57 protein-coding genes, 2 pseudogenes and 1 other annotated feature (1 of these 60 only partly in view) are annotated in these 57,671 nt (G+C 37.3%); of the genes and pseudogenes, 28 read left to right on the top strand and 31 right to left on the bottom strand.

The window, feature by feature from the left end:
• Nucleotides 1-2,484, top strand: the 3' portion of a protein-coding gene (addB, locus tag LRP84_RS10490; RefSeq protein ID WP_230575027.1) for a helicase-exonuclease AddAB subunit AddB. It extends 1,026 nt beyond the left edge of the window; the window shows 2,484 of its 3,510 coding nt (coding positions 1,027-3,510); the start codon falls outside the window, past its left edge; the stop codon is at nt 2,482-2,484.
• Nucleotides 2,481-6,206, top strand: coding sequence for a helicase-exonuclease AddAB subunit AddA (addA, locus tag LRP84_RS10485; RefSeq protein ID WP_230575026.1), 3,726 nt, complete (start codon nt 2,481-2,483; stop codon nt 6,204-6,206). The genes addB and addA overlap by 4 nt, the downstream gene beginning before the upstream one ends.
• Nucleotides 6,207-6,447: 241 nt before the next feature.
• On the opposite strand, the gene LRP84_RS10480 is transcribed toward addA, so the two are convergent.
• From LRP84_RS10480 to LRP84_RS10425, 12 genes are all read right to left on the bottom strand, one after another.
• Nucleotides 6,448-6,804 carry a hypothetical protein gene (locus LRP84_RS10480; protein ID WP_230575025.1) on the bottom strand — a complete coding sequence of 119 codons (357 nt, stop codon included), beginning with the start codon at nt 6,802-6,804 and terminating at the stop codon, nt 6,448-6,450.
• 148 nt (nt 6,805-6,952) lie between these two features.
• Nucleotides 6,953-7,738 (bottom strand): ABC transporter permease, encoded by a 786-nt coding sequence (locus tag LRP84_RS10475; RefSeq protein ID WP_230575024.1) that lies wholly within the window; start codon nt 7,736-7,738, stop codon nt 6,953-6,955.
• 2 nt (nt 7,739-7,740) lie between these two features.
• A complete protein-coding gene (locus LRP84_RS10470) occupies nt 7,741-8,640 on the bottom strand; it encodes an ABC transporter ATP-binding protein (RefSeq protein WP_230575023.1) in 900 nt (299 codons plus the stop codon).
• A 1-nt stretch (nt 8,641) separates the two neighbouring features.
• Complete coding sequence (locus LRP84_RS10465; protein ID WP_230575022.1) at nt 8,642-8,863, bottom strand: PLD nuclease N-terminal domain-containing protein; 222 nt, start codon at nt 8,861-8,863, stop codon at nt 8,642-8,644.
• Between the two features lie 13 nt (nt 8,864-8,876).
• Nucleotides 8,877-9,419 (bottom strand): helix-turn-helix domain-containing protein, encoded by a 543-nt coding sequence (locus LRP84_RS10460; protein WP_230575021.1) that lies wholly within the window; start codon nt 9,417-9,419, stop codon nt 8,877-8,879.
• A 375-nt stretch (nt 9,420-9,794) separates the two neighbouring features.
• Nucleotides 9,795-10,010, bottom strand: a complete 216-nt coding sequence (gene gerPF / locus LRP84_RS10455) for a spore germination protein GerPF (RefSeq protein ID WP_090915729.1) — start codon at nt 10,008-10,010, stop codon at nt 9,795-9,797.
• A gap of 41 nt (nt 10,011-10,051) precedes the next feature.
• Nucleotides 10,052-10,435, bottom strand: a complete 384-nt coding sequence (locus LRP84_RS10450) for a spore germination protein GerPE (protein ID WP_230575020.1) — start codon at nt 10,433-10,435, stop codon at nt 10,052-10,054.
• A 12-nt stretch (nt 10,436-10,447) separates the two neighbouring features.
• Nucleotides 10,448-10,642 carry a spore germination protein GerPD gene (locus LRP84_RS10445; protein WP_230575019.1) on the bottom strand — a complete coding sequence of 65 codons (195 nt, stop codon included), beginning with the start codon at nt 10,640-10,642 and terminating at the stop codon, nt 10,448-10,450.
• Between the two features lie 6 nt (nt 10,643-10,648).
• Nucleotides 10,649-11,263 (bottom strand): spore germination protein GerPC, encoded by a 615-nt coding sequence (locus LRP84_RS10440; protein ID WP_230575018.1) that lies wholly within the window; start codon nt 11,261-11,263, stop codon nt 10,649-10,651.
• Nucleotides 11,264-11,324: 61 nt separating this feature from the next.
• A complete protein-coding gene (locus LRP84_RS10435; RefSeq protein ID WP_230575017.1) occupies nt 11,325-11,528 on the bottom strand; it encodes a spore germination protein GerPB in 204 nt (67 codons plus the stop codon).
• 16 nt (nt 11,529-11,544) lie between these two features.
• Nucleotides 11,545-11,766, bottom strand: a complete 222-nt coding sequence (locus LRP84_RS10430) for a spore germination protein (RefSeq protein WP_230575016.1) — start codon at nt 11,764-11,766, stop codon at nt 11,545-11,547.
• A gap of 138 nt (nt 11,767-11,904) precedes the next feature.
• Entirely contained in the window at nt 11,905-12,084 is a 180-nt protein-coding gene (locus LRP84_RS10425) for an aspartyl-phosphate phosphatase Spo0E family protein (RefSeq protein WP_230575015.1), read from the bottom strand.
• A 241-nt stretch (nt 12,085-12,325) separates the two neighbouring features.
• On the opposite strand from LRP84_RS10425, the gene LRP84_RS10420 reads away from it, so the two are divergent.
• Together LRP84_RS10420 and LRP84_RS10415 are read left to right on the top strand one after the other, a co-directional pair.
• Entirely contained in the window at nt 12,326-13,225 is a 900-nt protein-coding gene (locus LRP84_RS10420) for a fumarylacetoacetate hydrolase family protein (RefSeq protein ID WP_230575014.1), read from the top strand.
• Nucleotides 13,215-13,706: an HXXEE domain-containing protein gene (locus LRP84_RS10415; RefSeq protein WP_230575013.1), complete on the top strand. Its 492-nt coding sequence runs from the start codon at nt 13,215-13,217 to the stop codon at nt 13,704-13,706. Before LRP84_RS10420 ends, LRP84_RS10415 begins: the two co-directional genes overlap by 11 nt.
• 171 nt (nt 13,707-13,877) lie before the next feature.
• Here the strand turns inward: LRP84_RS10415 and LRP84_RS10410 are convergent, their stop codons facing one another.
• The gene (locus LRP84_RS10410) at nt 13,878-15,068 is read right to left on the bottom strand and encodes an ornithine--oxo-acid transaminase (protein ID WP_230575012.1); all 1,191 of its coding nucleotides are present in this window, start codon (nt 15,066-15,068) and stop codon (nt 13,878-13,880) included.
• 151 nt (nt 15,069-15,219) lie between these two features.
• Between LRP84_RS10410 and LRP84_RS10405 the strand changes: the two genes are divergently transcribed.
• Nucleotides 15,220-15,573: a YisL family protein gene (locus LRP84_RS10405; RefSeq protein WP_098306122.1), complete on the top strand. Its 354-nt coding sequence runs from the start codon at nt 15,220-15,222 to the stop codon at nt 15,571-15,573.
• 258 nt (nt 15,574-15,831) lie between these two features.
• On the opposite strand, the gene LRP84_RS10400 is transcribed toward LRP84_RS10405, so the two are convergent.
• Nucleotides 15,832-16,383, bottom strand: a complete 552-nt coding sequence (locus LRP84_RS10400; protein WP_230575011.1) for a DUF2777 domain-containing protein — start codon at nt 16,381-16,383, stop codon at nt 15,832-15,834.
• A gap of 141 nt (nt 16,384-16,524) precedes the next feature.
• Between LRP84_RS10400 and asnB the strand changes: the two genes are divergently transcribed.
• Nucleotides 16,525-18,372, top strand: a complete 1,848-nt coding sequence (gene asnB / locus LRP84_RS10395) for an asparagine synthase (glutamine-hydrolyzing) (RefSeq protein ID WP_230575010.1) — start codon at nt 16,525-16,527, stop codon at nt 18,370-18,372.
• A gap of 99 nt (nt 18,373-18,471) precedes the next feature.
• Here the strand turns inward: asnB and LRP84_RS10390 are convergent, their stop codons facing one another.
• The 5 genes from LRP84_RS10390 to LRP84_RS10370 form a co-directional block, all read right to left on the bottom strand.
• Entirely contained in the window at nt 18,472-19,296 is an 825-nt protein-coding gene (locus LRP84_RS10390) for a metal ABC transporter permease (RefSeq protein ID WP_230575009.1), read from the bottom strand.
• Entirely contained in the window at nt 19,242-19,949 is a 708-nt protein-coding gene (locus tag LRP84_RS10385; RefSeq protein WP_230575008.1) for a metal ABC transporter ATP-binding protein, read from the bottom strand. Before LRP84_RS10385 ends, LRP84_RS10390 begins: the two co-directional genes overlap by 55 nt.
• 79 nt (nt 19,950-20,028) lie before the next feature.
• Nucleotides 20,029-20,979, bottom strand: a complete 951-nt coding sequence (locus LRP84_RS10380) for a metal ABC transporter substrate-binding protein (protein WP_230575007.1) — start codon at nt 20,977-20,979, stop codon at nt 20,029-20,031.
• 768 nt (nt 20,980-21,747) lie between these two features.
• Nucleotides 21,748-21,999 carry a DUF3947 family protein gene (locus tag LRP84_RS10375; RefSeq protein WP_230575006.1) on the bottom strand — a complete coding sequence of 84 codons (252 nt, stop codon included), beginning with the start codon at nt 21,997-21,999 and terminating at the stop codon, nt 21,748-21,750.
• A 555-nt stretch (nt 22,000-22,554) separates the two neighbouring features.
• Nucleotides 22,555-23,829 (bottom strand): ammonium transporter, encoded by a 1,275-nt coding sequence (locus LRP84_RS10370; RefSeq protein WP_230575005.1) that lies wholly within the window; start codon nt 23,827-23,829, stop codon nt 22,555-22,557.
• Nucleotides 23,830-24,261: 432 nt separating this feature from the next.
• Here LRP84_RS10370 and LRP84_RS10365 point away from each other — a divergent pair, with 432 nt between their 5' ends.
• Nucleotides 24,262-25,554 carry an alpha-amylase family glycosyl hydrolase gene (locus tag LRP84_RS10365; protein WP_230575077.1) on the top strand — a complete coding sequence of 431 codons (1,293 nt, stop codon included), beginning with the start codon at nt 24,262-24,264 and terminating at the stop codon, nt 25,552-25,554.
• 25 nt (nt 25,555-25,579) lie between these two features.
• Here LRP84_RS10365 and LRP84_RS10360 read toward each other — a convergent pair whose 3' ends face one another.
• On the bottom strand, nt 25,580-26,071 hold the full coding sequence (locus LRP84_RS10360) for a YajQ family cyclic di-GMP-binding protein (protein WP_098306142.1): 492 nt from the start codon (nt 26,069-26,071) through the stop codon (nt 25,580-25,582).
• Between the two features lie 261 nt (nt 26,072-26,332).
• Here LRP84_RS10360 and LRP84_RS10355 point away from each other — a divergent pair, with 261 nt between their 5' ends.
• Nucleotides 26,333-27,187, top strand: coding sequence for a CvfB family protein (locus LRP84_RS10355; RefSeq protein ID WP_230575004.1), 855 nt, complete (start codon nt 26,333-26,335; stop codon nt 27,185-27,187).
• 190 nt (nt 27,188-27,377) lie between these two features.
• Here the strand turns inward: LRP84_RS10355 and prsA are convergent, their stop codons facing one another.
• Together prsA and LRP84_RS10345 are read right to left on the bottom strand one after the other, a co-directional pair.
• Nucleotides 27,378-28,229, bottom strand: coding sequence for a peptidylprolyl isomerase PrsA (prsA, locus tag LRP84_RS10350; protein WP_230575003.1), 852 nt, complete (start codon nt 28,227-28,229; stop codon nt 27,378-27,380).
• Between the two features lie 228 nt (nt 28,230-28,457).
• A complete protein-coding gene (locus LRP84_RS10345) occupies nt 28,458-28,589 on the bottom strand; it encodes a DUF3941 domain-containing protein (protein ID WP_230575002.1) in 132 nt (43 codons plus the stop codon).
• A 98-nt stretch (nt 28,590-28,687) separates the two neighbouring features.
• Here LRP84_RS10345 and LRP84_RS10340 point away from each other — a divergent pair, with 98 nt between their 5' ends.
• A complete protein-coding gene (locus LRP84_RS10340; RefSeq protein WP_230575001.1) occupies nt 28,688-29,548 on the top strand; it encodes a YitT family protein in 861 nt (286 codons plus the stop codon).
• Between the two features lie 111 nt (nt 29,549-29,659).
• On the opposite strand, the gene LRP84_RS10335 is transcribed toward LRP84_RS10340, so the two are convergent.
• The 3 genes from LRP84_RS10335 to LRP84_RS10325 all read right to left on the bottom strand — a co-directional run bounded on the left by LRP84_RS10335 (nt 29,660) and on the right by LRP84_RS10325 (nt 30,905).
• The gene (locus LRP84_RS10335) at nt 29,660-29,857 is read right to left on the bottom strand and encodes a DUF3813 domain-containing protein (protein WP_230575000.1); all 198 of its coding nucleotides are present in this window, start codon (nt 29,855-29,857) and stop codon (nt 29,660-29,662) included.
• Nucleotides 29,857-29,997 carry a hypothetical protein gene (locus tag LRP84_RS10330; RefSeq protein WP_020059838.1) on the bottom strand — a complete coding sequence of 47 codons (141 nt, stop codon included), beginning with the start codon at nt 29,995-29,997 and terminating at the stop codon, nt 29,857-29,859. The genes LRP84_RS10335 and LRP84_RS10330 overlap by 1 nt, the downstream gene beginning before the upstream one ends.
• Nucleotides 29,998-30,095: 98 nt before the next feature.
• On the bottom strand, nt 30,096-30,905 hold the full coding sequence (locus LRP84_RS10325; RefSeq protein WP_230574999.1) for a Cof-type HAD-IIB family hydrolase: 810 nt from the start codon (nt 30,903-30,905) through the stop codon (nt 30,096-30,098).
• Nucleotides 30,906-31,304: 399 nt separating this feature from the next.
• On the opposite strand from LRP84_RS10325, the gene LRP84_RS10320 reads away from it, so the two are divergent.
• Both LRP84_RS10320 and clpB read left to right on the top strand, forming a co-directional pair.
• Nucleotides 31,305-31,484, top strand: a complete 180-nt coding sequence (locus tag LRP84_RS10320) for a YjzC family protein (protein ID WP_035437288.1) — start codon at nt 31,305-31,307, stop codon at nt 31,482-31,484.
• Between the two features lie 157 nt (nt 31,485-31,641).
• Nucleotides 31,642-34,248: an ATP-dependent chaperone ClpB gene (gene clpB / locus LRP84_RS10315; RefSeq protein WP_230574998.1), complete on the top strand. Its 2,607-nt coding sequence runs from the start codon at nt 31,642-31,644 to the stop codon at nt 34,246-34,248.
• A gap of 35 nt (nt 34,249-34,283) precedes the next feature.
• Here the strand turns inward: clpB and LRP84_RS10310 are convergent, their stop codons facing one another.
• Nucleotides 34,284-34,469: a YjzD family protein gene (locus tag LRP84_RS10310; RefSeq protein WP_098306157.1), complete on the bottom strand. Its 186-nt coding sequence runs from the start codon at nt 34,467-34,469 to the stop codon at nt 34,284-34,286.
• A 155-nt stretch (nt 34,470-34,624) separates the two neighbouring features.
• Between LRP84_RS10310 and LRP84_RS10305 the strand changes: the two genes are divergently transcribed.
• Genes LRP84_RS10305 through LRP84_RS10295 form a run of 3 tightly spaced genes read left to right on the top strand, consistent with a single transcriptional unit; the run spans nt 34,625 to nt 36,485 of the window.
• A complete protein-coding gene (locus tag LRP84_RS10305) occupies nt 34,625-35,356 on the top strand; it encodes an alpha/beta fold hydrolase (RefSeq protein ID WP_230574997.1) in 732 nt (243 codons plus the stop codon).
• Between the two features lie 48 nt (nt 35,357-35,404).
• Nucleotides 35,405-36,265, top strand: a complete 861-nt coding sequence (locus tag LRP84_RS10300) for an NAD-dependent epimerase/dehydratase family protein (protein ID WP_230574996.1) — start codon at nt 35,405-35,407, stop codon at nt 36,263-36,265.
• A gap of 40 nt (nt 36,266-36,305) precedes the next feature.
• Nucleotides 36,306-36,485, top strand: coding sequence for a ComZ family protein (locus LRP84_RS10295; RefSeq protein WP_230574995.1), 180 nt, complete (start codon nt 36,306-36,308; stop codon nt 36,483-36,485).
• A 405-nt stretch (nt 36,486-36,890) separates the two neighbouring features.
• Here LRP84_RS10295 and LRP84_RS10290 read toward each other — a convergent pair whose 3' ends face one another.
• Nucleotides 36,891-37,331, bottom strand: a complete 441-nt coding sequence (locus LRP84_RS10290) for a YaiI/YqxD family protein (protein ID WP_090911524.1) — start codon at nt 37,329-37,331, stop codon at nt 36,891-36,893.
• Nucleotides 37,332-37,687: 356 nt separating this feature from the next.
• On the opposite strand from LRP84_RS10290, the gene LRP84_RS10285 reads away from it, so the two are divergent.
• The gene (locus LRP84_RS10285; RefSeq protein ID WP_230574994.1) at nt 37,688-38,581 is read left to right on the top strand and encodes a mechanosensitive ion channel family protein; all 894 of its coding nucleotides are present in this window, start codon (nt 37,688-37,690) and stop codon (nt 38,579-38,581) included.
• Nucleotides 38,582-38,979: 398 nt separating this feature from the next.
• Here the strand turns inward: LRP84_RS10285 and LRP84_RS10280 are convergent.
• Nucleotides 38,980-39,326, bottom strand: a pseudogene (locus LRP84_RS10280) (IMP dehydrogenase); the annotation flags it as partial.
• On the opposite strand from LRP84_RS10280, the gene LRP84_RS10275 reads away from it, so the two are divergent.
• On the top strand, nt 39,322-39,861 hold the full coding sequence (locus LRP84_RS10275) for an ABC transporter permease (protein WP_367890488.1): 540 nt from the start codon (nt 39,322-39,324) through the stop codon (nt 39,859-39,861). The pseudogene LRP84_RS10280 and the gene LRP84_RS10275 sit on opposite strands and share 5 nt — an antisense overlap.
• A gap of 476 nt (nt 39,862-40,337) precedes the next feature.
• On the opposite strand, the gene LRP84_RS10270 is transcribed toward LRP84_RS10275, so the two are convergent.
• Complete coding sequence (locus LRP84_RS10270) at nt 40,338-43,466, bottom strand: efflux RND transporter permease subunit (RefSeq protein ID WP_230574992.1); 3,129 nt, start codon at nt 43,464-43,466, stop codon at nt 40,338-40,340.
• A 234-nt stretch (nt 43,467-43,700) separates the two neighbouring features.
• Between LRP84_RS10270 and LRP84_RS10265 the strand changes: the two genes are divergently transcribed.
• The 5 genes from LRP84_RS10265 (at nt 43,701) to LRP84_RS10245 (ending at nt 48,769) form a co-directional block, all read left to right on the top strand.
• Nucleotides 43,701-44,573, top strand: a complete 873-nt coding sequence (locus LRP84_RS10265; RefSeq protein ID WP_230574991.1) for a TetR/AcrR family transcriptional regulator — start codon at nt 43,701-43,703, stop codon at nt 44,571-44,573.
• A gap of 80 nt (nt 44,574-44,653) precedes the next feature.
• Nucleotides 44,654-45,586: a beta-ketoacyl-ACP synthase III gene (locus tag LRP84_RS10260; RefSeq protein ID WP_230574990.1), complete on the top strand. Its 933-nt coding sequence runs from the start codon at nt 44,654-44,656 to the stop codon at nt 45,584-45,586.
• Nucleotides 45,587-45,614: 28 nt separating this feature from the next.
• The gene (gene fabF / locus LRP84_RS10255) at nt 45,615-46,853 is read left to right on the top strand and encodes a beta-ketoacyl-ACP synthase II (RefSeq protein WP_230574989.1); all 1,239 of its coding nucleotides are present in this window, start codon (nt 45,615-45,617) and stop codon (nt 46,851-46,853) included.
• A gap of 91 nt (nt 46,854-46,944) precedes the next feature.
• On the top strand, nt 46,945-47,733 hold the full coding sequence (locus LRP84_RS10250) for a DUF2268 domain-containing putative Zn-dependent protease (protein ID WP_230574988.1): 789 nt from the start codon (nt 46,945-46,947) through the stop codon (nt 47,731-47,733).
• A gap of 289 nt (nt 47,734-48,022) precedes the next feature.
• On the top strand, nt 48,023-48,769 hold the full coding sequence (locus LRP84_RS10245) for a YjbA family protein (RefSeq protein ID WP_098306176.1): 747 nt from the start codon (nt 48,023-48,025) through the stop codon (nt 48,767-48,769).
• A gap of 299 nt (nt 48,770-49,068) precedes the next feature.
• On the opposite strand, the gene trpS is transcribed toward LRP84_RS10245, so the two are convergent.
• Both trpS and LRP84_RS10235 read right to left on the bottom strand, forming a co-directional pair.
• Nucleotides 49,069-50,058, bottom strand: a complete 990-nt coding sequence (gene trpS / locus LRP84_RS10240) for a tryptophan--tRNA ligase (protein ID WP_230574987.1) — start codon at nt 50,056-50,058, stop codon at nt 49,069-49,071.
• A gap of 184 nt (nt 50,059-50,242) precedes the next feature.
• Nucleotides 50,243-50,459, bottom strand: a binding site (T-box leader).
• Nucleotides 50,460-50,517: 58 nt separating this feature from the next.
• Nucleotides 50,518-50,784, bottom strand: coding sequence for a DUF3899 domain-containing protein (locus tag LRP84_RS10235; protein ID WP_230575076.1), 267 nt, complete (start codon nt 50,782-50,784; stop codon nt 50,518-50,520).
• 233 nt (nt 50,785-51,017) lie between these two features.
• Between LRP84_RS10235 and LRP84_RS22665 the strand changes: the two are divergent.
• The 7 genes and pseudogenes from LRP84_RS22665 to LRP84_RS10210 all read left to right on the top strand — a co-directional run bounded on the left by LRP84_RS22665 (nt 51,018) and on the right by LRP84_RS10210 (nt 57,621).
• Nucleotides 51,018-51,234: pseudogene (locus LRP84_RS22665) on the top strand (hypothetical protein).
• Nucleotides 51,231-51,359: a hypothetical protein gene (locus LRP84_RS22445; protein WP_302850585.1), complete on the top strand. Its 129-nt coding sequence runs from the start codon at nt 51,231-51,233 to the stop codon at nt 51,357-51,359. The pseudogene LRP84_RS22665 and the gene LRP84_RS22445 overlap by 4 nt, the downstream one beginning before the upstream one ends.
• Before the next feature lie 390 nt (nt 51,360-51,749).
• Complete coding sequence (opp3b, locus tag LRP84_RS10230) at nt 51,750-52,679, top strand: oligopeptide ABC transporter permease (RefSeq protein WP_230574986.1); 930 nt, start codon at nt 51,750-51,752, stop codon at nt 52,677-52,679.
• Nucleotides 52,676-53,692: an oligopeptide ABC transporter permease gene (opp3C, locus tag LRP84_RS10225; protein WP_230575075.1), complete on the top strand. Its 1,017-nt coding sequence runs from the start codon at nt 52,676-52,678 to the stop codon at nt 53,690-53,692. Before opp3b ends, opp3C begins: the two co-directional genes overlap by 4 nt.
• 20 nt (nt 53,693-53,712) lie before the next feature.
• The gene (locus tag LRP84_RS10220) at nt 53,713-54,756 is read left to right on the top strand and encodes an ABC transporter ATP-binding protein (RefSeq protein ID WP_230574985.1); all 1,044 of its coding nucleotides are present in this window, start codon (nt 53,713-53,715) and stop codon (nt 54,754-54,756) included.
• A complete protein-coding gene (locus LRP84_RS10215) occupies nt 54,749-55,684 on the top strand; it encodes an ABC transporter ATP-binding protein (protein ID WP_230574984.1) in 936 nt (311 codons plus the stop codon). The genes LRP84_RS10220 and LRP84_RS10215 overlap by 8 nt, the downstream gene beginning before the upstream one ends.
• A gap of 296 nt (nt 55,685-55,980) precedes the next feature.
• Nucleotides 55,981-57,621, top strand: coding sequence for a peptide ABC transporter substrate-binding protein (locus tag LRP84_RS10210; RefSeq protein WP_230574983.1), 1,641 nt, complete (start codon nt 55,981-55,983; stop codon nt 57,619-57,621).
• Nucleotides 57,622-57,671: the final 50 nt, after the last annotated feature.

Here is a 57,671-nt window from a genome sequence, read left to right as displayed (position 1 = left end):
GATATAGCTGTTCTTCTTCGCAATGGTGAAAGCTATTACGATATGATCAAGACGTTGTTCGTTGATTATAATATACCATTATTTATTGATGAAAAACGTCCGATGCTTCATCATCCATTAATTGAGTTAATTCGCTCAGCCTTAGAAGTCATTAGTGGGAATTGGCGTTACGATGCGGTATTTCGCTGCGCGAAAACCGAACTGTTGTACCCGTTAGATGTGAATAAAGCGAGAATACGTGATGAAATGGATGAATTTGAAAATTACTGTTTAGCGTATGGGGTACAAGGGAAACGGTGGACTTCAGAAGAACCATGGACATATCGTCGTTACCGCTCATTAGATGGTGTACATGGCGGCCAAACAGATAACGAACGAGAAATGGAAGAAAAGATTAACCGCCTTCGTGAGATTGTTCGCACACCTATTATTCGCTTGCAAAAGCGATTAAAACGAGCAGCAACAACGATGAGCATGTGTGAAGCGGTCTATTTATTTTTAGAAGAGCTAGACGTTCCGAAAAAATTAGAAGAGTTACGCTTGCGAGCAGAAGAAGAAGGGAACTTCTTATTTGCGAATGATCATGACCAAGTGTGGGAACAAGTGATTACGCTTCTGGATACGTGCGTTGAAATGCTTGGAGAAGAGAAAATGTCTCTTTCTATGTTTGTAAATGTTATGACGACAGGATTAGAATCACTCCAGTTTGCTAATATTCCGCCGTCTTTAGATCAAGTTTTAATTGCAAATATTGACCGTTCTCGTCTTTCTAACATTCGGGCAGCATTTGTGATTGGAGCAAACGAAGGGATTATTCCAGCTGCGCCATCAGATGATGGTGTATTATCTGATGAAGAACGAGAAGTACTTGTTTCAGCGGGAATAGAACTTGCACCAACAGCGCGGCAAAAGTTATTAGATGAACAATTTGTCATTTATCAAGCGGTTACTAGGGCAGCTGAGAAGTTATATATTTCTTGCCCGCTCGCAGACGAAGAAGGGAAAACATTACTAGCATCTAGTTTCATAAAGAAGATGAAAAGAATGTTTCCTTCTGCAGCCGAAATATTTTTAACGAATGATGTAAATGATTTGTCATCTCGTGAGCAAATTTCATATGTTGCAACGCCAGAAGTGACACTTTCGTATTTAACGCAGCAACTGCAAAACTGGAAACGATACGGTTTTGAAGGGAATCTTTCTTTTTGGTGGGACGTATACAACTTTTATGTTACGTCGCCAGAATGGAAGCAGAAGAGTAGCCGTGTGTTATCAAGTTTATTTTATCGAAACCGGGCTCGTAAGTTGAGTAACACTGTAAGTCAGGAGTTATACGGTGACAAAATTAAAGGCAGCGTATCACGTATGGAACTCTTTAATCGCTGTGCGTATGCACATTTTGCGCAGCATGGATTATCTTTGAAAGAACGTGATATTTTTAAATTAGATGCACCAGATATCGGGGAACTGTTCCATGCAGCTTTGAAAAAGATTGCTGATAAGCTGTTGAAAGAAAAGCGTACTTGGGCTGATTTAACAGTAAAAGAGTGTGAATATCTTTCTGTCACAGTCATTGAGGAATTAGCACCGCTTTTACAGCGTCAAATTTTATTAAGTTCGAATCGTCATCATTATTTAAAACATAAATTGCAGCAAATTATTTTCCGTACTTCACTTGTTTTAAGAGAGCATGCAAAGTCGAGCGGATTTGTACCTGTTGATTTAGAAGTAGGATTCGGTATGGGTGGAACAAATTCATTGCCAGCTATGCAATTTGAACTACCAAGTGGTGTGAAAATGGAAGTAGTCGGCCGAATTGACCGTGTTGATAAAGCAGAAGATGAAACGGGAACGTTTTTACGTATTATTGATTATAAATCGAGCGCTAAAAAACTAGATTTAACGGAAGTATATTACGGCTTAGCGCTGCAGATGCTGACGTATTTAGACGTTGTTACGACAAACGCAAGCAAATGGATGAAACAAGGCGGAACTGCAAATCCTGCAGGAGTCCTTTATTTCCATATTCATAATCCAATTGTTGAAATGAAAGGTGACGTATCAGAGATTGAAATTGAACAAGAGATTTTAAAGAAATTTAAAATGAAAGGGCTTGTCCTTGGAGATGCTGATGTTGTTCGGTTAATGGATAACACATTAACGACAGGAAGCTCTAATATTATTTCAGCGGGCCTCAAAAAAGATGGCAGCTTTAGCGCACGTTCTGATATTGCAAGTGAACAAGAATTTGATGTACTGCAAAAATACGTACATCGTACATTTGAAAACATTGGGACAGATATTACAGAAGGTGTAATTGATATTGCACCGTATAAAATGGGGAACAAAACGGCATGTACGTTTTGTAATTTCCGCTCTGTTTGTCAATTTGATGAGTCTCTAGAAGATAACAAATATAGAGCGTTACAAGATATGAAAGATAGTGAAGCGTTAGAGAAAATGAGAGAGGGGACCCAGTCATGACGATACAAACTTGGCCAGCAAAACCAGAAGGAAGTCAGTGGACCGATGATCAGTGGAAAGCGATCGTTGCTGATGGCCGTGATATTTTAGTTGCAGCTGCAGCTGGGTCCGGGAAAACAGCGGTACTTGTTGAACGCATTATCCGTAAAATGATTCGGGAGGACAATCCAGTTGATGTCGATCGTTTACTTGTTGTGACATTTACAAATGCAGCGGCGCAAGAGATGAAAAACCGAATTGGTGAGGCTTTAGAAAAAGTATTAATTGATGATCCAGCCTCACCGCACATTCGAAAACAGTTAAGTCTGCTTAACCGGGCATCTATTTCGACAATCCATTCTTTCTGTTTACAAGTGATTCGTACGTATTATTATATGCTCGATATTGATCCGCGTTTTCGCATTGCGAATGAGACGGAAAATGAACTATTAAAAGAAGAAGTACTGGATGACATATTAGAAGCAGAGTACGGCATGCAGCAGAATGAATTGTTTTTTGAACTTGTCGATCGTTATACGAGCGACCGTAGTGATGATGACCTGCAGCGCATGATTTTAGCACTCCATACAGAATCTAGAGCACATCCAGATCCAAACGGTTGGCTTGATAAATTGGTTGAAGCATATGACGTAGAGGGAAAAACAATTGAAAATCTTATATGTGCCTCGTATTTATTGGAAGATGTAAAGGTTCAGCTTCAAACGGCAAAACAATATGTAGAAAAAGCAATCGAACTTGCGATGTTACCAGATGGACCAGCACCGCGCGTTGAAACGTTGCAAGCTGATCTCCTGTTACTTCAGAACTTGTCCGGGGCAGCGAATGAATCTTGGACAAGCACATACGAAGCGATGCAAACGGCTTCTTGGCAAACGTTAAAGCGCATTAAAAAGAGTGATTATAATGAAGTGATTGTGGAACAGGTTGATTCTTTACGTAATAAAGCGAAGGATGTAGTAAAGAAATTGCACGAAGAATTATTTAGCCGCAGTCCAGAAAGCTTTTTACGTGATTTTCAAGATATGCATCCCGTACTGCAAAAGCTTGTTGATCTCGTGAAAATATTTACCGAACAGTTTCAAGTAATTAAGCGTGATAAAGGGATAGTTGATTTTACAGATTTAGAGCATTTTTGCTTGCAAATTTTAAGTGAACGTTCGAGCGAGGGAGACATTCGCCCATCACCAGTTGCGTGGCAATATCGTAATAAATTTACAGAAGTGCTTGTCGATGAATATCAAGATACAAACTTTGTACAAGAATCCATTATTAAACTAGTAACAAAAGACTCTGAGCAAGACGGCAATTTATTTATGGTGGGCGATGTAAAACAGTCCATATATCGTTTTCGTTTAGCAGAACCAGGATTGTTTTTAGGGAAGTATAGACGCTTTACATCTGAAGGTATAGATGGCGGCATGAAAATTGATTTAGCAAAAAACTTCCGCAGCCGTCATGAAGTACTAGCAGGGACAAATTTTATTTTTAAACAAATTATGGGCGAGGCTGTCGGGGAGATTGATTATGATGAAGACGCTGAGTTGAAACTTGGAGCAAGTTATCCAGACGGAGCGGATACATCAGCAGAGCTGTTATTTATTCATCAATCAGACAGCACAGCAGTGGATGAAGAGGAAGGCGTGGGATTAGAAAAAGCACAATTAGAAGCACGCCTCATTGCGCAAAGAATAAAGGAAATGGTCGATTCTGGTTATGAAGTGTATGACCGAAAAACAAATGGTATGCGCCCCGTTACTTACCGTGATTTTGTTATTTTACTGCGCTCTATGCCATGGGCGCCGCAAATTATGGAAGAATTAAAACAACAAGGAATTCCGGTTTATGCAGAGCTTTCGACTGGCTATTTTGAAGCGACAGAAGTGAATATTATGATGAATTTGTTTCGCGTAATTGATAATCCAGCGCAAGATATTCCGTTAGCAGCTGTTCTGCGTTCACCTATAGTTGGATTAACAGACGAAGACCTTGCAATGTTACGTACTCACGGGAAAAAGGGCTCCTTTTATGAAGTGATGCGCTCTTTCTTGCAAGGATCACCGTTAGAAGAAGAGAAAGAATTGCATGAGAAGGTGTTATGGTTTTACGAACATTTGCAAGTTTGGCGTGAATTTGCTCGTCAGCAGTCGCTCTCTGATTTAATTTGGAAAGTGTACCGGGAAACAGGCTATTATGACTTTGTGGGTGGTCTTCCTGCTGGTAAGCAGCGTCAAGCAAACCTCCGCGTGTTATATGATCGCGCTCGCCAATATGAAGCGACTTCATTTCGCGGTTTATTCCGCTTCTTACGTTTTATTGAACGTATTTTAGAACGCGGTGATGATATGGGTACAGCGCGTGCTCTTGGAGAACAAGAGGATGTTGTTCGTATTATGACCATTCATAAAAGTAAGGGATTAGAGTTTCCGGTTGTGTTTGTGGCAGGACTTGGAAGACGTTTTAACACACAAGATTTAATGAAGCGTTTCTTGCTGCATAAAGATTTTGGATTTGGCTCGCAGTTTATTGATCCGAAAAAGCGTATTAAATATACGACATTATCACAGCTAGCGATTAAGCGGAAAATGAAAATGGAGCTCATTGCAGAGGAAATGCGTGTGCTATATGTAGCTTTAACACGTGCGAAAGAAAAGCTCATTTTAATTGGGACAGTAAAAGATAAAGAAAAAGAAATACAAAAATGGCTCGATGCACGTGAGCATACCGACTGGTTATTGCCGGATTATGTACGTGCCGGAGCAACTTGTTATTTAGATTGGATTGCACCGTCATTATGCAGACATAGAGATAGTGATATGCTTTTTGAGATGGGACAAGGAAATATTCCAACTGATATATATGAGTATGATGCGAACTGGAAAGTAGAAGCAATTGACGGAGCGGGATTGCAAGCACCGGAGCCACTAAAAGAAGAAAAGCAAGAGCTATTAGAAGCGCTTCGAGAACAAAAGTCGGTTTCTGTGTGCAGTGAACAAAAAGACGAAGTGTATGAAAGATTAACATGGCAGTATGGATTCCAAGATGCAGCAACGCACCGAGCAAAGCAATCTGTTACGGAAATTAAACGAAACTATCAAGTGGAAGAAGGCAGTGATACAACGTTTATAAAACGAGTTCGTGCACCGATTGAAACACGCCCGCGTTTCATGGAGAAAAAAGGGCTGACGTATGCAGAGCGCGGGACGGCTGTTCATACTGTTATGCAGCATGTAAACTTAGCAAAAGCAATAACAATTGAAATCATTCAGGAACAAATTGCTGAAATGGTAAATAAAGAGCTCTTAACATTTGAACAAGCAGAAGAAATAGCGCCGGAAAAAATTGTTGCGTTTTTTGAAACAGAATTAGGTAAACGCGTATTAGCTGCAGAAAATGTAGAGCGCGAAGTGCCATTTACGATGATGTTATCAGCAGAGGAAGCATATCAAGATTGGAAAGATGAGCAAGATGAATCGATCCTCGTTCAAGGTGTTATTGATTGTATGATTGAAGAAGAGGATGGCATCGTTTTAATTGATTTTAAAACAGATACAATTGAAGGTCGGTTCCCAGGTGGGTTTGAACAAGCGAAATCCACATTAGAAGAACGCTACAAAATACAGTTGGAACTTTATCGTAAAGCACTTGAGAAAAGTTTGCATCAACCAGTAAAAGAAACATATTTATACTTCTTTGATGGCAGCCACGTATTACAAGTAAAATAAGGTAAAATTCAATAAGTGTGTCGCAAGTAGATAAGCATGGACTTGATTAAAGTTTGATTGGACAAAGAACGAAAAAACGGAGGGGGATTTCCTCCGTTTTTTCGTTATCCCTGTAAAGTGACAATAAAGTTATTTAACAATGGATTATCAACGACTGTTACAACCTATGCAATCCTGCGAATAATCAGCGGGATTGCTCGTGATAGACCAAACATCTGGATCATGAAGCCCTCTAAGAGTATTATTTATGTGAAGAGCAACGCATCAAAATAGTGTTTGCTAGTCGTTCTGGAGCTTCGCTTTCAATTACTATTTTGTCAAACTCATATCCTTTCAAACTAAGAATGATTACTTTATTGGCGTCATGATAGGATAAGAAATATTTCTCTTCATCAATAATGAAAAGCCCAGCTTTATAACCAAATGTAGCAATGCCTGTTCTTCTAATAGCTGTCCAGGGAAACTTGAAATTTCCCACTTGTACTTCTTCGACTGAAGTGTAAGGAACTTTTATCATTTTTCTCAAAGTAGTAACCGCTGTCCATCCTGAAATATTCAATATTAAATCACTATCATCTAATACAATTTGAACACTCATCTTTTATCTACTCCTTTTTATAATGTCACGACTCATTTATCCCGCAGTAACGGACAGTAAGCCTCCCACTGATGGAAGTTTCACTTTACTATCTTTTAAGTTCTCTTCATACGTATGCTCCATCAAGGTTACTGTTATATATATTTAGTTACATAGAAGGCAACTCTTTTCGAGATAAATAGAATTTTGATAAAAACAGGAAAAATGCTATGAGTAATAACGTTACAGCTAATGTTGGTAATAAGTGAGGTAAAGCATTGCCGGTTATCATGATATTGACTGCATGATTCGTCAAATGCGCGGGATTTAAAACTTGAAATCCAGATCCAAATGCGGTTACGGCTTTCAAAAGAATCAGAACAAAGATTGATAACACAGCAACTGCCGAGGATCTAGATAGTAAAACGCCCATCATTAATGCTAGTGTTAACATAAACAGGCACCAAATGTAATAGACGCCAAGCCCTGCCGCGACTCTAGCTAATGGTACAGAGTTATACAAATAGAATGTGTAAAATATTGCCGTGATCATTCCGGTTGTAACTGCACCTGCGACAATAGCGGCCTGCCCAATCCACTTGCTCAGCAAATACGCGCCTAGTGTTGTGTTGCGTGTCAAAATAAACGTCAGCATTCCGCTGTTTTTATCCGATACAACGATGCCCATCATACCAATTACGAGAACAATTAAGCCCAATTGATCAAATTGACTGGTTAAGGTTGAAGCCAATACATCTTCTGCAGTAAACTTAGGTAATGTAATATTCATACCTTCAGGCAATCCACCAGCAACCTGCAAAATTTGAGGTAAATAATAGGATGAAAGAGGCTGAATGATTCCTAAAAGCATAAATACTATAGGAAACCACAATAACTTATAACTTCTTCGAGCTTCAAGCCATTCTTTGTTTAATAGAACAGATAAGTGGTTCATGTTTACTTCACCATCCTTAAAAAGATTTCTTCTAGACTTTCTTGTACTAGTTCGAACTTTTGAACTGGCAGTTGTAAACGATTAATATTGTCTAATAGCCAGATTCTTCCCTGTTCAATGTTTTTAACACGCACTTTTGCGGAACTACCTGTTTGTACAATGGATTCAACGATATCTTCGTTTTCAAGTTGTGGAGCCCACTCGCTAACTCGAGGCGCTTGAATAATAAAAACAGGTTGTTGATTTTGCTTGATTATTTGATTAATAGAGCTGTTAAAAAGCAATTTACCTTGGTTTAAGATAAGTATCTTATCGCAAAGCTCTTCCGCATCGTGCAGGATATGAGTGGAAAAAAGAATGGTCGATTTCTGTTTGATTACTTTAAGCAATTCCAACATATCTCTTCGTCCTAGTGGATCCAGCGCGGAAACTGGTTCATCCATAATCAGTAACTTAGGTTGATGGATGAGTGCCTGGGCGATGCCCAACCTTTGCTTCATTCCTCCAGAATAGGTTCCGATTTGCTTATCCTTCTCTTTACTCAGCCCCACTAAGTCTAGTAATTCGTGCATTCGTTGTTTTAAACTTTCCTTATCTATACCTGAAAGTCCACCCATGAATTCGAGCAATTCCTTTCCTGTCATCCACGGATAGAAAGTGGGATGTTGCGGCAAGTATCCAATAAACTGACGCATTTGGTCATGACGCTCCCCTTGGAATAGAATTTGACCACTTGTAGGTTTTGTTATATCTAAAAGCATTTTGATAATAGTTGTTTTACCAGCTCCGTTTGGACCAAGGAGAGCGACACATTCACCGTCACCGATTTGAAAATCAATGTCTTTAATGACTTCACGATTCCCGTAATTTTTTTGAAGATGGTTCACCTGGATTATGCCCATATTACCGTTCTCTCCTTCCTACGGTGAAATACAAAATCGGACCGAAAATACTAACAAAAACAATAATTGCGACCCAAAGCCATTTGTATTCATTGCTAGGATCCCTTTTTAACAAATCCCATAATGCTACAGAAATTAAAATTAATTGTAAAATTAGGAGGGGAAGAAGAAGTGGCAACCAATTCCAAAGTTCCTCTATCCCAATTTCATAACCATAATGCATTTGCGATTCCTCCTTATTCTTTTTGTGATTTTTGTGGAATAAACATGCCTGCAAAAATTCGAGTGGTTCGTTCAGGCGTCGACTTGTTATTTATCACTTTTTCAATAGACTTATTAATAGACTGGACGAGTTCCTGAAATTCTCCATCCGTCAGATGAATAGGTGTATACCAATAAGCGAATCCATCTTCTTTATACTGTTTTGGGGAAGTCTCTGTCAGATACGATGTCACTAACTGAAGCAAATTACCGTGGAATACTGAAAAATGGCGAATATGGTCTTCCTGTGAAGTCGTTTCAATTTCTTTTTCAGGAACCTGTAAGTTCTCTTTTTTGACCGCAAACACTCGTTCTTCCGTTCCTTTAACTTTTTTCGTATTAATGATCTCAATAAAATTTGCCGCAATTAAAAGATTAATATGACGATATAAAGTAGCTTGAGGAACATCGCCAAGTGCATCTAAAAGTTGTGCAATCGTTAGTGGTTTACCTAGCAGCAATTGTTGTATAATCCGCATTCGAATAGGGTGAAGAAGCAAATCAGCTTTTTTTGTCATTGTATTGTCCTCTCCAATTATTATCATTTTATAAAATGATAATAGCATTTATTTTTTAAAATTTCAAACAATTAAGAAGATATATTTCAAAGGTGTATTTGTGGATACCACTACACTCATTCTTTTTAGAACAATTATACTTATTGGGGAAATATGGACATTTTATAGAATAACAGAACGGGTATTTTTAAATAACTTTATTGTAAATGAAACGACTTTATTGCCAATCAACAATCCCGCTATTCGCGGGCAGTAAGACCCCCACCTCAAGATTCAGAGAGAAGCGAAGAAGGGAGGTGGGGGATAACTGCTGGCATGCGCCCGATTGGTACAACTAACCTTCAGTGGAAACCCCTCACTGAAGGAAATTTCACTTTATGCTGTTCCGATTTGATCTTGATCAGCTACATCTGAATCAAATGTATTTGTACCACTTACACCGTTAAATGTATTAAGGACAAAAGCAACATTTGATGAGCCAGATCCATTATAAGCTTTCGTATTTTCTTTTGGAGATACATTATAGAAGTCTCCTAAGTTGAAAGAGCCGTTACTATTTTGAACGACTAAGTTCCCGACAACAGACGGCATATTTTCACCTACTTCATTTTGCTTTTATGGTACTATATGATTTATTTGCTAAAAGGTTCTTCTGTAACAAAGTGGCGAATTTGTAAAATACGTGAGTTTGAAAATACGTAATCAATAGATCCGACATGAAGGCAAGCCGCGCTTAACATACTTTGAATGGTAATACAGCCTACTTCGATAAAGGGATTTTCATTAATGACATTCATGTTTACTTCGTTTATACGAGTTGGAATCGTGATTTCGTCATCAACAAATATTTCATATGCTTCCCAATTTCCTTCTTGAGACAAAAAGTAAGGAATTTCGCGTTGAACGACAATCGCTCTGCTTTTTAAGTCCACATGATTTGTATCGCCAATTTGAATAACGGCACCAAGCCCAAGCGAGACAACAGAAGGCTGGTGTACAACTGAAATATGTCGCATAACGATTTCTCCTTATCGAGGAGTAGTAGGTACAGCAGTTACGAGTGGTACAAACGGACCTCCTGTAACAGATTCAAATGGTGTGTCTAAAATAGAAGATGAAATAATAAGGTTTGCATCGCCAATTAAGAATAAAGCAGACGAAGATAACCCAAACATTCTAATGGTTCCTACTTTGATTTCATGATTAATAACAGTAAAATTCATATGCATTTACTCCTTTCGGAAGTTATGTGGTATATGCTGAATAAAGGAAAGGAACGCTTTATCAATATCTTGTTTCATTGCTTGGATAATGACTTCTTTCATATACTGTGGATTAGATGTAATTTCTGGATGTGGCTGTACTTGAGATAAATAGTATGGGAGACGGTGTTCCATTTGTTGCTTTATGTCATCGATCATCATTTGACGGTACATATCGTCAAGAGGTGTTCGTTCTTCCTGTTCAAAATGAAGAATACGACTATATGCTTCTTCTTCAAGATAGCGGTGCATTTCTTGAATGATGTCTTGATAAAAATCAGGATTCACTTGGGTTTCAGGGTTTACTTTTAATGTTTCAGTATCAACGTTAAAGTCTTCAATCATTTCCCCGTTGCTTGTAAAAGGATTTAAACCGATATTTAATGTACCATTTAAATTTTCGACTTTTAGCTGATCGAATTTATATTCTACTTTTCCAATCGAAGAGGATGGACGCTGTTTCAATTCTTCTACTTGTGTTGTTAGCTGCGCCAGTTGTGTTTCTAAAGCATGTATTCTTTCTTGTTGTTGTTGAATCACTTGTTGCATTTGTTGTAAATAAGTGTATAGATCTTGACTCACTGCTAGAAGCCTCCTTTTCAATCTGGAGGGTATATTGGTATATGTCTATGATATTAGCACTTTAAGAAGAACTAGGAGGATAAATAGAAATAATTTGCCCTTTTGCTGTTAGCGGCCGGGTTGGCTCTGTAAATCCACCTGTATTAGAAAATTTTGACAATGTTTTAATGCTGCCGGCACTTCCAATTTGAAAAACAGATGAAGTTGTAATACTACCTACTCTTAAATTGTTAATGATAATACTTTGATGTACACACAGTTGCAATTTCCATTCCCCTCCTTTAATAAGTAGCAGTTATTGGCTGATCGATAACATCATTATCATTTACATTTGTCGTACTTTCATAATTATATACTGATACATTTTCTCCAACATTAAAAGAACCCGCTCCTGCAAATGCACGGGAATAACTAATGGGACGAATGGCAAATACATCTCCAATATGCAATACACCACTTGATCCGATATTAACAATATTAATGTGTCCAACCATTGCAGGCATAGAAAACACCTTTCGTGTTAAAAATTTTTGTATTTGTCCCTTTTTAATTCGAATTTCTATGATGGGAGTTTTACTCTATTATTGTATGGGCGTTTGTGCAAATATGTGTCTGTTATTTTAAAAATAAAAGACGTACACTCAGTAGGAGTGCACGTCTGTATTTTGAGTTGACACATCATCTATTTGTATGAGTAATATAACATTTAAGAGCCTGTCCAGCTCTTGACTACAGCTAACGGTTTTTTGAGATGTCATTCCGTAACGTTTGGCTAAGTATTTCATTTTTTCTCGTTTTTTTTCAATTGCTTGCTCAAACATAGAATCGGCTCCGTCTCCTTATAGATTTTAAGAGTATCTTTAGTACATATTATACAAACTTTCCATAAAAAAGAAACACATTCGCTAAAAGAAGAAGGGATTCTACATATTTTGGCAAAAAAACATTTTAATTGCATAAAAAATAGAAAGAATATTGTAAATTTAAAAAATTTCCAGGAGGATTTTCATTAGTAGGTACGAATACAATTACAGTATGAGTTTGAAGATGGGGTGTGGAAATATGCGGTTTGTGACAGTAAAAGCAGATGAAAAAGTGTTTGTTGGTGTTGTAGATGAGACATCACAAACAGTGTTGCATGTAAGAGAAGCGCAGAGGAAAAAAGGAGAAAAAGTTACGATTCCCATTACAATGCTAGAGTGTATCGATCAGGGAGAATCCTTTATTACAAAAGTAATTGAGATTGTCGAATGGGCGAAAGAAAATTGCAAAGATGCTTATTATCCATTATCGGAAGTTAAGTTATTGGCTCCTATTCCAAGGCCAAGAAAAAATATTCTTTGTGTTGGGAAAAATTATCGTGAGCATGCAATCGAAATGGACGGAGCGGAAGCAGTTCCAGAAAATATCATTATTTTTACAAAGGCTCCAACAACCGTAATTGGTGATGGTGATAAAATTTATAGTCATCCGCATGCTACGAGTGAACTTGATTATGAAGGGGAGCTCGCCATTGTGATTGGAAAGCGTGGAAAGGAAATTTCGAAAGAAAAAGCTCTTAATCATGTGTTTGGTTATACGGTTATAAATGATGTTACAGCTCGGGATATCCAAAAGAAGCATAAGCAATTTTTTCTTGGGAAAAGCTTTGACACGTTTTGTCCAATGGGACCAGCTATTGTGCATCGCTCAATGATTGCTAATCCGAATGCGCTTCATATTGAAACGAAGGTGAACGGAGAAGTACGTCAATCTTCTACAACGGCAAACATGATGTTTTCAATTGAAGAAATTATATCAATTGTAAGTAAAGGAATGACGTTAGAGCCAGGGGATGTTATTGCGACTGGAACACCAGCAGGAGTTGGAAAGGGATTTAAACCACCTCGTTTTTTACATGCTGGTGATGAAGTTGTTATAACAGTTGAACATGTTGGAACGCTCCGTAATAATGTCAAATAATATACCGCGCTCTTCTTATTTCTGGATCATTCCTATTTTTTTCGCTTTGCATAATGCAGAAGAGTATTATTTTTTTCCAGAAATAAAGTATTTACAGCCCATTCAGATGGAAGGGAATGCATTACAACAGAAGCATTTTTTAATAGCATTACTTATATTAACTGTTTTTGTATGTTTGATTGTGTTTATACACAGTATGTTTTTGACGCAGATGACGTTATATGCTGTACTGTTCACACAGTCAATGATTTTTATGAATGGGATTATTCATCTTGTGGGGGCAATCTTGAAGAGAGGATATGTGCCTGGGCTTGGTACAGCTTTCTTTTTAATAATTCCTTTTTCATTGTTTTTGTTTTGGAGAGGAAAGATAATTGGTTGGTGGAAATGGAAGCATGTGTGGATATCATGTATCATCGGTATATTACTAATGTTTCCTGTTATAGCTGGTCTGTTGTATATAGTTAGGATCATTGCATAATAAAAGAAGGTTGTCTCCTAAGAGACAACCTTCTTCAGAGTGATGAAAAACCTAAATTTTTCAGAGAAAAAACAAAAAACATACAAAATATAGTTTTTGAACTCTTGTTTCGGATCTATATGCTGTAACAAAAAAGGGCTGTGGGGACTTTTCCCACAACCTTCTTTTTTATTAAGACAATACCGCTTTAATTTTTTCGAACGCCCATTGTAAATCGTCTTCAGAAATGACAAGAGGCGGAGCGATGCGGATTACATTTTCATGTGTTTCTTTACATAGTAAGCCAGATGCTTTTAATTTTTCACAGTAAGGACGTGCTGATTCATTTAATTCGATTCCGATAAACAATCCTCTTCCGCGTACGTCTGTGATCATTGGATTGTCAATTTCACGTAATTGATTTAACAGCTTTTCTCCTAATTGTAAAGAGCGCTCTGTTAAATTTTCTTCTAATAGTACGTCTAGAGAAGCAAGAGAAACCGCACAAGCTAGTGGGTTACCACCAAACGTAGAACCGTGAGAACCTGGCTCAAATACACCTAAAATTTCGCGGCTTGCAGCAACGCAAGAAATTGGGAACACACCGCCGCCTAATGCTTTTCCAAGGATATACATATCAGGAATAACATTGTCCCAATCGCATGCGAACAATTTTCCAGTACGGCCTAAGCCTGTCTGAATTTCATCTGCAACAAATAATACATTTTCTTCTTTACATACATTGTATGCTTCTTGTAAGTAACCTGCTGGTGGAATGTTAATACCAGCTTCGCCTTGGATTGGCTCTAAAATAAATGCAGCTGTATTTGGTGTGATAGCTCCTTTTAATGCTTCGATGTCGCCGTAAGGAATAACAACGATACCTGGAAGCATTGGCCCGAATCCGCGTTTATATTCTTCGTTGGACGACATAGATACTGCGCCCATTGTACGGCCATGGAAGTTATCAACACATACAATAATCTCTGCTTTGTTGTCTTCAACTTTTTTCACATCGTATGCCCAGCGTCTTGCTGTTTTGATAGCGGTTTCAACAGCTTCAGCACCTGTATTCATTGGTAGTACCATTTCTTTATTAGTTAATTTCGCTACTTTTTCATACCAAGGACCTAATTGATCACTGTGGAATGCACGTGATGTTAATGTTACGCGTTGTGCCTGGTCGATAAGCGCTTGAATAATTTTTGGATGACGATGACCTTGGTTTACAGCAGAATATGCACTAAGCATGTCCATATAACGGTTGCCTTCTGGGTCTTCTACCCAAACACCCTCTGCTTTCGCAATTACAATCGGTAGTGGATGATAGTTATTTGCTCCGTAAGTTTCTGTTAATTCGATAATGTCTTTTGTTTGAATCATGCTAGTTCCCCCTTTTGTTTTTACAAGAAGTTTGTAAATACTCTAAATATTATATCATTTAAACGTGAAAAAAGCTAAATGTTTCCTGAAAAGAAATAGACGTGGTATCATATAAAGTGAAAAAATGTGCAAAAGAGGAGGAGAGATTTATATGATACATATGCATATTACTGCATGGTCGCTCGGGATTATTTTGTTTTTTGTAACATATTCGATGTATAAGAGTGGAAAGCAAGCAAAAGCAATGCACATGGTGGTTCGTTTGCTGTATATTTTGATAATTGTATCAGGATTATTAATTTACAAAGACGTTCACTGGATGCCTATGTTATATGGGATCAAAATGCTCGGAGGTATTTGGGTAATTGCTGCGATGGAAATGATTCTTGTGAAAGCAAGCAAGCAGAAATTAACAAGAGCGTTTTGGATTCAATTTGTTATTGTGTTGTTAGTTGTGTTATATCTTGGTTTACGATTACCACTAGGGTTTTCACCATTTGCTTAATACAAAAATGAGGATGTTTTCAAAAGTAAGTATTTAATTACTTTTGAGACATCCTCGTTTTTATCCCGCATTAACGGGCAGTAAGACCCCTACCTCAAGATTGAGAGAAAAGCGAAGAAGACAGGTGGGGGATAACTGCCTGTAAAAGCCCGATTGGTTCAACTAACCTTCAGTGGAAACCCCTCACTGAAGGAAGTTTCACTTTATCCCGCATTAACGGATAGTAAGACCCCCACTGATGAAAGTTTCACTTTATTTTCAATTGTTAATATGCAATTCATCTCCATCTGCTTTTGTAATTTTAAATATATCCTTATTATGTGTAGAATAACGGACATAATGGTGATGAAGGGAACAAATCATTTCTTCATTATCCAATAAAAGAAAATTAACTCCTTCGCATGGCCGGTCTTTTGGTTGGAAGGATAGAGAATTATGAGAATATATACAGTCGTATAAAGAGTAGCCTAACGATTGTAATGTTTCGGTTACGAGTGAAAATGAGGAATCTGGAAGTTCTTCTATCCACTCATGATAGCTTGTCATTAACTTTTTTCGAATCCGAATTATTTCACCGTTTTGCAGCGGCTGATGTTCATCTGCTACTTGTAAAATATTACGCTCATAAAAACGAGCAGGTAACCAATTATTGTTATATAAAACTTCAAATCCATCTTCAATCATATCTTCAAGTAAAAAAGCTTCATCGCTTTCTTCATCGAAAAATATCCATTCCTCGTTTATATATTCAACATTTCCGATTGTATGAGCACGCGGTTGGTTATACAAAATATGTTTACGTTGTTTCATTCCTGTGCCCTCCTTTTTTATAGAAGTTTTTATTCTTGTTATAGACAGTTCGGTCTTTCTTTATAACTAAGGAACATAGAATTGAAATTGGGCATAAAATAAAAACAGACTGCGGATATGAGATGAGAAAGGGTGATTGCGATGTGTGGAATTACAGGGTGGGTTGATTATACAAAAGTATTATTGCAAGAAAAAGAAACAATAATGAGGATGGCAGAAACGCTCGCGAAGAGAGGCCCGGATGATACGAATGTTTGGCTTATGAATCATGTTGCTTTTGGGCATAAACGGTTAATTGTTGTTGACCCAGAAGGCGGAAAACAACCGATGACGCGGATGAAAAAAGAAGAACGCTATACAATTTCTTATAATGGAGAGTTATATAATACAGAAGATATTCGGAAAGAATTACGGAATAGAGGATACACGTTTCAAGGACATTCAGATACAGAAGTATTATTAACAGCCTATATAGAGTGGAAAGAGCAATGCGTTGAGCATTTAAATGGCATTTATGCATTTGCTGTATGGGATGAGGAAGAAGAAAAAATTTTTATTGCGCGCGATCGATTAGGAGTAAAACCATTATTTTACAAATGCGATGCAGGGAAATTGTTGTTTGGCTCAGAATTAAAAGCTATTTTAGCTCATCCAGATGTCAAGACGGAGGTTACGACAGAAGGGTTAGCGGAAGTACTTGGATTGGGGCCGTCCCGAACTCCTGGGCATGGTATATTTGCTGGAATTGAAGAATTGCGTCCGGGTCATGCACTTACGTTTTCAAAGGACGGTTTAAGAGTTTGGCGTTATTGGAATGTCGTGAGTGAAGAGCATACACATAGTTTTGAAGAAACGGTAGAACAAGTTCGTTTTCTATTGCAAGATGCGATTACAAGGCAGTTAGTATCAGATGTTCCGTTATGTACATTTTTATCAGGAGGCGTCGATTCTAGTGCGATTACTGCATTTGCAGCGATGGCGTATGAACGGGAAGAAAAAGGGAAGCTTCATACGTATTCGATTGATTATGAGGATAATGAAAAATATTTTAAATCGAATGCATTTCAGCCGAATTCAGACGCTCCGTTTATTACGTTAATGACAAATACATTTAATACCATTCATCATCGTTGTGTTATTTCTAACGAAAGTTTAGCGGAACATTTAACAGAAGCTGTTCTTGTCCGCGACTTGCCGGGAATGGCAGATATTGATTCCTCACTGCTTTGGTTTTGCCGGGAAATTAAACAAGATTTTGTCGTAAGTTTGTCAGGTGAATGTGCCGATGAAATTTTTGGAGGGTATCCGTGGTTTTACCGCGAAGATGACTTACAATCAAGTGCATTTCCATGGATGCGATCAACAGAAGCGCGTGAACAATTGTTAAAAAAAGAATGGCGTAAAAAACTAAAATTACAAGAGTATGTACAGTATCGTTATGAAGAATCAGTGCGCGAAACACCTGCGTTAGAAGGGGAGAGCGTACTTGATGTAAAAAGAAGACAATTATTTTATTTGAATATGATTTGGTTTATGACGACCCTTCTTGATCGAAAAGATCGGATGAGTATGGGCGCTAGCTTAGAAGTACGTGTGCCATTTGCTGATCATCGTCTTGTCGAATATGCGTGGAATATTCCGTGGGAAATGAAAATGTATAAAAACCGCGAAAAAGGTCTATTACGTAAGGCGCTAGAAGGTGTATTGCCAGATGACGTATTGTATAGAAAGAAAAGTCCATACCCGAAAACGCATAATCCGTATTATACGAAGGCAGTTACTTCATGGTTGCAAGAGTTATTAACGGATAAACAGTCCATTCTTCATGAATTATTTGATAACGAGCAGCTGCATGGGTTAATTGAATCAGGGGGCAGTGCATTTCAAACGCCATGGTTCGGGCAATTGATGACGGGGCCACAGCTGTTGGCGCATTTAGGGCAAATTCATGTTTGGTTTAAGGAGTACAACATAAATATTAAGGAATAAAACTGAGGGTCATAGCGTGTAAGCTATGACCCTCAGTTTTAATAAGTGTATATTGTAATCCGTTACTTCTGAATCGAATTACATGGAACAATATTCTTTTTATGCGCGATTAAAACGAATAGATTTCCAAACCCATTGGATGCACAGGCCGCAAAGTAAAAATAATACAAGAACAAGTGTAATAGTTGCCCCAGGCGGTGTCCCTAATTTATATGAAGAAGTGAGTCCTAAAAACATACTAATGACGCCTATTGCCATACTAAATAGAATAGCTACTTTAAATCCTTTTACCATACGCATCGCAATAGCTGCTGGTAATATCATAAGCGCTGATACAAGCAATGCACCTATAATAGGCATCATAACGGAAATGGTTAGACCTGTTAATACGCTAAAGGACAAGGATAGCCATTTTGTAGGTAGTCCGCTTGTAAAGGCTGTATCTTCATCGAACGTCAATACGTACAGAGGACGTTGAAACACTAGATAATAGATTCCCACCAAGATACAAACTACTACTAAGAAACGAAGCTGTTCTTTGCTAATCGTGATAATAGATCCAAACAGATATTGTTCTACACTAGTTGAAACACCGCCCTGATTTAAACTCATTAGGACGAGAGCAAAGGATAATCCCGCTGCCATAAGGATAGCTACGGATACTTCTGAATACGTACGATAGGTATTTCTCATATATTCAATTCCTAATGCACCAATAATAATAACGATAATCGTAACTAAATTAACATTGGAATGAAGTGTTAGACCAAGTGCTACCCCAGCTAACGAAATATGAGAAAGGGTATCAGCCATTAAAGACTGACGTCTTAAAATCAAAAACATTCCTAATATGGGAGCTATGAGGGCAATTAATCCGCCTGCCCAAAATGCTCGCTGCATGAACCCAAAGTGAAGCATCTCCATTGTGTGTTCTCCTTTCTTTCTAAATAAATGTTTCGATCTGCATACGGTTTTACATCATCCAAGTCATGTGTAACCATGATGACTGTTCGCCCATGTTCTGTGACATGATGTCTCATCAATTGATAAAAATGATTGCGGCTTTCAAAATCCATGCCGGTAGTGGGCTCATCTAAAACTAGAATGTCTGGTTCAGAAGCTAGGACACGAGCGATACAAATGCGTTGCTTTTGTCCTCCTGATAGCTCTCCAATCTTGCTATTACGAAATTTCCACATATCGACTCCAAGTAGTGCTTGCTTAACATGCTCGTGATCTTCTTTAGAAAGTGAACGAAACCATTTTCCACGAGGAAAACGACCAGATTGTACAAGCTCTAACACGGTACTTGGAAATCCTACATTAAAGGAAGAAACTTGTTGAGGGACGTAACCAATGATAAGTTTTTGTCCTTGTTCATTTTTTTTACTGATGTTTACGGTTCCTCTCCAGGGTTTTAATAAGCCTAACATAATTCGTAACAGAGTAGATTTTGCCGCTCCGTTCGGCCCAGTCAGTGTAACAAACTCACCGCTATTTATATCGAGAGAAATATCTTCTAAAATGGTTTCATTTCCATACTTAAATTGAACCTGATTCATAGATATGATTTTCATGAAATCCGCCTTTTCCTTTCTTTAGGTGTAAGTAGAAAAAGTGCGTTTTACATGATTGTAAAACGCACTACTATTGCTATTACATAATAGATTGTTTTAGTGCATCCAAGTTCTTTTTCATATAGCTAATATAGTCACTTCCCTTGGCTTGTTCTTCTTTTGTAATTCCTTCAATTGGACTTAATACAACTGTTTTTGCTCCCGTTTCATCCGCAAGGGTTTTTGCTATTTTTGGAGAAGTTACTTCCTCAAAATAAATGACCTTAATATTGTTGTCCTTTACATACTTTTGAAGTTCCGCTAATTTGGCTGGACTTGGTTCCTGATCAGGAGAAAGACCAGCAATTGGAATTTGAGTAAGACCATATTCTTTTGCTAAGTACCCAAATGCCGCATGTTGTGTCACGAATTCTTTATGTTTTGCATTACCAAGAGTTGTTCTAAATTGGTTATCTAAATCTTTTAGCTTTGCAGTAAATTGATCTGTGTTTTTTTCATAGTCTTGTTTATGAGTTGGATCTGCTTCTATAACTGCTTGCTTAATATTTTCTACTTCTTTTTGGGCTAACACCGGATCTAACCATACATGAGGATCCATCGGATGTCCTTGTTCCTTATTAGTATGCTTATCTTTTTCATCCTCAGCGGTTCCTTCCATAAGTGAAATACCCTTACTTGCATCTACCACTTTTATTTTTTTATTATCAAGGCTTTTTAATACTTTAGGTACCCATGTTTCCATGGAGTCACTGTTGTATACAAACACATCGGCATTTTCAATTTTAGCAATATCTTTTGGAGTGGGTTCAAAATCGTGTGGTTCTGTCCCGGCAGGAATTAACACATCTACTTTTCCATTGGATCCAACCACATTTTTTGTAAAGTCGTACATAGGGTAAAATGTTGTTACGACATTAAGAGACTTGTCTTGTTTTGTATTGCTTTTTGACTCATCTTGTTTAGAACAGCCCGCAATAGCGGCCGAAAGGGCCAAAGCAGTTACTAATGCACCATATTTCCATTTTTTCATGATGTATTCATTCTCCTTTTTACAAATACGAAACTTAATATAAATGATAGTAATTACGATTTACAAAAAGAATACTACCACTCCCGCAATTTTAGGGCAGTAAGACCCCCACCTCAAGCTTGAGAGAGAATCGAAGAAGATAGGTGGGGGCTCCTTTTTTCATCTTTTATCAATCCGAAAATTCACTTATTGTAAAGAAAACTGGGACATATAGGCATTTTGAATGTGAGTAATATCTCCATCTTTTAATGCCATATATCCTTTGCCTTTCACCATACCTGCTAGTAAAGATGTTAACCATTTTTTAAATTGTCCCCTAGATATTGGAGGAATATCCTGGATTGTAATAGTTTTAATTTCATTGTGATATATTACTTTTCATTTACTAAGCCTACTTTATTTAGTGCGACTACAGTGGCACCTGTAATTCGATTCTTAAGTACATTACGAACAGATTTAAATGAAAAAATACTCTGCTTGTATAAAACGAAATTGTTTCGATTTAGATTATAGCAAGTATATAGTCACAAGTACATACTATATACTGACGCTGTCTTATGAAAATATTGTACTAATTGTAAGGAAGAATTTTCGTATTGTAGGAAACAGCCTATCTGATGAGACAAGTAGGGCGAACCGACTAATGGATAAATGAAATATCTTTTGTGTCAGTTTTGATAGTGTATTAGACATATTGATTTTGATAATGAGATGTATAGGATATCCAGTTCATTTGTATAAAGAAAAAAGGAAAGCCGAAAGCCTTCCTTAGAGATAGTATATTGAACTAAACGGAATTGTCGAGAGATCAGTTGGATATATGACATGATGTATAACATGATGATATGCAACGTGATGGGGTATAACATGATGATGTACGACATGTGTAAAAAGAGGATCTGTTGCCATCGCTTGATGAATTGCATGAAGTGTCTGTTGTGCAGCGCCATATGTGACGGCGGCACCCACACCTGCGCCCACGCCTACTTGCCTTGCATTGTTAAAGAATGGATTTATCATAATAATTCATAGCGCTCCTTTATAGTAGTTGGATTCTTTTTACATGTTATGCCCTATATCTAGGGAAAGAGCGTATCTTTAAGCAAATTAGGTAGATTATCTATTAAGTAGTTTTATGAATCAACTTTAGATAATGAAGATTTTGTGAGTTGAAGAAGTATATAATGAAGAATTTAAAAAACATTGTTCAAAATCTAAATGGAGTAGGTCCCTTATAAATATAAAATACATTTATTTATTAATATTAAAAAATGTAAACTATTATATATTTTTTAATAATTTTAGAAAAAGGTGTATTAAAGGTTTATTTTTCATTCTAAGTCATATGAGTCAATTTTTTCTATCTAACTCTAATATAGAAGAAAGAGGATTTCGTTATATGAAATCCTCTTTTTATCCCGCATTAACGGGCAGTAAGCCCCCACCTCAAGCTTGAGAGAGAATCGAAGAAGATAGGTGGGGAATAACTGCCCGTAAAAGCCCTATTGGTTCAACTAACCATCCGTGGGGGACCACTGATGAAAGTTTCACTTTATAATTTCGTTTAAAGGCGACCTATTTAGGAGAATGGTTTAACTTTCCGTCTAAAATATCTCCAATAAGAGGAGTTTCGACTTGTTCATATGCTCTTTCTCCGTGAAGGGAAAGATCGAGCCCCATTTTCTCTTCATGTTCATGTGCGCGAACTGGCAGGAATAAACTAATCCCTTTAATAATTGCATACGTAGCTATGGCTGTGAATGCATAGGTTGCTCCAATTGCGAGCAGCTGTTTCCAAAGAAGTGCTGCATTTCCGTAAAATAATCCGTCTGCACCTGCACTGTTAACGGATTTTGTAGCGAATAGTCCTGTTGCAATGCCGCCCCAAGTTCCGCCAATACCGTGGCAACCGAAGGCATCAAGTGCATCGTCGTAACCGAGCTTATGTTTTAAGAAATAGACTGCCACAAAGCAAAGCGCACCGCCAATTGCACCTATAATAAGGGCTGATAATGGTGTCACAAAACCACAAGCTGGTGTGATTGCGACGAGACCAGAAATAGCTCCGCAAGCAGCACCTAGTACAGTTGGTTTTGTTTGGAAGAACCATTCCGCAAGCATCCATGTAAGCGCAGCAGCTGCAGCAGCTGTATTTGTATTAATAAAAGCTGTGAGTGCAACGTCATTTAATGTTAATGTGCTGCCGACGTTAAAGCCGAACCAACCAAACCATAATAATCCTGCTCCTAAGATTGTGAATGGTAAGTGATGGGGTGAAGAGTCGTGGGCATCTTTGCGTTTTCCGAGGAAAATGGCCAATACAAGACCTGCCACGCCGGATGTAATATGAACAACATTTCCTCCTGCAAAATCGAGTGCTCCGAGCTCTCGAAGCCATCCACCTAGCCCCCAAACCCAATGAGCAACGGGATCATATACAAGTGTCGTCCAAAGTAAGATGAAAATAAGAAAAGCGGAAAATCGCATTCTTTCTGCGAATGCACCAGAAATTAAAGCGGGAGTTAAAATTGCAAACATGAGTTGAAACATCATGAATAAGTTGTGTGGAATTGTAGCACTGTAGGCTTCATTTGGTGTGAAAGTAACATTTTGTAGGCCGAACCAATCGAAATTACCAATAAGTCCATTCCAATCCGGTCCGAATGCTAAAGAGTAACCGATAAAAATCCATTGAATGGACACGATGGCCATTGCACTATAACTGTGCATCGTTGTACTAAGTACGTTTTTACTGCGAACCATTCCTCCGTAAAACAAAGCAAGCCCAGGTGTCATAATCATCACCATCACAGTAGATAAAAAAAGAAATACTGTATCGTCCATATTCATCTTTTCCCCTCCTATAATGTTATAAAAATTAACATTGAAAGTTATATTTAGTATCATATTCAATAATTAAAAATAAATCAACAGATTTTTCAGGAAATTTAATTTGTTATGTAAGGAAATGTAACATGATAAATCTTTATCCCGCATTAATGGGCAGTAAGACCCCCGCCTCAATATTGAGAGAGAAGCGAAGAGGTTAGGTGGGGGATAACTGCTGGCATGCGCCCGATTGGTTCAACTAACCATCAGTGAGGGATGAAGAACCCCCCAATAATGGAAGTTTCACTTTAGGTAAGGAAAAATATTGATTTTGTGTAATCGAAATGCATGAGTATACGAGATAAAGATAAATTGTTATACTTTTCTTATAATTAGAAAAAAATTGGGGGAAGTAATGTGAAGAGGGATTTTGGAAAGTATTTTCTATGTTTCATGTGTTTATTATTTTTATTTCAATTACCGATTCATGTGTCAGCGAAGGAAACGAGGCAGTGGCAAGATGAAATTGTGTATTCTATTATGATCGATCGTTTTAATAATGGTGATTCTAAAAATGATAAAGGGATTGATACGAATAATTTAGAAGCATACCAAGGGGGGGATATACAAGGGATTATAAAACGACTTGATTATATAAAAGAGATGGGTTTTACTTCTATTTTGTTGTCACCGCCTACTGAAAGTAGTAGTTATGACGGTTATCATCCTACTGATTTAACAAAAATGAATGAACATTTTGGAACGATGAAGGACATGCAGCAACTTGTCCAAGAAGCACACAAGCGAGAGATGAAAGTTATGCTTGAATTTGTAGTGGATAATGAAGATGAAACGGGCACGATTGAAGGTGCTAAACAATGGATTAAGGAAACAGATATAGACGGTTACCATTTGATACATAATGAGAATGTCACGAGGTCATTTTTGGATGAAGTGATTGCAGCTGCGCAGAGTGTGAAACAAAATTTCTTTGTAATAGAGGATACGCAAAGTGGAGGAGGATTTAATCAGACTTATCAGCAGCGGATTACGGAGGTATTTGCAAAGCCGAATATTTCTGTAAAGTCATTGTATGATGTGACGAAAATGGACGGCGATCGTATGGAAGGGACGTTTGTAGATAATAGTCAAACGGAGCGTTTTGTTAGAATCGCAAAAGAAAATAAATATTATCCACCGGCCCGTTTGAAATTAGCACTTGCCTATTTATATACATCACCGGGTGTTCCGTTTATATACTACGGTACTGAAATTGCGCTAGATGGAGGGAAGACACCGGATAATCGTCGTTTAATGGATTTTAAAACGGATGAGAAGTTTGTGCAGTATATAGAGAGATTAGGAGAACTTCGAAAAACATTACCATCTCTTCGGTACGGAACGTTTGAACTATTGTATGATAAAGATGGCATGAGTATTATAAAACGCATGTATAAAGATGAAACAACGTTTATTGCTATTAATAATACAACAGAAACGCAAAAGGTAACGCTTGCTGCAAGTGAAGTTGGAGAAAATCGTGAGCTGCGTGGATTGTTAGAAGATGATATGGTACGAGAAGAGAACGGGGAATATTATCTTGTGATGAAAAGAGAAACGGCTAACGTATATGCGCTTGCAGAAAAAACGGGATGGAACTGGTCGTTTATTTTGGCGCTAGGTTGCGTTTATTTGTTGTTCATGATTTTTATTGTATTAGTGAAGAAACGAAAAAAATCCTCTTAATTATAGAGGATTTTTTCATGTACGGTTATCGATAGTTGATAAATTGAACATCGATTGATAAATCAGCACCGCGCACAGCTGTGATAACTGCTTGTAAGTCATCTCGGCTTTTACCTGTTACGCGAACTTGATCGTCTTGCACTTGTGTTTTTACTTTTAATTTTAAGTCTTTAATAATGTTATTGATTTTTTTAGCATTTTCTTTGTCAATGCCTTGTTGTAACTTTGCACGTTGACGAACTGTACCGCCAGAAGCACTTTCGACTTTTCCGTAATCTAAGTTTTTAATAGGAACTTCACGCTTAATTAATTTTGAAATAAGAACGTCTTTTACTTGATCAAGTTTATACTCATCATCAGAAGTTAAAACGATTTCTTCTTTTTCTAATTTAATATCACTTTTGCTTCCTTTAAAGTCATAACGATTTTGAATTTCTTTTAACGCGATGTTAATAGCGTTTGTTACTTCTGGAAATTCTACTTTTGAAACGATATCAAAAGAACTATCTTTTGCCATAGTAAGCACCTCCAAATTAAACTCCAACTCTTATTATAGTTAATTTTGGCGAGTTGGACAAATAAAGGAAAGAACGTGTATAATGAAACTTTGTTTGGAATGATAAAAAATAAAATGAAACGACTACCAGTGTGGGTGTTTTTTTCACTGATAGTCAGCCTTGTTAATTTAGTTTTTATGAACGGTTTTTACATCAAGAAACAATAAAGATATCACCCGTTAGAATGAAATAAATTTTATATATAGAAGGGAATTAAAAATATGAAGCTACAACCAGGAGCGATTGAGCAGGTAACGGTTTTACGTGAAACAGAAATTGGGTATATGGTCGGTTACGAAGAAGATGAAGTATTTTTACATAAAAATGAGGTAGCTGGAGAGATTGAAGAAGGCGACACGATTGATGTGTTTTTATATCATGATCACCAAGAACGAATTGCTGCAACAATGAAGACGCCGGTTATTACAACAAATGATTGGAACTGGGTTAAAGTTGTGGAAGTAAAACCTCGTCTAGGTGTGTTTGTTGATATTGGTGTTTCAAAAGATATATTAATTCCAGCTGATGAGTTTCCGATTTATACGCCGGTTTGGCCGGAAGAGGGCGATGAATTATACTGCACATTAAAATTAACGAATCGTGGTCGTCTTATTGCTCTTCCGGCAAGGGATTCAGATATGCAAGAAATCATCGTTGATGCAACGCCATCTATGCGCAATAAAAATGTAAACGGTCGTGTGTACCGTTCTTTGCAAGTAGGATCGTTTGTATTAACGGATGAACATTTCCGTGCCTTTTTGCACCACTCTGAGCGCAAAGAACAAGTGCGTATTGGAGAGCACGTAACAGGCCGTATTATTGAAGTGAAAGAAGATGGAACGATTAACATTTCTCTTCTTCCTCGTAAACAAGAAGGAATGGAAGATGATGCAGCGGTTATTTATGAGTATATGGAAAGTCGCGGCGGTGCAATGCCATTTTGGGATAAGAGTTATCCGGAAGATATTCAAGAGCGCTTTAATATGAGTAAAGCAGCCTTCAAACGTGCCCTTGGTAAATTGATGAAAGAAGAAAAGATTTATCAAGAAGAAGGTTGGACATATTTAAAAAAATAAAGTGAAACTTCCATCAGTGGAGGGGCTTCATCCCCACTGATGGAAAGCTCTCACCAATCGGGCTTTTACGGGCAGTTATCCCCCACTTATCTTCTTCGTTCTTCTTTGAATCTTGAGGTGGGGGTTTTACTGCCCGTTAATGCGGGATAATAAGGAAACAGCCGAACAAATGTAATTTGTTCGGCTGTTTTCATGATTGTAAAGCATGTGTAAATGTATCTTTTAATTCACTATCTTTTACTTTAATATTTGCTTTCTTTAATTCGTCTGTTAATACTTTTTGGCGCCACGTATTATCTTGAATACGTTCTTCTTCAATCGTTTTACGAATGGAATCTTTTACTTCATCGTATGGCTTTAATTCTTTTTTATCTGTTAATTTAATAATATGATAGCCCTTTGGTGATTTTACAGGTTCACTTATTTCACCGACATTTAATTTATAAGCAGCTTCTTCAAATTCGGGTACCATTTTTCCAGGGCCGAAGTAACCTAAATCTCCGCCGTTGTTTTTTGAAACCGTATCTTCGGAATATTTTTTTGCTAATTCCTCAAATGATGCTCCGCTGTTCAGTTGTCTTTTTATATTATTGGCCGTTTCTTCATCATTTACTAAAATCTGGCTAGCTCTAATGTCTGGTTTATACCGTGCTTTTATATCTTTTTCTGTCACTGTTTGTCTGACTGCTTTGTCGATGGCTAAGCTAGAACGAATTTGTTTTTTTAAGTCTTCTTCGTCTTTCATCCGATTACTTTCAAGAAATGTTTTGAAATTATCACCTGCTTGATCTTTCACTTTGTTAAATTCTTTATCAACTTCTTCATCGGATACTTTGTATTTTTTAATCATAATATCTTGTGCCATCATTTCATAGAGCATATCTTTTCCGAAACGTTCTTTTAATGCTTGATCAAATTCTCCTTTTGTTACCGTACCGGCAGTTGAAGTTGCAATTGGATCAGAACTATCTTTCGGTTCGCATGCAGATAACATTAATGTGCCGAGCGTCGCTGCAGCGATAAATAATTGTCTTCGTTTCATGTAAACACCTCATCAAAAAATCGTTATTACTATTGTAGAAAACGGAAGTGAACATGATGTGAATTTGAGGTGGTTTTTTGCATAAAAAAGTACATCAACGAAAATGTTGATGTACGAGGAGGAATTATCTAAATGAAACAGAGGGTTTAAGACTGAATTATAAGAACTAAATTAGTTCTGCTAACTGTCAGTAAGAAAATTGCCTACTGATGGAAGTTTCACTTTATTTCATAGATGATCAGTCTTTTTGGAGTAAGTACGTTTTCCTTGCTGTATATTTTTTTGCTGTTCTTCATTTTTTTGTGTGCGTTTGGCGTTGTTATCACGTGCTTTTTTGTCGTTGTCGCTTGTGTGAGGCATAGGATTCAACTCCCTTCATAACAGTTGTACGTTTATCATTTCCGTTTTCGTTAAGACTATGTATACAATGCAATTCATATAAAGGTGGGCTAGGAGATATGGACTTAAAGCTGAACTATAGTGAACTTGTGAAAAAGTTAGTCGTTGTTATCGTTGCTGGTTTGTTGAATGCAATTGGAATGAACTTATTTTTAACACCAGCGAAAGTGTATGCCAGCGGTTTCGCTGGATTGTCACAATTACTCTCGCAAGTGTTAGCGGATTTTATGTCAATTCATATTTCGACAGGATTTCTTTTTGCCTTATTCAATATTCCGGTTGTTATTTTGGCTTGGAAAAAAGTAGGGAAGTCATTTACTGTGTTTAGTTTTTTAAGCGTTGTATTTATGACGCTATTTTTAGAAATAGTGCCAGTAAAAGCAATCTCTAGCGATATCATTTTAAATGCTATTTTTGGAGGAATCATTTCTGCGTTGGGGGTAGGGATTGCTTTGAAGTGGGGAGCTTCAACTGGTGGTCTAGATATCATTGCGATGATTTTATCCAGAGTAAAAGATAAGCCGGTTGGAACGTATTTTTTCTTGTTTAATGCGCTCATTATTATAGCGGCCGGCTATTTATATGGCTGGGAAAAGGCGCTTTATACGTTAGTGACATTATATGTATCTTCACGTATTATTGATGCAATACATACGCGCCATGTGAAAATTACTGCATTTATTGTAACGAAAAATGGAGTGGAAGTGCGAAAGGCAATTCATGAACGATTGGTTCGAGGGATTACGACTGTTCCAGCGATAGGTGCGTTTACGAATGAAAATAAAGAAATGTTAATGATTGTTATTACTCGCTACGAGTTGTATGAGTTAGAAAGGGTTATAAAAAAAGTAGATCCAGGTGCATTCACAAACGTTATACAAACGGTTGGAGTGTTTGGATTGTTCCGTAAAGATGAATAAAAGAGGACCGTATGTGGTCCTCTTTTATTCATTCGTCTAGTCGGAGTGGCTTTGCTAAGCTTCATCCTGCTATTCGCGGGCAGTAAGATCCCCACTTATGGAAGTTTCACTTTACTCTGTTGCTGAAATGCTTTGAAGTTCATCTTGCATTTCGCGTAATTGTACTCTTTCGGCAGTAGAAGAATTGGTATAAGCGGACAGTAAAGCATTTTTCGCTTTATCAACAAGTGCTTGTTGTTCGCTATGGTTTGAACAAGATACAGCTTGTGCAACAGCATCTCGTGCTTGTTGGAACAGTAAGTTACCCATTAGAACCCTCCAAGAGAAGAGTTATTTCGTTCTTTTTCTGCTTCAGCTAGTGTACCACGGTATGGGAATCTTGCGTCATGCTGCATAACAGAATCTGCCCCTTGTTGTACGAAACGTTTTGACTTATTCTTTTTGCCCATTCGTAATTCCCCCTTTTAGCAGAAAAACATTGACACATTTACTGTGTCTCCTATAGTATGTGCGCTTGGTGTCATACTATAAGCAGGGAATTTTCGCCTTACAATCCAAGTACCTCCTCTAAATAAAGAGCAATTCCGTCTTCTTCGTTTGATAATGTCACGTGATTTGCTAATGATTTTAATTCTGGAATGGCGTTCCCCATTGCAATTCCGTGCCCGGCAAATTCAATCATTTCAAAATCGTTATCTTCATCACCAAATGCGATGATATGTTCTTTTGGGATATTGTAGTAACTTGAAATTCTTTGTAAGCCAATTGCTTTATTTAACCCGCTTTTTACAATTTCAATAATCGGCCAAGGAGCGCCCCATTTTCGGTGATCGATTACCTCTGCATGCATATCCGTTAAATGCTGGCGGATAGAATTTGATTTTGACTCGTGTGCATCGATTAATAAACAAGTTGGGTGTTCTTGTAAAATGTCGAGTAAATCACCTGTGAAAATTTTAGGTGAACCAAATTCGAAAATATGTTTTTTATCTGCATCAATTTGTTTTACATATACATCATCAATCACTTCCGCGTAAATATTTTCTACCCCAAAATCCATACATGCGCGAACGATTTCTTGCGCAGTAGCAAGTTCAAGCGGAGAGTGATGTGTTCCCCAATTTCTATCAAGTGGGTGATGGACGTATGCGCCGTTGAAATTGACGATTGGTGTGTTTAAGCTAAGTTCTTTATAATATGCATGACTCGCACGAAATGGACGACCGGTTGAAATAACAACGATATGACCTTGTTCTTTTGCTTTTGCGATAGTTTGTTTTGTACGCGCTGAAATCATTTTTTGATCTGTAAGTAAAGTACCATCTAAATCTAATGCAATTAAATGTTGTTTTTTCATGCGTCTCTCACCTTTTATAAAAAGTTTTGTGTATTATATTCATCTTAATTCCTACATTCTTGTGCTGTCCACTATTTGTCACTGGTAAACGGAAAAGTCAAGTTGTTTTCTGAAAGTTAGAATAATGTTTCTTTCATTTTGTACAATTTGTGAAAAGGGTTACAATGAACAGATTATCGTGTTTATAATGAGAGTGTAATCTTCTCGTAATAAGTTGTTTGACTCTCCTTTGATACTGGTCGTTATGGCCAGTTTTTTTTGTTTCTACATATACTGATTTATTTCCTGCTAAAAATATGTAATTTCATTATATGAGCATGGTTTCCTAAACATAACAGAAAAGGTTTTCTAAAATGGGACATACTAAAGATGTAATGATGGAATGGAAGGAGAATGGATATGGGACAAAGTCATCGATTCCGAGCAGGTCAAAAAGCACCAAACGACGGCATATATGTTGAAATTGGTGAGACAGGGAGCATGGTTAAGGATCCGAAAATGGTAAAGCTCTCTGCTGGAGATAAATTTCCAGGAGTTACAAACCAAAACAGACAATGGACATATAAAAGAAGACCATAATAAATCCCGCAGTTATCAGCTGCGGGATTTGTTATGGCAAAATGGATTTAAAAAATAAGATTGTCATAAGGTCATCTTCATTGAATACAATAGGTAATTTGTCGTATAATCAAATCAAAGGTCAAAAAAAGTCAAAGTTAAAGGAGCTGTGGCTGTAATGGACTTAAATCGAATGACGACAAAAACTCAAGAAGCGATTATGAGTGCACAATCAATTGCTACTAAGCATCATCATCAAGAAATTGATACTGTACATCTTTTAGTTGCGCTTCTTCAACAGCAAGATGGATTAGCAATCCGTATTTTTCAAAAGATGGATGTAAATATAGATCAGCTTATGCAAGAAGCAGAGCGCTTGTTAAAGCGAAAGCCTTCTGTTACAGGGGGCGGCGTTGAAGCAGGGAAAGTATATGTTACCAGTGCACTTCAGCAACTGCTTGTAAGAGCTGAAGAAGAAGCGAAGCATCTGCAAGATGATTATATTTCAGTAGAACATATTCTTCTTGCGTTTTGTGATGAAAAGAAAACGAATGATATACGTGAGTTGTTTACATCGCTTCGTATTACGAAAGAAGCGTTATTACAAGCATTAACAGAAGTTCGGGGGAATCAAAGAGTGACAAGTCAAAATCCAGAAGTAACATATGAAGCTTTGCAAAAATATGGCCGTGATTTAGTAGCTGAAGTACGGCAAGGAAAAATTGATCCGGTTATTGGACGTGATAGTGAAATTCGGCGCGTTATTCGCATTTTATCGCGTAAAACGAAAAATAATCCTGTATTAATTGGTGAACCTGGTGTTGGGAAAACAGCAATTGTTGAAGGATTGGCACAGCGTATTGTCCGTAAAGATGTACCGGAAGGATTAAAGGATAAAACTATTTTTGCGCTTGATATGAGTGCGCTTGTTGCGGGTGCAAAATTCCGCGGTGAATTTGAAGAGCGTTTGCAGGCAGTCTTAAATGAAATTAAAAAAAGTGAAGGAAAGATTTTATTATTTATCGACGAGCTTCATACCATTGTGGGAGCTGGGAAAACAGAGGGAGCAATGGATGCCGGGAATATGTTAAAACCAATGTTAGCGCGTGGGGAACTGCATTGCATCGGAGCGACGACACTTGATGAATATCGGAAATATATTGAGAAAGATCCGGCATTAGAACGTCGTTTCCAACAAGTATTAGCAGAAGAGCCAACGGTTGAAGATACGATTTCTATTTTGCGCGGTTTAAAAGAACGTTTTGAAATTTATCACAGTGTTAATATTCATGATCGTGCTCTTGTAGCCGCAGCGATGTTATCAGATCGTTATATTTCCGATCGCTTTTTGCCAGATAAAGCGATTGATTTAGTTGATGAAGCATGTGCAACAATTCGTACAGAAATTGATTCGTTGCCAACAGAATTGGATGAAATAACACGTCGTATTATGCAGTTAGAAATTGAGGAAGCTGCGCTTAGTAAAGAAAAGGATCGCGGGAGTCAGGAGCGTTTGCAAACATTGCAACGTGAGTTATCTGATTTACAAGAAAAAGCGAGCGGAATGCGAGCGCAATGGCAAAAGGAGAAAGAAGAAATTCATAAAGTGCGGGATTTACGCGAAAGCCTGGAGCGTTCGCGCCGTGAGTTAGAAGAAGCGGAAGGGAATTACGATTTAAATAAGGCAGCAGAGCTTCGTCACGGCAAAATTCCAGCTATAGAAAAAGAGCTAAAAGCAGCGGAAGAAGCAAATGCCAATAAGCAGGAAGATAACCGTCTTCTTCGTGAAGAAGTAAGCGAAGAAGAAATTGCAAATATTGTATCGCGTTGGACTGGTATTCCGGTTGTAAAACTCGTAGAAGGGGAACGTGAAAAGCTGCTTCGTTTAGAGCAAATTTTATCAGAGCGTGTTATCGGACAAGAAGAAGCGGTCGGTCTTGTGGCAGATGCGGTGTTGCGTGCCCGTGCTGGTATTAAAGATCCAAATCGTCCGATTGGTTCTTTCATTTTCTTAGGACCAACAGGTGTTGGGAAAACGGAACTTGCAAAAACATTGGCGCAGTCATTATTTGATAGCGAAGAACAAATCATTCGAATCGATATGTCTGAGTATATGGAAAAACATGCAGTATCACGTTTAATCGGAGCGCCTCCTGGATATGTCGGGTATGAAGAGGGCGGACAATTAACAGAAGCTGTGCGCCGTAAACCATATTCGGTTATTTTATTAGATGAAATTGAAAAAGCGCATCCGGAAGTGTTTAATATTTTACTGCAAATGTTAGATGATGGGCGTATTACAGACTCACAAGGACGTACAGTTGATTTTAAAAATACAGTAATTATTATGACGTCCAATATCGGATCGCAATATTTACTAGAAGGATTAGGGGAAGATGGTTCTATTCAAGATGAAGCAAGAAATCTTGTAATGAGCCAACTTCGAGGTCATTTCCGTCCGGAATTTTTAAATCGCGTGGACGAAATTATTTTATTTAAACCACTCACAACAAATGAGATAAAAGGTATTGTCGATAAAATTGTGAAAGAGCTGCAAAGCCGTTTAGCAGACCGTCATATTACGGTTGAATTAACAAATGCAGCAAAAGAGTTTGTTGTAGAATCGGGATTCGATCCAATGTACGGTGCACGTCCGTTAAAGCGCTACGTACAGCGTCAAATTGAAACGAAGTTAGCGCGTGAACTCATTGCAGGTACAATTACAGATCATAGTCATGTATTAATTGATGTATTAAATAACGAGTTAATTGTAGAAGTTGAATAAAAAAAGAGTCCGGATCATTCCCGGACTCTTTTTTATTAATGCTGCTGTGCAGGCTCGTTTGGGATTAATGCTCCCAGTGCGACTATAAGTACAGTAAGAATTACAGAAAAAATAGACGCTTGTTGGAAATCGTATGTAACGCCTGGCGTCATAGAGCTTAGTACGTAGCTCATCATTTGCACAAGCAGGAACGACCAGATAAAGGCCCAAATTACACGCATCTTTTCACACCTCTATTCGTTCAATTTGTCTTTATTGTAACATAACTCTAAAAAGAATATAAAAAAATATTTGCTGTTTTTGCAAAGCAAATTGTTATTACCATCATACATTATAAAAGAGTAAGTTTGATGTTGTCATATAAGGCGGGAGAGGTATGAGTATTACGGAACGTTTTTTCTTTTTAGAACAAGAGCCATGTGTGATTCACTTGCCGGAAAAGCCGAATGGATTCGGTATATTGCTACTAGGCGATTACAATTATTTTATTGAGAATGGTACAAGTTTATGGCTTCAGCATGCAGGTCGGGTACACTTGTTAAATGAATTGCGGAAGGAAGGTTATACGATTTTTTCTTCTAATTTATTTGGGAGACATTGGGGGAATGAACAGGCAGTTCGTTTGGCGAAGCGATTGTATCATGTTGTCATGAAGAAGGAGATTTTGAACGAAAAGATTCATATCATAGCAGAAGGGATGGGAGCGCTTGTTGCTCTGCAAATGATGAAACAATATCCAGAGTGTGTTCGATCTGTTCTCATGTTTAATCCATGTATTCATTTACCGGCACATGTTGAACTTGAAAAAGAGCACAAATTTTTTTATAAGCGGTTAATTCGTGAATTGATGCAAGCATATGATGCGACAGAATCAGAACTAGAACAGAAAATTGAAAAGAAAGCATTTCCGTATTTAGCATCATCTATTCCGGTAAAAATATTTGTCTCTATTCAAGAAAAAAAAGAACGAAAACAGTTACTTAGGGAATATGAAAAGAAACGTTTGCAAGAGAGTTGCCCGACTTTATTATCCTTTCATCTACAAGATATAAAATATAAAATAGCGCAAAATGCGTGTCAGTTTTTTAAGTGGTATGAAGATTTATAAAGCTCCTATACATAAGGAGCTTTTCATGCATTTGAGGAGGAAGAGAAAATGAAACGAGTAATTGTTGTTGGGGCGTTAACATTTATAGGCTATCATCTTGTGCAGAAGTTTCTTGAAGAAGAAGTTGAAGTATATGCATTTGATTTTGATAATATGAACAGTATGTCTAAGATGAATGAAGAAAAATTATGTTTAATTGGCCGTAATGCGTTATTTACGTATTTTTCGTTGCGGGGTGATGAAGGATGGGCAATGTTGGAGGAAGCGGATATTAATGCTGCGTATTTTTGCTTATGTGAGCCAAATCAGCAAAAGGATTTTCGAAACGAACGTACTATATTGCAATATGTAAAGCGATTTGAGAGTTTTTGCAGAAGAAAAGAAATAAAATTAATCGTTTTATCTTCTATAGAATCGAATCATGCTTGCAGCAATGATGAGAATAGTATGCATTTTTCAAAAATTGAGAGAGAAGTAAAAAAGGGTGATGCAGATTATTGCATACTACGTGTCCCGACAGTATATGGACCGTGGCAACCGTTGTTTATGACATACCAGCATTTAATTCTTTCGCAGATAAAGCAACAGACTATTTCTGTTCCCGTAGAAGAATGTGCATATGACCTATTGTATGTTGAAGATGTTGCTAGATGTTTATATGAATTTGGTCGAAAAGGGACGGGGATCAAAATATATTCTCTTTGCAGCGGGGAAGAAAATCAGTGGCAAAAGGGTATTGAACTATTACAGGAAACAGGTGAAATTCAAATACATCATAAAGAGTGCTCAAACGGTGAGGAAACAGAGAAGATTGTTATAAATCAGATGGCATTAGAAGACGGATTACAACGTCAAATTTCTCATATAAAACAATATAAGGAGTTATATGAGGACAGCAGCACATGGTAAACTAGAGAAGAAAGCTTTGATGTTGAAAGGATGAGAAAATATGAACGAAAAAAACATGCAGTTTTTACAAATCGCAATGAAACATTTGCCGGAAGCAAAGGCAATTTTAGATGATAACGGTATTGCATTGGATATGGCCAAAGCACAGCCTGTATTGGAATTATTAATGAAGGTTATGAGTGAAGCTTATGAACTTGGGAAAGAGGATGCAAGAGAGTAATATGTCTGCGAAATCCTTATAACTACTAGGTTAATGCTTTTTCTGTAAATGATGAAGCTTTAATAATGAGACCTTTCCATCGGTGAGGATTCACTGATGGAAAGTGTTGCTTTAAAATAAAGTTGAACAGTTTTGAAAAAAGTCGCACCGTTGATAAAAAAGATGAACCGAAATCTCCTATCTCAATAAAGAAGGGATTTCGGTTTTTTGTGGATTAAGAACCTGTTAAGTGATAATAGAGTTATTCCATTAAAGGGCCAGATTGTGGAGGAAACAGGAAGAATAAGAATACTGATAAAAAGATCATTATTTGTGAAGTGTTTCACTTAAACTAACGTGGCAAGGTTAGTTTAAGTTTTGTCACAATTTTTTTCTAGGTTTTTCTTAAAAATGAACGGTTCTTTTTTAATGTGAAATCGCTCTTTTAAAAAGCCCCTTAAATTTCTCCCTATCTTCTGATGTAAATGGTTTTGGCCCCTTTGTACGCTTTCCGCTTTTTCGAGCCATTGCACTCAAATAACGTGTTTGTAATAATTGGTCAATGTTTTCATTTGTATAGCTAGATCCATTATGGTGAAGTACTGCACACCCTTTTGCTAAACCTAGCGAAGCAAGACCATAATCTTGCGTAACGATTATATCTCCTTTTTCTGCTAACTTCATAATCCGATAATCCGCAGCATCTGCTCCAGAATCAACATAAATGGTTTCCACTCCTGATGGTTGTTCCGCATTAGAAAAATGAGAAAAACTAGTAACAAGGATAACAGGAATTTCAGCATTCGTACCTTCAGAGATAATGATATCTTTTACCGGACAAGCATCTGCATCAACATAAATTTTCATCTTAACCTCTCCCCGTAAATAAGTTTGAGTTGATGATAATGGCAAATTTAGCCTTTGTCAAACGATAAAGATGGTTTACCTAAAATCATTAAAAAACAGTTGTTCTATTAAAGGGCTTTTTAATATTGAAATTTCCTTAACGTTGTAAATCGGCATTTTCCTGACGATACTGTGGATTTAAAATAAAGTTGCGATGCTCTACCCCTTTGGATATGGTAATCTAAAGGGATGTTTTTATAGCGAAAAGGAAAAGAACATTTGATTTTGAGTGACAATAAGTTGTTTCGTTAAAGGGTCATATTGTTGAAGTTGAACTGGGAATAAAAATAAAAATACATAGTTAAGGAAGTGGATGGATGAATTTATTAACTGTTACTGAGGAATTTTTTAATTATGTAAGGGAGTTTTTACTTTTAAGATTTACACTATTTGCTTTGGTCCTCATGACTTTTTCCTTTGTCATAAACCGTATGATTGATTGGTTCTTTAGGAAGTCAAGCTTTTTTGATGAAGAAGTAGAACAGACGATTCAAAGTGTAATTCGATCAATTATTAGGTATGGAATTTTAATCAGTCTTGTTTTTTATCTAATTAGTCAATTTGTAGATATAAAAGGTATTCTTGCAGGTGCAGGGATTGCCGGAGTTGTCGTCGGTTTTGCTGCACAACAGATGCTAAAAGATGTTATATTAGGGTTCGCAAGATTAACGGACAAAGAGTTTCGTGTCGGCGATTTTGTTACTTTTAACGGAACAAGTTCAGGTACCATTGAGGAAATCGGTATTCGCTTTATGCAAATTCGTGAATGGTCGGGAAAACTTCTTACCATCCCACATGGAGAGATTAGAACGATACAAAATTTTAATAAAGGCTGGATGCGGGTTATTGAACGGATTACGGTAAGTTATCAGGAAGATCCTACAAGAATAAAGGAATTGTTAGAAAAAGTATGTGTTATCTGCAATGAAAAATTGGATCAAAGCCTATATAGGATAGAGGACGAGGCTGTTCAATCATTTCAATATATTGGTGTTACAGACTTAAATCCAAATCTTAAGTATGTTGGGTACGAATTTTGTATTGTAGGTTTGGTTAAACCTGAGGAGTATTTTGAAACTTCCAGGCAAGTAAGGTTTGAACTAATGTCTATATTCCATGAGAATCAAGTACAAATGCCAGCAGCGAATATGTTCGTTCATACTGAAAAATTACAGGAGATTCCTGGAGAGCGGCTTTCACCAAGCAGGTAAAGAAAACTAGCTGATGAACCTAGGTCAGTTCATGAGGTGTGATTGGAAATTATATTTAGAATTTGGGTTTGTAGACCGGCAGATTTCGATGAGCTTAAGGGGTTAAACAATTCCTCCTAAAAAAAGTAACTTCCGCACTCGGGCGCAATTCTGTAGCAAGAATTGTGCTCATTCTTTATGTATCGGGACATATTCTTGAATAACTAATTGTGGAAAAAATAGCAATTTGAGATGGTGCGTTAGTGGAATAAGGAACATTAAATTAATCAAACTTTTTTATAAAAATCTCATATATAGCTAAAAAGAGTAACTCCATTTTAATCAATCTTTTTTCAAAATAGAGCTTTTGTAGTTGATGTTAAATAAAGGTTTGTAACTTCATTTTTATCAAACTTTATTCCATCTTTTTCGATGGTTTCTCCTGGTGATTCTTCATGTCCGGCAAAAAGGGAGCCAATCATGACCATCGATGCACCGAAACGGATTGATTTGGCTATATCACCGTGTGTTCGTATTCCACCATCAGCAATATTGCTGCCTTTGCACACCAACGAAGTGCTGCCAACTGCCAGCCTCCAGTCCCGAATCCTGTTTTAATTTTTGTGATACATACTTTACCAGGACCAATCCCAACTTTTGTCGCATCAGCACTGGCATTCTCAAGTTCTCGCACAGCTTCAGGAGTACCAACATTACCAGAAATGACAAAGCTCTCGGGTAGGTATTTTTTAATATGCTGAATCATATTATGGAAAAAATTAAAGCATCAATCTGTTATTGGTGAAGTAATCATTTACTGGTTTATTCTTATGTTTATGCCTGTGTTTTTTATAAAAATGGTAATGCCTGTTTTTGGTCAGAGCTATGCTACAGCCATTGAACTTAATTTGTATATACAATTGGGATTCACCTTGTTTGGAGGATCCCTTATCAATCAGGTTTTCATTGAAGAGTATAAAAATAAAACGATCTCACTTTCTTTTGGATACCCAATTAGCCGAAAAAAGTTGTTTACAGCAAAAGTGCTGTTTATCTCACTTTTTGTTTTTCTTGCTACGATTGTTTCCTTTTTATTGGCAGGTTTGACAACCTTTTTGCTTGATCAGGTTTTTCCTATTATTAACGGACAGCCAACTCATTCGGATATTATCACTTATTTTAGCAGTATGATTACCCGTTCGCTTATTGTTACCCTGATTAGTTTCATTCCGCTTATTAAAAGCAAGAGATCAAAAAAAAGATTACCTAATCGACCGGTCAAAACAGAAATCAGTTCTTGACTAAGTAGCGGCCCTTTATTGATAAAATAAGTTATGCTTAATCGGACCCCGCTCAGTTGCCGGAGTCATTAGCAAATAGCGATCCAATCATGGGGTCTAGTAACCCGTTGTGTCCCAGATGGTCACTAGATCTCCTGACTTTCACTTCATTGCATGGATTATAGGTGTTTTTATCAAGCACTTAAATTGAACTTGAAATGGGTGTAGTGCATAGTACGCCAATAATATGAAGTAGCTTATTCATGAAAAGGACGCGTTTATTTAGGAACGCGTCTCTTTTCGTGTATTGGGCGCTTTAATGGAGTAAGGATCTCAGAAATAATCAAATTTTTTTATAAAATAATTATTCAATTGAATAGAAAAAAGCGTGTATTGATCATTCTTTTTTCAAAACACGCTTTTTCCTTTTTTATTAAGGTTTACAGAGTTAATTTAATCAAACTTTATTTCAGGGCTACAGAAAGGTCTCGCTTTTTTTATTCAGCCACTTTATTTTTTTGTTTCAACTTGCTTAATACTTCATATACAATCGGTACAATTAATAATGTTAATAGCGTAGAACTTGTTAATCCGCCGATTACTGTTACGCCAAGACCTTTGGAAATAAGGCCGCTTCCTTCAAAGCCTAATGCAAGTGGAAGTAAGGCACCAATCGTTGCGATAGCGGTCATTAAGATTGGGCGTAATCTTGTTGCACCAGCTTCTAGTAATGCTTCGCGTGTTGTAAACCCTTCGCGTTCTTTATGAATGACACGATCAATGAATACGATGGCGTTTGTGACGACGATCCCGATTAACATGAGGGCACCAATCATTGCAGAGATGCTTAATGTTTCACCGGAAATTAATAAGGCAACAACGGCACCGATTATTGTAAATGGAAGCGAGAATAAAATCGCTAATGGTGCAAGTGCTCCGCCGAATGTTATAACGAGAACGAAGTATACAATCGCAATTGCAGCTAACATCGCTAAGCCAAGTTGTGTAAAGGATTCTTGAATATCTTTAGATACGCCGCCCATCGAAACATCAATGCCAGATGGTAAGTCCATCTTATTTACTTCTTCTTGAATGTTTCTAGAAGCTTTTGCTACATCATCTGTTGTTGGTTTTGCAGTTACTTCCGCATATACGCGGCCATCACGTCTTGTTATTGTATTAGACGTTTCTCCTTCTTTTACAGTCATAACATCTTTTACAGCCACTTCTGTGCCAAGCGGTGTTTGTATTTTTCGATTTGTTAAATCATCGATGTTTTCGTAATTTTGTTTGTTAACTTCAACATACACGTTCATCTCTTTGTTATCTTCTTTTACTGTTGTTAAGACAGGGCGTTCGTGAGAGTCAGAAAGTCCCATGCCTACCTGTGCAGCAGTTAGCCCAAGCTTACTTAATTTCTCTTGATCTGCGACTAATGTGTATTCATCGTATGTTTTTGCAAGGCTGGAGTCGATATCTTTTAACGTTTTATCTTTTTTCATGATATTTTTAATGTCTTTTACGACAGGTTCAATCTCTTGTAAGGTGTCGCCGTATACATATAACTTAATTTCATTACTGCTTCCGCTAGATGAGAAGTCTTGGTTTTTCCATTCTCCTTTGTCTGTCATCTTTTGCAGGTCTTTAACAACGTTTTCTTTTTCCTTCTCAAAGTTCTTTGTATCGTTTTTATATTGAACAAAGAATAATGCTTGGTTTGAGTTACCTGGACTCATCGGGTTTTCTCCGCCAAGTGAGAATTGAATCGTTTTTACATCTTTCTTTTTCTTAAAGTAATCTTCTGCTTTTGTTGCAACGCTTTCGACATCTTGTAATGTTTGTCCAGGTGCTGGATTATAAGATGCAATTACTGTTTTCTCTTCTTCAGATGGTAAGAAACTTACGCCTACAATTGGGATAAGAGCAATGCTTCCTACTAATAATAAAACCGCGATGCTAGATGTAATAATTTTATGGTTTAATACCCATTCTAGAAGGCGTTTATATCCATTAGCAAGTTTACTTGGCTGCTCTTCGTGAGTATGCTGCTGTTTTTCTTTCGTACTTTCTTTTTTAAATAAAGAATGCGCCATCATCGGAACGATTGTAATAGCTACAAGAAGCGAAGCTAATAAGGCGAAAACAATTGTCAAAGCAAACGGTAAGAATAGTTCACCGATCATTCCTTTAACAAGACCAAGTGGTAAGAAGACCGCGATGGTTACGATTGTAGATGACATAATCGGAACGAACATTTCTTTCGTTGCCTCGCGAATTAAGTCTTTTCCTTTTAATTTTTCGTTGGATAAAGCCATGCGCCGGTAAATGTTTTCAATAACAACGATTGAGTCATCGACAACGCGGCCGATAGCGACGGTCATTGCCCCAAGCGTCATAACATTTAATGTAATATCCATTTCTTTTAACAGTAAAATTGCAATTAATAAAGAAAGTGGAATTGAAACAACGGAAATAAGCGTTGTTCGAATGTTACGTAAGAACAACATGATGATAATAACAGCGAAAATAGCACCAAAAATAGCTTTACTTAACATTGTGCTTACTGATTTTTCAATTGGTGCACCTTGGTCAAATGTTGAAATGATTTCGATGTCATCAAATTTCTTTTCGAAGTCATGTGCTTTATCTTTTACGGCATTTACAACGTCAACGGTATTTGCATCAGCAGCTTTGACAATTTGAAGGCTGATTGCATCTTTTCCGTTTGTACGCGAGATGGACTCTGCTTTCCCAACTTGTTTAATGTCGGCAATATCTTGCAATTCTACAGTTGGAATTGCTAATCCTTGTCCCATTGCAGCGGAATTCATATTAGGCTGCTGCGCCTGAGTTGGCCCCTGTGAACTTCCTTGGTTTGTAGAAGGAATCAGCGGGATTTTCATTTCTTTTAAAGCGCTTAATGTTGTAATGTTGCCATCTACAACAACTGATTTTTCTTTATCTTTAAATGTATACAGTCCTAGCGGCATAGAAACATTAGAGCCTTTAATCATGTTCTTAACTGTATCTTCGCTTAGCCCTAATTCTTTCATTTTCTCTTCGTTGAAGACAAGCTGTACTTCTTCAACTTGTTGACCTGAAATTTGAACAGATGCAACGCCGTCTAGTCCTTCTAAGCCTGGAACAATATCTTTTTCCACTCGTTTTGTCAGCTGTGCAAGAGACTCATTCTTACTTGTCACACTTAATGACATAACAGGAAAAGCGTTGATGCTAAGGCGAGAAACTTTCGGTTCTTTTACGCCTTCTGGTAAAGGTAAGTCAGCGAGTGCCTCTTTAACTTCTGTTTCTGCTTTTTCCATATTTTTATCAAAATCATATTCTACTTGAATAGAAGATGCGTTTTGAAAAGAAGAGGAACTTACAACGTTTACCCCATTTAAGTTTTGCAGTCGTTGTTCGATTGGTTTCGAAATCTTTTCTGCTACTTCAGCTGGAGTAGCACCAGGATAAACAGTTGTTACTGTTACAAGTGGTGTGGTAATATCCGGGATTGTTTCTAGCTTCATGCGAAGACCAGAATAGATTCCTGCAATCGTAATAATAATCGTTAATAACCAGACTGCGAACTTGTTATTTAACGAAAAGTTAATAATCTTCTTCATCTGTACACTCCTTTTTATTGCAACTGACTAATCGGTCATAACGAACAAAGTATAACTGACTGATTGGTCAACAGTCAACTGAAATGACTGTTGACCAATCAGTGGAGGTTTTTTTCATCCCCCACCTGGGGTCTTACTGCCCGCGAATAGCGGGATAAAATGTTGAGAAATACTTGCAATTTTTGACTGATGAGTCATAATGCGAATAAGAGTGTTTTTTTAGGAGAGAAAAAGATGAAGGAAAAAGAACGGTTAGTTATTGAAACAGCAATTAAATTATTTGCAATGAAGGGTGTTAGTGCGACGTCTATTCAAGAAATTGCAACAGAATGCGGCATTTCCAAAGGCGCATTTTATTTGTATTTTAAATCGAAAGACACTTTAGTATTGGCAACGTTGGAGTATTACTACGATCGGATTCAAAATAAAATGATGGATATTGAAAAAGAATCATTACCTCCGCGTGAGAAATTCGAAAAACAATTATATTGTCAGTTTTACGAATTACAACAAAAAAAAGAATTCATTATTATGTGTATGAGGGAAAATGCGATTCCTTTTAATGAAGAAGTAGAAACATTTATGACGAGAATGAAATTAGAATCACATGCTTTTCACCGAAATGGTTTACTTTCTATTTACGGGGAAGAGATTGCTCCTTATCTTATTGATGTAATTATTATGCTAGAAGGAATATCGCATAAATATTTGGAGTCGGTTATCTTTAATGTCGTAAATGTAGATATACCATATATAGTAAGATTTATATTAAAAAGAATGGATGATATCGTAGCGGGATTACAACGTTCAAATGACGAACCAGTGATCGGAGAACGAGAACTCAATTATTTTTTGTGCGATGCGAATGTAATCAAGGGGCATAAGGAAGAATTATTTGTAAATGAAATTATTACGTTAAAACGTACGTTAGTAGACCAATTCGGAAATGATGAATTACTAGTTACACTAGATGTGCTAGAGTCAGAAATTAAAATGAAGCATCCGCGAGTTCCAGTTATTCAAGGCATGTTGTCCAACTTAAAGTCGTATCCAGAATTGCGTGATTTCCGGGAAAGGCTTGCAGCGTATTATAAAATAACAAATTAATATTATATAGACAAAAGGGAGTTTATCATTTAAAATTAGTACCAAGTCATAAGAATTGATATAAAATGGAGGGTTGTAATGTGAATGTAGGCATTTTAGGGATCGGGAGATATGTGCCGGAAAAAGTTGTAACAAATCACGACTTAGAGAAAATGATGGATACATCTGATGAGTGGATTCGTACAAGAACAGGAATTGAAGAAAGACGAATTGCTGATGATACAATAGATACTTCATATATGGCTGTGGAAGCTGCAAAAAAAGCACTTGAAGATGCAGGGATTAGCGGGGAAGAAATTGATCTTATTTTAGTTGCAACAGTAACACCAGATCGTTCGTTTCCGGCGGTTGCTTGCGTAGTTCAAGAACAAATTGGAGCAAAGCATGCAGCAGCTATGGATTTAGGTGCAGCTTGTGCTGGTTTTATGTACGGAATGGTTACAGCACAACAATTTATTCAAACTGGAACTTATAAAAATATATTAGTAATTGGTAGCGATAAATTATCTAAAATTGTAGATTGGAATGACCGAAATACGGCGGTTTTATTTGGCGACGGAGCAGGTGCTGTCGTTATGGGTGCTGTTCCAGAAGGAAAAGGTATTCTTTCGTTTGAATTAGGAGCGGATGGAAGCGGTGGTAAGCACCTTTATCAAGATGAATATGTTATGATGAATGGCAGAGAAGTCTTTAAATTTGCTGTTCGTCAACTTGGTGATTCTTGTCTTCGTGTTTTAGAAAAGGCAGACCTTACGAAAGAAGATGTGAACTTTTTAGTGCCTCACCAAGCAAATATTCGTATTATGGAATCAGCGAGAGAGCGATTAAATTTACCTCAGGAGAAGATGAGTACGACAATTTCTAAATTTGGAAATACGTCAGCTTCTTCGATTCCAATTGCTATGGTAGAAGAATTACAAAATGGACGCATTCAAGATGGTGATCTTATCATATTAGTTGGCTTTGGCGGCGGATTAACCTGGGGAGCGGTTGCTCTTCGTTGGGGTAAATAAGGACTGAGAGAAAAGGAGTGTATTTTGTATGGAAAAAAAGCGTGTTGTAATTACAGGATTAGGAGCAGTTACTCCTGTAGGGAATGATGTAGAAACTGCATGGAACAACATTAAGCAAGGTGTATCTGGAATTGGACGTATTACACGCTTAGATGCAGAGCAATTTCCGGCAAAAGTAGCAGCGGAAGTTAACGACTTTGAAGTCGAGAAATATATCGATAAGAAAGAAGCGCGTCGTATGGACCGCTTTACACAATATGCTGTTGCAGCTGCAAAAATGGCTGTAGAAGATGCGAAATTAGAGATTACAGAAGAGAATGCTCCGCGTATTGGAGTGTGGGTTGGATCTGGTATTGGCGGTATGGAAACATATGAAGAACAATTTAAAGTATATATGGAAAAGGGTGCACGCCGCGTGAGTCCATTTTTCGTACCGATGATGATTCCAGATATGGCAGCTGGTCAAGTATCGATTGCCACAGGTGCTAAAGGAATCAATACTTGTTCAGTAACAGCTTGTGCATCAGGAGCAAATTCAATCGGTGATGCATTTAAAGTAATTCAGCGCGGTGACGCGGATGCAATGATTACAGGCGGAGCAGAAGCACCGTTAACAAATATAGCATTTGCAGGGTTTAGTTCTGCTAAAGCATTAACATTTAATGAAGATCCGGCAACGGCTTGTCGTCCGTTTGATAAAAATCGCAGCGGTTTTGTTATGGGCGAAGGTGCTGGTATCCTTATATTAGAAGAGTTAGAGCATGCACTAGCACGCGGTGCTCATATTTACGCAGAAATTGCTGGTTATGGTGCAACAGGTGATGCATTCCATATTACACTTCCAGCTCCTGGCGGTGAAGGCGGTGTTCGTGCAATGCGTCAGGCATTAGCTGACGCTGGATTGCAGCCGGAAGACATCGATTATATTAATGCGCACGGTACAAGTACAGAAGCAAATGAAAAGTATGAAACGATGGCAATTAAAGAAGTGTTTGGTGAGCATGCATATAAAGTAGCAGTAAGCTCAACAAAATCAATGACAGGACATTTACTAGGTGCAGCTGGTGCAGTAGAAGCGATTATATCTGTTAAAACAATTACAGATGGTATTGTTCCGCCAACAATTAACTATGAAACACCAGATCCAGAGTGTGACTTAGATTGTGTGCCAAATAAAGCAAGACAACAAGAGGTACGTGCTGTATTAAGTAACTCATTAGGTTTCGGTGGCCATAACGCAGCATTAGTATTTAAAGCATATAAATAATAAAAAAAGAAAAAAGTGCAGATGAAAATCTGCACTTTTTTTTGCTTTCTTTCGCATAGATGCATATGTATGAAACAAAGGGGGGAGAGAGATGGGAGTGATTAAAACGGCAGAATGGATGCGCGAGTATTACTGGCAACCAGCAAAAATTTGTGAGAAGTTTACAAAATATATTCCGCTCCAAAAAGAATCTTTGTATCGCTTTCTTGTTTCAAAAGGAATGTTTCGCCCGGTAGTAGATGGAGAGGAAGAAATTGACATATTACAAAAAGAACGAGTATGGGAGCAATTAGCGGTAGAATATAAAGAATTGCAGCAATGGTTGAAAGGACCTAATATACCGGTATTTATTTTGTTATCAGATCCGTATAATCGCACTGTTCAGCGAGAATATAACGGAAAAGCAGGATTAGCAATGCGAAATGCTTTGTTTTTGTTTGTGAGTTCACAAAATTCGATTGCCGAGTTAAAGGCATTGCTTACCCATGAATATCACCACATATGTCGTATACATGAAAGTAAGGCGATAGAAGAACAGTATACTATTTTGGATACGATGGTTATGGAAGGATTAGCAGAGCAAGCTGTGTATGAAAGGCATGGGGATCGTTACTATGCTCCTTGGGTTTCTTATTATAGTAAAGAAGAAGCGATTAGATTTTGGAATCGGTTTATACAAGATAAGTGTGATGTGAAACGTGGGATGCGGGAGCACGATGTATTGTTACATGGATGGAGATTATATCCAAAGATGCTTGGGTACGCTGTCGGGTTTCATATTGTAAAAGATTGTGTAGAACATACGAAATGTAATTCAAATGCTTTACTAGAAATGGATGCTAAAACGATCTTAAAAGAAGCAGTTTCTTTTGAATCATAAGAATGATGTATGGACTTAGCTGTGGCTAAGTTTTTTTATTTTGTCTCGCTATTCGCGGACCCACCTCAAGATTCAAAGAGAAACGAGGAAGATAGGTGGGATGGTATTAATGTTTTTACTAATTATTAGTGGGAGAGATATTTACCGATGAAAGTTTTACCTTATGAGAATGAAAGATGAGAGACAATGAAGAAATTAATAATAAGAATATATTTCCTCCATTGGAATAAATTTTACGAAAGATGACCATAATGAGAGCTACAAACAGTTGTGAAGTGAGGGGTAAGCAATGTTATATCTGCATGATGTATGGGTAAATTGGTTTGAAGGTGAAGAAAACGGGTATAACGTCTGTCATTTCTATGAATGGCGGAAGGATGATACGATCGAATTGTTAGATCAAGTACCATTATTAAAAGTAGATTCCGCATTATATCATTACATCGAGAACGAATTGCTAGAGCTTCCGCCAAAACTATTGGAAGACGTACATCATAAGGCGTATATTCGAAAAAACCATGAACGACTGCAGCAAGAGTATTGTTTTGTTGTATCAGATGGAAAAGGAATTATTGCAATTGATACAATTGGATACAATATTCCAATACGCAAAAGCCGACTGATTCCAAGACAAGAGCAAATGGTGTATGAAATGGTAGAAAACGTACAGGCAGAAACATATGATTTTGAAGTGGAGGCATCACAAAAGGAACATCATATTTTATCACCTTCCCCGCATATGATGAATGGGCTAACACGGAAAGAAAGACAATTAAAACAACTGCTCTTTATGACGCTAGATCAACTACATACAACGAAGAACCCAGCGGAGATTCGCTATTGGTATACAGAATGGGATCCAGCAGCATATCCATCTGTGCAACACCTGACATTTGAAGAAGTATGGAACCGTTTATATGAAGAAGCAAAGTATGGCTGGTCAGATAAACATGAACAGCTTTGTGAACGACTTGTGAGAGGACAACCGTTCTTTGAAAAGCTGTGGGAAATGGAAAATGAGCAAAAGGTAAATTAAAGGGAATGATCCAAAAGGCACGTAAGGTGCCTTTTCGGATCATTCCCTTTTTTGTGTGTTCACAAAGATATCGGCGTTATTCGCGATATATCGGCGAAAGTGACACATTTATCGGTGTTATTTGTGATATATCGGCGCTTCGACAGAATATAAAGACCTCTCGACAATTTTTCTAGATGTCTAGCTCCAGCGGCTAGAATCTCCGGTCGTTTCGCCCCCTCGGTCGAAGTAAAGAACACTTCTTGGTCGGGGGCTCCAACGTCCTGCGATTCTGAACAAGCCGCCTCCGCATTTCTTCTTTATCTTCGTTTTCTGCTTAATCCCATTGCATTTTCGATTTTACGAAGCTGTTTCATTGCGACGCGGTTTGCTTTTTCAGCACCTTGATCAAGGATTTCATCTAATTCAGGAGAGTTAATAAGTTCATTATATTTGTCTTGAATTGGACGGATTGCTTCTACAACAACTTGTGCTAAGTCGCCTTTGAAGTCGCCGTATCCTTTTCCTTCGTACTCTGCTTCTAACTCTTCCACTGTTTTATCTGAGAAAGAAGAATAGATAGTTAATAAGTTTGAAATACCTGGTTTATTTTCTTTATCGAATTTTACGATGCCGTCTGAATCTGTTACAGCACTTTTAATTTTCTTTTCAATTGTTTTTGGATCGTCAAGTAAGCTAATCATAGATTTTGGATTTGGATCTGATTTGCTCATTTTTTTCGTAGGTTCTGTTAATGACATAACGCGTGCGCCTACTTTTGGAATGCGAATTTCTGGAATTGTAAACACTTCGCGATAACGATTGTTAAAACGCTCTGCTAAATCGCGTGTTAACTCAATATGTTGTTTTTGGTCATCTCCAACTGGAACAATTTCTGTATTGTATAGTAAAATGTCTGCTGCCATTAATGGTGGGTATGTTAATAAAGCAGCCGGAACAGATTCTCTTCCTTGTGACTTATCTTTATATTGTGTCATACGTTCTAATTCACCTACGTACGCAGTACATTGCATAATCCATCCGAGCTGACCGTGTGCCGGAACTTCTGATTGTACAAATAATGTAGATTTCTCTGGATCGATGCCGCATGCTAAGTATAATGCTGCTAGACTGCGAATATTTTTGCGAAGCTGTACTGGGTCTTGCGGTACAGTAATTGCATGTTGGTTTACAATGCAGAAATAGCAATCATGTTCATTTTGCAGTTCTGTAAACTGCTTCATTGCTCCTAAATAGTTACCAAGTGTAATTGTTCCGCTTGGCTGAATGCCTGAAAAAATAACTGACATATGTATGTCCTCCTTAAAAAGTTGTATGGTTTTCATCTTTCAATATTTCGGCCTACAGTTCCAATGCCTTGTAATTTTGAACGAGCCGCTTCCGCTTTTCTCGATGTCTAGCTCCAGCGGCTAGAATGGTCGGTGGCTTCGCGCCTTCGCTTTTCTCACACAAAAAAGCCCATTCATCCCTAAAAATAGGGACGAATGGACCGCGGTACCACCCTAATTATTTTGCTAACGCAAAATCTCTTTATCCATTGTAACGTTGGATGTAACGCCAAAGCCTACTCCTAAAGCGTTTCGGTTTGGTGCTCAAAAGCCCATTCCATACTGTACAATTACTTGTTTTCACCGACCACAAGCTCTCTGAAATTGCTTCAATATGTACTCTTCTTTCTCATCGCATGCATATAAATTTGTAAGCAAATATTTTTGCACTATTATAACACACAATGAGTAGTTTGCAAACTATATAAGAACAGTGAAGCTAATGATTGTTGACAGTGCTCCTAATATGATACCGGTAATAACGATAGGATATGTCCATGCAAAAGAATATGTGCGGTACAATACTTCTTTCGGATCGCGCTTTTCTTCGCCTTCAATTAAAGATTCAATTTTTTTATTTGATCGACCTAATTTTTTAAAAGCATACATTGTTACATTGAAAAAACCACGTTGAAATAGAAATAAAAATCCTCCGATAATAATAAAGATTAAAGCGATATAAAACATAATATTGACAAAATTCAACAAAAAGGAAGTAGAAGGAATAAAAGCACATGCACAAGAAATCGTGATTGTGATGCCTGTTAGTATACTAATGCGTGAAAAAAGCGTATTCAAATGCTGCACCTCCACAAAAAAATTACTAGAATTATTATACTATAAAAGTTATAATGAGTACTATAAAGAATTTTTAGAAAAATATACATAATTGCGTATTTTGTTGCAATTAGATAACTACAATGTTAAGTTCTGTCTTTACAAAAGATACAAAAAAAACATTTTAGTTTAAAAATTTTAACAAAAAAATAAAAAACTATATTCACAATCGCCTTATTATATGTATAATGAAAATTGTAGAAACTTGGAGATTATTCTCTCAATTCTGTATTTTTACATAGTGAGGGTTTACATAGTGAGGGCATAGGGGGTGCACTTAGGGGAGGCAATACAACATGATGAAGAAGCTGCTATTATTACTTGCATCGACATTAATAGTTAGCATGCTAGGCGCTTGCGGACAAAAAGAGAATAAGCAAGCGAAGGGAAAGCAACAAGTAATAACAATGGGAAGCAAGAGCTGAGTTTAACAGAAGTATCTGAAATTCCGACAATGGATGTGTTTTCGATATAATATTCTGAATCTTCCAACGTATTAGACGATACGATGGAAGAGCTATACCGAGTTGGAATGAACTTGAGAAAGTTTTAATTCAAGAGGATGCAGTTATTGCTCCTGTGTTCCAAAAGGGAACATCATATATGCAAAAAGGCGCTGTAAAAGATGTTGTCAAACATAATTATGGCGACAAGTTTTTTTACAAGTGGGCTTCTGTCCAACAATAATATACTTTATTCCATCGGTTACAACGGGTATATGCCTATGATGGGCATATGCTCTTATTTTAAATAAATAATAGTAAGAATATTTCAAACTATCTTATTGCTTTTGAGAAAATGGGGAGGTGCTAGTTATGGGACGTTATACATTGCAACGTTTCGCGTACATGGTTATTACATTATTTTTAATCACAACATTAACATTCTTTTTAATGAAATTATTGCCGGGTTCTCCGCTTAAAAACCAAGAGAAATTATCGCCAGCACAAAGGGAAATCATTTTAGAAAAGTATGGTTTAAATGATCCTCTACCAGTGCAATATGCACGTTACATGGAGAATTTAGTTAAAGGAGATTTAGGGGTATCATTCCAGTACGATAACCGTCCAGTAACAGATATGATTGTTGGTCGTATTGGTCCATCAGCACAATTAGGTTTTCAAGCGATTGTGTTAGGAACTCTTGTTGGATTATTACTGGGCATTGTTGCAGCTCTTCGTACGAATACGTGGGCTGATTACGGGGCAACATTCATTTCGGTACTCGGAATGTCTGTACCAGGATTCGTTTTTGCCGCATTATTACAATATTATGTAGCAGTACAAGCGGAATGGCTGCCGGTAGCATTTTGGAAAGGATTTGAATACACAATTCTACCGACGATTGCGTTATCTGTAGGTGTAACAGCTACAATTGCTCGTTTTGCACGTACAGAATTAATTGAGGTTATGCAGGCTGATTATATTTTAACAGCAAAAGCAAAAGGGCTTAGTAAAGGTGTAATCATTGTAAAACATGCGTTACGAAATGCTCTTATTCCGATTATTACAATTTTAGGTCCAATGGTTGCTAACTTGATGACAGGAACACTTGTTATTGAGCAAGTATTTGCTATACCAGGTTTAGGGGAACAGTTCGTTAAGTCTATTCAATTGAACGACTACACAGTTATTATGGGTACAACCCTTTTCTATAGTGCAATTTTCATTTTTGTTATATTTATTGTCGATATACTATATGGTGTAGTTGATCCTCGTATTCGTTTAACGGGAGGGAAAAAATAATGAAAGATATCCAAAAAATATCGCCAGATTTATTTCAGCCAGCAAATCGCAGCAATACTGATAATGAAGTCATTGCCCGACCGAGTATAAAATTTTGGGAAGATGTAAGAAGACGTCTATTTCAACATAAAGGTGCAGTTTTGGGGATAGTTATTCTAGTTCTAATTACTCTATTAGCGATTTTTGGTCCGATGATGAGTAAATATTCTTATAAAGATCAAGATTTAAACCGTGCGAAAATGCCACCGAGAATACCGGTGTTAGAGAATATTCATTGGCTGCCGTTTGATGGTGTGGATCAATACGGTGTAAACCAATATGAAAAACGAGATATTAAAGAATATTTCTGGTTTGGTACAGATGATCTTGGCCGCGACATTTGGACAAGAACGTGGGAAGGAACACGAGTATCTTTATATATCGCATTATTAGCAGCGGCAATTGATTTAGTCATCGGGGTTGCATATGGCGGTATTTCCGCATTCTACGGGGGCCGCGTTGATAACTTAATGCAACGTTTTGTTGAAATATTAAATGGTATTCCGTACTTAATTATCGTAATTTTAATGGTAATTATAATGGATCCTGGTATTTTATCGATTACATTTGCAATGGCTCTTACAGGATGGATCGGAATGTCACGTATTGTGCGTGGACAAGTATTAAAAATGAAAAATCAAGAGTATGTATTAGCATCACGTACACTTGGAGCAACAAATACACAATTAATTGTAAAACATTTAGTGCCAAACTTAATGGGTTCTATTATTATTATGACAATGTTCACAATTCCAAGCGCAGTGTTTGGGGAAGCTTTCTTAAGTTTCATCGGTCTTGGAATTCAACCGCCGTTAGCGTCATTAGGTTCTCTAGTAAGTGATGGGTATAAGTCAATTCAAACATATCCACATATGATGTTTATTCCAGCGGCTGTAATTAGTTTGTTAATTTTAGCATTTAACTTAGTAGCAGACGGTTTACGTGACGCGTTAGATCCGAAAATGCGTAAATAAGGAAGAAAGGAGACAGGATGATGAAAACATTGTTAGAAGTAAAAGATCTACACGTTTCTTTCGATACGCATGCTGGTGAAGTACAAGCGGTGCGCGGAGTTACTTTTGACTTAAAAAAAGGAGAGACGTTAGCGATTGTAGGGGAGTCTGGTTCTGGTAAATCCGTTACATCTAAAGCGTTGATGGACTTAATTCCAAAGCCGCCAGGGCGTATTAAAAACGGAGAAATTATTTTTGACGGTCGTGATTTAACGAAGTTAACAGAAAAAGAAATGCAGCAAATTCGCGGAAAAGAAATTGCAATGATTTTCCAAGATCCAATGACATCATTGAATCCAACGATGACAATCGGGAACCAAATTATGGAAGGTCTTATTAAGCATCAAGGAATGAGTAAAGCAGACGCTCGCAAAGTGGCGGTAGAGCTCCTTGATCTTGTTGGAATCCCAAATCCGGAAGCGCGCTTAAAACAGTATCCGCATCAATTTTCAGGCGGTATGAGACAACGTGTTGTTATTGCAATGGCGCTTGCTTGTAACCCGAAATTATTAATCGCCGATGAGCCGACGACTGCACTTGATGTAACAATTCAAGCGCAAATTTTAGAATTAATGAAAGACATTCAGCAAAAAACAGAAGCAGCTATCATCTTTATTACGCATGACTTGGGCGTTGTTGCGAATGTGGCGGATCGCGTGGCTGTTATGTATGCGGGGAAAGTTGTAGAAATTGGAACAGTTGATGAGATTTTCTATAATCCAAAACATCCGTATACATGGGGATTATTAGCTTCTATGCCAAGTTTAGACGGCGGAGAAGAGGAATTGTATGCAATTCCAGGAACGCCGCCAGACTTATTAAAGCCGCCAAAAGGCGATGCATTTGCAGCGCGTAATCCAAAGGCGTTAAAGATTGATTTTGAAATGGAACCACCTTTATTCAAAGTAAGTGATACGCATTATGCAGCGACGTGGCTACTTCATGAACAAGCTCCGAATGTGGAGCCGCCTGAAATTGTCCAAAGACGTATTCGACAAATGAAAGCGGGTGAACAGCATGACTAATAATCGTGAAAAATTGATTGAAGTAAAAAATGTAAAGCAATATTTTAATGTGAGCGGTGGAGTTGTAAAAGCAGTTGATGATGTTACGTTTGATATTTACCGCGGAGAAACATTCGGACTTGTAGGAGAGTCTGGTTCTGGTAAATCGACAACAGGAAGAACGATTATTCGTTTGTATGATGCAACAGGAGGAGAAGTATTATTTAATGGTGAAAATGTGCACGGTAAAAAATCACGTGCTGAATTGAAGAAATTTAACCGTAAAATGCAAATGATTTTCCAAGATCCGTATGCATCATTAAACCCGCGTATGAGCGTTGGGGACATTATTGCAGAAGGTATTGATATTCATGGTCTTGCAAAGGACAAAGAAGATCGTATGAAGCGTGTGTACGAATTACTTGAAACAGTTGGCCTAAACCGTGAGCATGCAAGTCGTTTCCCTCATGAATTCTCTGGCGGACAACGTCAACGTATTGGAATTGCGAGAGCGCTAGCAGTAGAGCCAGATTTTATTATCGCGGATGAGCCAATTTCAGCACTCGACGTGTCGATTCAAGCGCAAGTGGTTAACTTATTAAAAACATTGCAAAAAGAAAAAGGGCTAACATTTTTATTCATTGCGCACGATTTATCAATGGTAAAATATATTAGTGATCGCATCGGTGTAATGTATCATGGGAAAATTGTGGAGCTTGCAACGAGTGAAGAGTTATATCAGCATCCAATTCATTCGTATACAAAATCACTATTATCAGCAATTCCACTTCCAGATCCAGATTATGAGCGCAATCGTAAACGTATCGTGTATGATCCATCTCAGCATCAATATGGTAATGAAGAGCCAAAGATGCGAGAAATTCGCCCGGGGCATTTCGTTCTTTGCTCAGAAGCTGAATATAAGAAATATAAAGAAATTTATCAATAAGAGAAAACGAGCACATGAAAAATGTGCTCGTTTTTTCATTCCTTTAGTACCTTTTAACAAAATATATTATAAAAATCCTATAATTATATTCAGATAATTTAAATGAGTAGAAAAATAAGCATGAATATTGATACATAAATACGAGTGTGGTATAAAATATTAACTGAAAATTTTAATAAGATAGAAAAATAAGTATACAAAAAATCTATTTGTATGTATAATATGAATTGTTAGAACTTATTCACTTTTCGTACTTTTTGATGAAAGGGCTAACATTTTGGGGGAGGGTATAATACATGAAGAAAAAGGTGCCGATGCTACTTGCATCAACAGTAACAGTAAGTATGATTCTAGGAGCTTGCGGATATACAAAAGAAGACTCGCAAGCGAAAGCAAAAGGGGACACAAGCAGTGCAAAACAGGTAATTAACCTTGTTGAAACAGCTGAGATTCCAACGATGGATACAACATTAACAACAGATGCAGCATCTTCAAACGTAATGAACAATACAATGGAAGGGTTATATCGTCTTGGAAAAGATAATAAATTAGTTCCAGGTGTTGCCGAGTCGTATGAAAAAACAGCAGATGGAAAAAAATATACGTTTAAATTACGTAAAGATGCAAAATGGTCAAATGGTGACCCAGTAACTGCAAAAGATTTTGTGTATTCTTGGCAGCGAGCAGTAAATCCAGATACAGCTGCAAAATCTGCTTACATAATGTTTGATGTGAAGAATGCAGAGAAGATCAATATGAAACAATTGCCGCCAGAACAATTAGGTGTAAAAGCGGTTGATGATTATACATTAGAAGTAGAGTTAGATAATCCAGTTCCATATTTTGTAGATTTAACAGTGTATCCATTGTTCTATCCTCTTAATGAAAAATATGTGAAAGAACAAGGTGCGAAGTATGGATTAGAAGCAAATACAACATTGTATAATGGTCCATTTGTATTAAATGAATGGAAACATGAGCAAAGCTTCCAATTAAAGAAAAATCCATCTTATTGGGATAACAAAACAGTAAAATTAGAGGAAGTAAACTTTAATATCGTAAAGGATACAGCAACAGCGGTAAATTTATATGAAACAAAAGCAATTGACCGCGTTTATTTATCAGCAGAATTTGTAGATAAATATAAAGGAGGAAAAGATTTTAAAACGACAAGCGATCCAACAGTATATTTCTTGCGTTTAAATGAAAAAAATCCTGTTTTAGCAAACAAAAATATTCGTAAAGCAATTTCCATGGGCTTTGAGCGCGAAGCAATGGTAAATACGCTGTTGAATAATGGTTCAAAAGGAGCATATGGTTTAGTTCCAGCTGATTTTACTAAGGGGCCGGACGGAAAGGATTTCCGTAAAGAGAATGGAAAGCTTGTAAAAACTGATGTGAAAGAAGCGAAAAAGTATTGGGAAGCTGGTAAAAAAGAACTTGGAAAAGATACAATTGAACTTGAATTGTTAAATACTGATACAGAATTAGCAAAGAAAACGAGTGAGTATCTAAAAGGTGAGCTCGAAAAGAACCTGCCAGGCTTAAAAGTGAATATTAAAACACAACCTTTTGCACAAATGCTTAAATTAGAAAATAGCAGTCAGTTTGATATGTCATTTAGCGGTTGGGGACCAGACTTCCCAGATCCAATGACATTCCTTGATATGTTTGTGACAAACGGTACACAAAATAAAATGGGTTACTCAAACCCTAAGTATGATGAAATCATTACAAAAGGTAAAAAAGATGGATCAGATTTACAAGCTCGTTGGAATAATTTATTGAGTGCAGAGAAAATGCTATTTGACGATGCAGTCATTGCACCGATATACCAACGTGGAAGAGCGTATTTACAGCGTGAAACAGTACAGGATATTTACATCAATAAATATGGTCCGGAGTTAAGCTTTAAATGGGCTTCTGTAAGTGAGTAAAATGAATTTTTGATCCTAGAGGGTGCTTCGTCATTCCTTACGGATTATTA

It is taken from the genome of Bacillus rhizoplanae, from assembly GCF_917563915.1.
GTDB lineage: Bacteria > Bacillota > Bacilli > Bacillales > Bacillaceae_G > Bacillus_A > Bacillus_A rhizoplanae.
The sequence above is the reverse complement of the archived record's forward strand: the minus strand, read 5'-3'. Positions and strand labels throughout refer to the sequence as shown.

Coding starts and splice junctions, on each gene's coding strand:
- addA (WP_230575026.1), top strand. CDS start 2,481: ATGACGATACAAACTTGGCCAGCAAAACCAGAAGGAAGTCAGTGGACC.
- LRP84_RS10480 (WP_230575025.1), bottom strand. CDS start 6,804: ATGAGTGTTCAAATTGTATTAGATGATAGTGATTTAATATTGAATATT.
- LRP84_RS10475 (WP_230575024.1), bottom strand. CDS start 7,738: ATGAACCACTTATCTGTTCTATTAAACAAAGAATGGCTTGAAGCTCGA.
- LRP84_RS10470 (WP_230575023.1), bottom strand. CDS start 8,640: ATGGGCATAATCCAGGTGAACCATCTTCAAAAAAATTACGGGAATCGT.
- LRP84_RS10465 (WP_230575022.1), bottom strand. CDS start 8,863: ATGCATTATGGTTATGAAATTGGGATAGAGGAACTTTGGAATTGGTTG.
- LRP84_RS10460 (WP_230575021.1), bottom strand. CDS start 9,419: ATGACAAAAAAAGCTGATTTGCTTCTTCACCCTATTCGAATGCGGATT.
- gerPF (WP_090915729.1), bottom strand. CDS start 10,010: ATGCCGTCTGTTGTCGGGAACTTAGTCGTTCAAAATAGTAACGGCTCT.
- LRP84_RS10450 (WP_230575020.1), bottom strand. CDS start 10,435: ATGCGACATATTTCAGTTGTACACCAGCCTTCTGTTGTCTCGCTTGGG.
- LRP84_RS10445 (WP_230575019.1), bottom strand. CDS start 10,642: ATGAATTTTACTGTTATTAATCATGAAATCAAAGTAGGAACCATTAGA.
- LRP84_RS10430 (WP_230575016.1), bottom strand. CDS start 11,766: ATGCCTGCAATGGTTGGACACATTAATATTGTTAATATCGGATCAAGT.
- LRP84_RS10425 (WP_230575015.1), bottom strand. CDS start 12,084: ATGTTTGAGCAAGCAATTGAAAAAAAACGAGAAAAAATGAAATACTTA.
- LRP84_RS10420 (WP_230575014.1), top strand. CDS start 12,326: ATGCGGTTTGTGACAGTAAAAGCAGATGAAAAAGTGTTTGTTGGTGTT.
- LRP84_RS10415 (WP_230575013.1), top strand. CDS start 13,215: ATGTCAAATAATATACCGCGCTCTTCTTATTTCTGGATCATTCCTATT.
- LRP84_RS10410 (WP_230575012.1), bottom strand. CDS start 15,068: ATGATTCAAACAAAAGACATTATCGAATTAACAGAAACTTACGGAGCA.
- LRP84_RS10405 (WP_098306122.1), top strand. CDS start 15,220: ATGATACATATGCATATTACTGCATGGTCGCTCGGGATTATTTTGTTT.
- LRP84_RS10400 (WP_230575011.1), bottom strand. CDS start 16,383: ATGAAACAACGTAAACATATTTTGTATAACCAACCGCGTGCTCATACA.
- asnB (WP_230575010.1), top strand. CDS start 16,525: ATGTGTGGAATTACAGGGTGGGTTGATTATACAAAAGTATTATTGCAA.
- LRP84_RS10390 (WP_230575009.1), bottom strand. CDS start 19,296: ATGGAGATGCTTCACTTTGGGTTCATGCAGCGAGCATTTTGGGCAGGC.
- LRP84_RS10385 (WP_230575008.1), bottom strand. CDS start 19,949: ATGAAAATCATATCTATGAATCAGGTTCAATTTAAGTATGGAAATGAA.
- LRP84_RS10380 (WP_230575007.1), bottom strand. CDS start 20,979: ATGAAAAAATGGAAATATGGTGCATTAGTAACTGCTTTGGCCCTTTCG.
- LRP84_RS10375 (WP_230575006.1), bottom strand. CDS start 21,999: ATGATAAATCCATTCTTTAACAATGCAAGGCAAGTAGGCGTGGGCGCA.
- LRP84_RS10370 (WP_230575005.1), bottom strand. CDS start 23,829: ATGAATATGGACGATACAGTATTTCTTTTTTTATCTACTGTGATGGTG.
- LRP84_RS10365 (WP_230575077.1), top strand. CDS start 24,262: ATGTGTTTATTATTTTTATTTCAATTACCGATTCATGTGTCAGCGAAG.
- LRP84_RS10360 (WP_098306142.1), bottom strand. CDS start 26,071: ATGGCAAAAGATAGTTCTTTTGATATCGTTTCAAAAGTAGAATTTCCA.
- LRP84_RS10355 (WP_230575004.1), top strand. CDS start 26,333: ATGAAGCTACAACCAGGAGCGATTGAGCAGGTAACGGTTTTACGTGAA.
- prsA (WP_230575003.1), bottom strand. CDS start 28,229: ATGAAACGAAGACAATTATTTATCGCTGCAGCGACGCTCGGCACATTA.
- LRP84_RS10345 (WP_230575002.1), bottom strand. CDS start 28,589: ATGCCTCACACAAGCGACAACGACAAAAAAGCACGTGATAACAACGCC.
- LRP84_RS10340 (WP_230575001.1), top strand. CDS start 28,688: ATGGACTTAAAGCTGAACTATAGTGAACTTGTGAAAAAGTTAGTCGTT.
- LRP84_RS10335 (WP_230575000.1), bottom strand. CDS start 29,857: ATGGGTAACTTACTGTTCCAACAAGCACGAGATGCTGTTGCACAAGCT.
- LRP84_RS10330 (WP_020059838.1), bottom strand. CDS start 29,997: ATGGGCAAAAAGAATAAGTCAAAACGTTTCGTACAACAAGGGGCAGAT.
- LRP84_RS10325 (WP_230574999.1), bottom strand. CDS start 30,905: ATGAAAAAACAACATTTAATTGCATTAGATTTAGATGGTACTTTACTT.
- LRP84_RS10320 (WP_035437288.1), top strand. CDS start 31,305: ATGGGACAAAGTCATCGATTCCGAGCAGGTCAAAAAGCACCAAACGAC.
- clpB (WP_230574998.1), top strand. CDS start 31,642: ATGGACTTAAATCGAATGACGACAAAAACTCAAGAAGCGATTATGAGT.
- LRP84_RS10310 (WP_098306157.1), bottom strand. CDS start 34,469: ATGCGTGTAATTTGGGCCTTTATCTGGTCGTTCCTGCTTGTGCAAATG.
- LRP84_RS10305 (WP_230574997.1), top strand. CDS start 34,625: ATGAGTATTACGGAACGTTTTTTCTTTTTAGAACAAGAGCCATGTGTG.
- LRP84_RS10300 (WP_230574996.1), top strand. CDS start 35,405: ATGAAACGAGTAATTGTTGTTGGGGCGTTAACATTTATAGGCTATCAT.
- LRP84_RS10295 (WP_230574995.1), top strand. CDS start 36,306: ATGAACGAAAAAAACATGCAGTTTTTACAAATCGCAATGAAACATTTG.
- LRP84_RS10290 (WP_090911524.1), bottom strand. CDS start 37,331: ATGAAAATTTATGTTGATGCAGATGCTTGTCCGGTAAAAGATATCATT.
- LRP84_RS10285 (WP_230574994.1), top strand. CDS start 37,688: ATGAATTTATTAACTGTTACTGAGGAATTTTTTAATTATGTAAGGGAG.
- LRP84_RS10270 (WP_230574992.1), bottom strand. CDS start 43,466: ATGAAGAAGATTATTAACTTTTCGTTAAATAACAAGTTCGCAGTCTGG.
- LRP84_RS10265 (WP_230574991.1), top strand. CDS start 43,701: ATGAAGGAAAAAGAACGGTTAGTTATTGAAACAGCAATTAAATTATTT.
- fabF (WP_230574989.1), top strand. CDS start 45,615: ATGGAAAAAAAGCGTGTTGTAATTACAGGATTAGGAGCAGTTACTCCT.
- LRP84_RS10250 (WP_230574988.1), top strand. CDS start 46,945: ATGGGAGTGATTAAAACGGCAGAATGGATGCGCGAGTATTACTGGCAA.
- LRP84_RS10245 (WP_098306176.1), top strand. CDS start 48,023: ATGTTATATCTGCATGATGTATGGGTAAATTGGTTTGAAGGTGAAGAA.
- trpS (WP_230574987.1), bottom strand. CDS start 50,058: ATGTCAGTTATTTTTTCAGGCATTCAGCCAAGCGGAACAATTACACTT.
- LRP84_RS10235 (WP_230575076.1), bottom strand. CDS start 50,784: ATGTTTTATATCGCTTTAATCTTTATTATTATCGGAGGATTTTTATTT.
- LRP84_RS22445 (WP_302850585.1), top strand. CDS start 51,231: ATGATGAAGAAGCTGCTATTATTACTTGCATCGACATTAATAGTTAGC.
- opp3b (WP_230574986.1), top strand. CDS start 51,750: ATGGGACGTTATACATTGCAACGTTTCGCGTACATGGTTATTACATTA.
- LRP84_RS10220 (WP_230574985.1), top strand. CDS start 53,713: ATGAAAACATTGTTAGAAGTAAAAGATCTACACGTTTCTTTCGATACG.
- LRP84_RS10215 (WP_230574984.1), top strand. CDS start 54,749: ATGACTAATAATCGTGAAAAATTGATTGAAGTAAAAAATGTAAAGCAA.
- LRP84_RS10210 (WP_230574983.1), top strand. CDS start 55,981: ATGAAGAAAAAGGTGCCGATGCTACTTGCATCAACAGTAACAGTAAGT.